The organism is Sporocytophaga myxococcoides DSM 11118 (genome assembly GCF_000426725.1).
Lineage (GTDB): Bacteria > Bacteroidota > Bacteroidia > Cytophagales > Cytophagaceae > Sporocytophaga > Sporocytophaga myxococcoides.
The window spans coordinates 400,106-457,776 of the sequence record NZ_KE384561.1 but is presented as its reverse complement, the minus strand read 5'-3'; the positions used below and the strand labels follow the sequence as shown (position 1 = coordinate 457,776).

52 protein-coding genes (2 of these 52 running past the window's edge) are annotated in these 57,671 nt (G+C 34.0%); 30 read left to right on the top strand and 22 right to left on the bottom strand.

All coding sequences use genetic code 11. From position 1 onward, the window contains the following. Both K350_RS0125955 and K350_RS0125950 read right to left on the bottom strand, forming a co-directional pair. Positions 1 to 1,591: the 5' portion of a choice-of-anchor Q domain-containing protein gene (locus K350_RS0125955; protein WP_028982414.1), read on the bottom strand. The gene continues 728 nt to the left of window position 1, outside the view; 1,591 of the gene's 2,319 nt are visible here — the first part of the coding sequence; the start codon lies at positions 1,589 to 1,591; its stop codon lies beyond the left edge, outside the window. 258 nt (positions 1,592 to 1,849) lie between these two features. Next, positions 1,850 to 2,236, bottom strand: coding sequence for a nuclear transport factor 2 family protein (locus K350_RS0125950; protein ID WP_028982413.1), 387 nt, complete (start codon positions 2,234 to 2,236; stop codon positions 1,850 to 1,852). Positions 2,237 to 2,301: 65 nt separating this feature from the next. On the opposite strand from K350_RS0125950, the gene K350_RS0125945 reads away from it, so the two are divergent. Together K350_RS0125945 and K350_RS0125940 are read left to right on the top strand one after the other, a co-directional pair. After that, positions 2,302 to 3,243, top strand: coding sequence for an NAD-dependent epimerase/dehydratase family protein (locus tag K350_RS0125945; protein ID WP_028982412.1), 942 nt, complete (start codon positions 2,302 to 2,304; stop codon positions 3,241 to 3,243). Between the two features lie 32 nt (positions 3,244 to 3,275). Further along, positions 3,276 to 3,809, top strand: coding sequence for a GNAT family N-acetyltransferase (locus K350_RS0125940; protein ID WP_028982411.1), 534 nt, complete (start codon positions 3,276 to 3,278; stop codon positions 3,807 to 3,809). Between the two features lie 24 nt (positions 3,810 to 3,833). Here the strand turns inward: K350_RS0125940 and K350_RS0125935 are convergent, their stop codons facing one another. The 3 genes from K350_RS0125935 to K350_RS0125925 all read right to left on the bottom strand — a co-directional run bounded on the left by K350_RS0125935 (position 3,834) and on the right by K350_RS0125925 (position 6,246). Next, positions 3,834 to 4,298: a VOC family protein gene (locus tag K350_RS0125935; RefSeq protein WP_028982410.1), complete on the bottom strand. Its 465-nt coding sequence runs from the start codon at positions 4,296 to 4,298 to the stop codon at positions 3,834 to 3,836. Between the two features lie 254 nt (positions 4,299 to 4,552). Further along, positions 4,553 to 5,458 carry a class I SAM-dependent methyltransferase gene (locus K350_RS0125930; protein WP_028982409.1) on the bottom strand — a complete coding sequence of 302 codons (906 nt, stop codon included), beginning with the start codon at positions 5,456 to 5,458 and terminating at the stop codon, positions 4,553 to 4,555. Positions 5,459 to 5,586: 128 nt separating this feature from the next. Then, positions 5,587 to 6,246 (bottom strand): sterol desaturase family protein, encoded by a 660-nt coding sequence (locus tag K350_RS0125925; protein ID WP_081671153.1) that lies wholly within the window; start codon positions 6,244 to 6,246, stop codon positions 5,587 to 5,589. 515 nt (positions 6,247 to 6,761) lie between these two features. On the opposite strand from K350_RS0125925, the gene K350_RS0125920 reads away from it, so the two are divergent. Continuing rightward, the gene (locus K350_RS0125920; RefSeq protein ID WP_245598700.1) at positions 6,762 to 7,577 is read left to right on the top strand and encodes an alpha/beta hydrolase; all 816 of its coding nucleotides are present in this window, start codon (positions 6,762 to 6,764) and stop codon (positions 7,575 to 7,577) included. Positions 7,578 to 7,736: 159 nt separating this feature from the next. Here K350_RS0125920 and K350_RS30455 read toward each other — a convergent pair whose 3' ends face one another. After that, positions 7,737 to 8,711 (bottom strand): bifunctional methionine sulfoxide reductase B/A protein, encoded by a 975-nt coding sequence (locus K350_RS30455; RefSeq protein WP_211236782.1) that lies wholly within the window; start codon positions 8,709 to 8,711, stop codon positions 7,737 to 7,739. A gap of 257 nt (positions 8,712 to 8,968) precedes the next feature. Between K350_RS30455 and K350_RS0125910 the strand changes: the two genes are divergently transcribed. The 16 genes from K350_RS0125910 (at position 8,969) to K350_RS0125835 (ending at position 26,865) form a co-directional block, all read left to right on the top strand. Then, entirely contained in the window at positions 8,969 to 9,778 is an 810-nt protein-coding gene (locus K350_RS0125910) for a helix-turn-helix domain-containing protein (RefSeq protein ID WP_051313717.1), read from the top strand. Positions 9,779 to 9,933: 155 nt separating this feature from the next. After that, entirely contained in the window at positions 9,934 to 10,374 is a 441-nt protein-coding gene (locus tag K350_RS0125905; protein WP_028982405.1) for a carboxymuconolactone decarboxylase family protein, read from the top strand. 4 nt (positions 10,375 to 10,378) lie between these two features. After that, on the top strand, positions 10,379 to 10,801 hold the full coding sequence (locus tag K350_RS0125900; protein ID WP_028982404.1) for a GNAT family N-acetyltransferase: 423 nt from the start codon (positions 10,379 to 10,381) through the stop codon (positions 10,799 to 10,801). A 661-nt stretch (positions 10,802 to 11,462) separates the two neighbouring features. Continuing rightward, positions 11,463 to 12,002, top strand: a complete 540-nt coding sequence (locus tag K350_RS0125895) for a transcription termination/antitermination NusG family protein (protein WP_028982403.1) — start codon at positions 11,463 to 11,465, stop codon at positions 12,000 to 12,002. 90 nt (positions 12,003 to 12,092) lie between these two features. Then, positions 12,093 to 12,734, top strand: a complete 642-nt coding sequence (locus tag K350_RS31745) for a class I SAM-dependent methyltransferase (protein ID WP_028982402.1) — start codon at positions 12,093 to 12,095, stop codon at positions 12,732 to 12,734. A 2-nt stretch (positions 12,735 to 12,736) separates the two neighbouring features. Beyond that, complete coding sequence (locus K350_RS0125885) at positions 12,737 to 13,540, top strand: ABC transporter permease (RefSeq protein WP_081671152.1); 804 nt, start codon at positions 12,737 to 12,739, stop codon at positions 13,538 to 13,540. 3 nt (positions 13,541 to 13,543) lie between these two features. Then, positions 13,544 to 14,326: an ABC transporter permease gene (locus tag K350_RS0125880; RefSeq protein ID WP_028982400.1), complete on the top strand. Its 783-nt coding sequence runs from the start codon at positions 13,544 to 13,546 to the stop codon at positions 14,324 to 14,326. 1 nt (position 14,327) lies between these two features. Beyond that, positions 14,328 to 15,302 (top strand): ABC transporter ATP-binding protein, encoded by a 975-nt coding sequence (locus K350_RS0125875; protein WP_028982399.1) that lies wholly within the window; start codon positions 14,328 to 14,330, stop codon positions 15,300 to 15,302. Positions 15,303 to 15,337: 35 nt separating this feature from the next. Then, the gene (locus K350_RS0125870; RefSeq protein ID WP_028982398.1) at positions 15,338 to 16,519 is read left to right on the top strand and encodes a glycosyltransferase family 4 protein; all 1,182 of its coding nucleotides are present in this window, start codon (positions 15,338 to 15,340) and stop codon (positions 16,517 to 16,519) included. After that, positions 16,516 to 18,429: a glycosyltransferase family 2 protein gene (locus K350_RS0125865; protein ID WP_028982397.1), complete on the top strand. Its 1,914-nt coding sequence runs from the start codon at positions 16,516 to 16,518 to the stop codon at positions 18,427 to 18,429. Before K350_RS0125870 ends, K350_RS0125865 begins: the two co-directional genes overlap by 4 nt. 15 nt (positions 18,430 to 18,444) lie before the next feature. Continuing rightward, positions 18,445 to 20,334 (top strand): glycosyltransferase family 2 protein, encoded by a 1,890-nt coding sequence (locus tag K350_RS0125860; RefSeq protein ID WP_028982396.1) that lies wholly within the window; start codon positions 18,445 to 18,447, stop codon positions 20,332 to 20,334. 49 nt (positions 20,335 to 20,383) lie between these two features. Beyond that, a complete protein-coding gene (locus K350_RS0125855) occupies positions 20,384 to 21,580 on the top strand; it encodes a glycosyltransferase family 4 protein (RefSeq protein ID WP_028982395.1) in 1,197 nt (398 codons plus the stop codon). A gap of 2 nt (positions 21,581 to 21,582) precedes the next feature. Beyond that, positions 21,583 to 23,460 carry a glycosyltransferase family 2 protein gene (locus K350_RS31740; RefSeq protein WP_051313715.1) on the top strand — a complete coding sequence of 626 codons (1,878 nt, stop codon included), beginning with the start codon at positions 21,583 to 21,585 and terminating at the stop codon, positions 23,458 to 23,460. A 266-nt stretch (positions 23,461 to 23,726) separates the two neighbouring features. Continuing rightward, the gene (locus tag K350_RS0125845) at positions 23,727 to 24,821 is read left to right on the top strand and encodes a glycosyltransferase family 2 protein (protein ID WP_162144217.1); all 1,095 of its coding nucleotides are present in this window, start codon (positions 23,727 to 23,729) and stop codon (positions 24,819 to 24,821) included. A gap of 75 nt (positions 24,822 to 24,896) precedes the next feature. Further along, a complete protein-coding gene (locus K350_RS0125840) occupies positions 24,897 to 26,045 on the top strand; it encodes an SDR family oxidoreductase (RefSeq protein ID WP_028982393.1) in 1,149 nt (382 codons plus the stop codon). A 37-nt stretch (positions 26,046 to 26,082) separates the two neighbouring features. Next, on the top strand, positions 26,083 to 26,865 hold the full coding sequence (locus tag K350_RS0125835) for a sterol desaturase family protein (RefSeq protein WP_037577291.1): 783 nt from the start codon (positions 26,083 to 26,085) through the stop codon (positions 26,863 to 26,865). A gap of 127 nt (positions 26,866 to 26,992) precedes the next feature. Here K350_RS0125835 and K350_RS0125830 read toward each other — a convergent pair whose 3' ends face one another. The 7 genes from K350_RS0125830 to K350_RS30440 all read right to left on the bottom strand — a co-directional run bounded on the left by K350_RS0125830 (position 26,993) and on the right by K350_RS30440 (position 35,511). After that, positions 26,993 to 27,556 carry a hypothetical protein gene (locus tag K350_RS0125830; protein ID WP_028982391.1) on the bottom strand — a complete coding sequence of 188 codons (564 nt, stop codon included), beginning with the start codon at positions 27,554 to 27,556 and terminating at the stop codon, positions 26,993 to 26,995. Positions 27,557 to 27,602: 46 nt separating this feature from the next. Beyond that, positions 27,603 to 28,148, bottom strand: coding sequence for an adenylate kinase family protein (locus K350_RS0125825; protein ID WP_028982390.1), 546 nt, complete (start codon positions 28,146 to 28,148; stop codon positions 27,603 to 27,605). A gap of 275 nt (positions 28,149 to 28,423) precedes the next feature. Continuing rightward, positions 28,424 to 29,845 carry an efflux transporter outer membrane subunit gene (locus K350_RS0125820; protein ID WP_028982389.1) on the bottom strand — a complete coding sequence of 474 codons (1,422 nt, stop codon included), beginning with the start codon at positions 29,843 to 29,845 and terminating at the stop codon, positions 28,424 to 28,426. Between the two features lie 3 nt (positions 29,846 to 29,848). Continuing rightward, positions 29,849 to 33,001, bottom strand: coding sequence for an efflux RND transporter permease subunit (locus K350_RS0125815; protein ID WP_028982388.1), 3,153 nt, complete (start codon positions 32,999 to 33,001; stop codon positions 29,849 to 29,851). Positions 33,002 to 33,028: 27 nt separating this feature from the next. Continuing rightward, positions 33,029 to 34,150: an efflux RND transporter periplasmic adaptor subunit gene (locus tag K350_RS0125810; protein WP_028982387.1), complete on the bottom strand. Its 1,122-nt coding sequence runs from the start codon at positions 34,148 to 34,150 to the stop codon at positions 33,029 to 33,031. A gap of 147 nt (positions 34,151 to 34,297) precedes the next feature. Next, on the bottom strand, positions 34,298 to 34,654 hold the full coding sequence (locus K350_RS0125805; RefSeq protein ID WP_028982386.1) for a hypothetical protein: 357 nt from the start codon (positions 34,652 to 34,654) through the stop codon (positions 34,298 to 34,300). Positions 34,655 to 34,836: 182 nt separating this feature from the next. Beyond that, the gene (locus K350_RS30440) at positions 34,837 to 35,511 is read right to left on the bottom strand and encodes a hypothetical protein (RefSeq protein WP_051313713.1); all 675 of its coding nucleotides are present in this window, start codon (positions 35,509 to 35,511) and stop codon (positions 34,837 to 34,839) included. Between the two features lie 147 nt (positions 35,512 to 35,658). Here K350_RS30440 and K350_RS0125795 point away from each other — a divergent pair, with 147 nt between their 5' ends. Continuing rightward, positions 35,659 to 36,267, top strand: coding sequence for a hypothetical protein (locus tag K350_RS0125795; RefSeq protein WP_156027205.1), 609 nt, complete (start codon positions 35,659 to 35,661; stop codon positions 36,265 to 36,267). A 111-nt stretch (positions 36,268 to 36,378) separates the two neighbouring features. Here the strand turns inward: K350_RS0125795 and K350_RS33155 are convergent, their stop codons facing one another. Next, complete coding sequence (locus K350_RS33155; RefSeq protein ID WP_425423923.1) at positions 36,379 to 36,654, bottom strand: GNAT family N-acetyltransferase; 276 nt, start codon at positions 36,652 to 36,654, stop codon at positions 36,379 to 36,381. 332 nt (positions 36,655 to 36,986) lie between these two features. Here K350_RS33155 and K350_RS0125785 point away from each other — a divergent pair, with 332 nt between their 5' ends. Genes K350_RS0125785 through K350_RS0125775 form a run of 3 tightly spaced genes read left to right on the top strand, consistent with a single transcriptional unit; the run spans position 36,987 to position 39,656 of the window. Further along, a complete protein-coding gene (locus tag K350_RS0125785) occupies positions 36,987 to 37,538 on the top strand; it encodes an RNA polymerase sigma factor (protein WP_028982384.1) in 552 nt (183 codons plus the stop codon). A 27-nt stretch (positions 37,539 to 37,565) separates the two neighbouring features. Beyond that, positions 37,566 to 38,411, top strand: a complete 846-nt coding sequence (locus K350_RS0125780; RefSeq protein WP_028982383.1) for a hypothetical protein — start codon at positions 37,566 to 37,568, stop codon at positions 38,409 to 38,411. A 54-nt stretch (positions 38,412 to 38,465) separates the two neighbouring features. Then, a complete protein-coding gene (locus K350_RS0125775) occupies positions 38,466 to 39,656 on the top strand; it encodes a hypothetical protein (protein WP_028982382.1) in 1,191 nt (396 codons plus the stop codon). Positions 39,657 to 39,756: 100 nt separating this feature from the next. On the opposite strand, the gene K350_RS0125770 is transcribed toward K350_RS0125775, so the two are convergent. Further along, complete coding sequence (locus tag K350_RS0125770) at positions 39,757 to 40,110, bottom strand: winged helix-turn-helix domain-containing protein (RefSeq protein WP_028982381.1); 354 nt, start codon at positions 40,108 to 40,110, stop codon at positions 39,757 to 39,759. 367 nt (positions 40,111 to 40,477) lie between these two features. On the opposite strand from K350_RS0125770, the gene K350_RS0125765 reads away from it, so the two are divergent. After that, complete coding sequence (locus K350_RS0125765) at positions 40,478 to 40,855, top strand: VOC family protein (RefSeq protein ID WP_028982380.1); 378 nt, start codon at positions 40,478 to 40,480, stop codon at positions 40,853 to 40,855. A 256-nt stretch (positions 40,856 to 41,111) separates the two neighbouring features. On the opposite strand, the gene K350_RS0125760 is transcribed toward K350_RS0125765, so the two are convergent. After that, complete coding sequence (locus K350_RS0125760; protein WP_028982379.1) at positions 41,112 to 42,440, bottom strand: alginate O-acetyltransferase AlgX-related protein; 1,329 nt, start codon at positions 42,438 to 42,440, stop codon at positions 41,112 to 41,114. A gap of 1 nt (position 42,441) precedes the next feature. After that, the gene (locus K350_RS0125755; protein WP_211236781.1) at positions 42,442 to 43,677 is read right to left on the bottom strand and encodes an MBOAT family O-acyltransferase; all 1,236 of its coding nucleotides are present in this window, start codon (positions 43,675 to 43,677) and stop codon (positions 42,442 to 42,444) included. A 453-nt stretch (positions 43,678 to 44,130) separates the two neighbouring features. Here K350_RS0125755 and K350_RS0125750 point away from each other — a divergent pair, with 453 nt between their 5' ends. From K350_RS0125750 to K350_RS0125740, 3 genes are all read left to right on the top strand, one after another. Continuing rightward, positions 44,131 to 44,691: a Crp/Fnr family transcriptional regulator gene (locus K350_RS0125750; protein WP_028982377.1), complete on the top strand. Its 561-nt coding sequence runs from the start codon at positions 44,131 to 44,133 to the stop codon at positions 44,689 to 44,691. A 66-nt stretch (positions 44,692 to 44,757) separates the two neighbouring features. Further along, positions 44,758 to 45,336, top strand: coding sequence for an NAD(P)H-dependent oxidoreductase (locus K350_RS0125745; protein ID WP_028982376.1), 579 nt, complete (start codon positions 44,758 to 44,760; stop codon positions 45,334 to 45,336). A 59-nt stretch (positions 45,337 to 45,395) separates the two neighbouring features. Then, a complete protein-coding gene (locus K350_RS0125740; protein WP_162144216.1) occupies positions 45,396 to 45,830 on the top strand; it encodes a hypothetical protein in 435 nt (144 codons plus the stop codon). A gap of 80 nt (positions 45,831 to 45,910) precedes the next feature. Here K350_RS0125740 and K350_RS0125735 read toward each other — a convergent pair whose 3' ends face one another. The 4 genes from K350_RS0125735 to K350_RS0125720 form a co-directional block, all read right to left on the bottom strand. Then, entirely contained in the window at positions 45,911 to 47,014 is a 1,104-nt protein-coding gene (locus K350_RS0125735; RefSeq protein ID WP_051313709.1) for an AOC03_06830 family ribosome hibernation factor, read from the bottom strand. Positions 47,015 to 47,116: 102 nt separating this feature from the next. After that, complete coding sequence (locus K350_RS30430; protein ID WP_162144215.1) at positions 47,117 to 49,204, bottom strand: OmpA family protein; 2,088 nt, start codon at positions 49,202 to 49,204, stop codon at positions 47,117 to 47,119. Positions 49,205 to 49,305: 101 nt separating this feature from the next. After that, positions 49,306 to 50,538: a hypothetical protein gene (locus tag K350_RS0125725; RefSeq protein WP_028982373.1), complete on the bottom strand. Its 1,233-nt coding sequence runs from the start codon at positions 50,536 to 50,538 to the stop codon at positions 49,306 to 49,308. 6 nt (positions 50,539 to 50,544) lie between these two features. Further along, a complete protein-coding gene (locus tag K350_RS0125720; RefSeq protein WP_028982372.1) occupies positions 50,545 to 52,923 on the bottom strand; it encodes a DUF2339 domain-containing protein in 2,379 nt (792 codons plus the stop codon). 243 nt (positions 52,924 to 53,166) lie between these two features. Between K350_RS0125720 and K350_RS32505 the strand changes: the two genes are divergently transcribed. Further along, the gene (locus K350_RS32505) at positions 53,167 to 53,334 is read left to right on the top strand and encodes a phosphatidate cytidylyltransferase (RefSeq protein ID WP_156027204.1); all 168 of its coding nucleotides are present in this window, start codon (positions 53,167 to 53,169) and stop codon (positions 53,332 to 53,334) included. A 113-nt stretch (positions 53,335 to 53,447) separates the two neighbouring features. Here K350_RS32505 and K350_RS0125710 read toward each other — a convergent pair whose 3' ends face one another. Then, a complete protein-coding gene (locus K350_RS0125710; protein WP_028982371.1) occupies positions 53,448 to 55,304 on the bottom strand; it encodes a 7TM diverse intracellular signaling domain-containing protein in 1,857 nt (618 codons plus the stop codon). A 422-nt stretch (positions 55,305 to 55,726) separates the two neighbouring features. Between K350_RS0125710 and K350_RS30425 the strand changes: the two genes are divergently transcribed. Both K350_RS30425 and K350_RS30420 read left to right on the top strand, forming a co-directional pair. Beyond that, the gene (locus K350_RS30425; protein ID WP_051313705.1) at positions 55,727 to 56,380 is read left to right on the top strand and encodes a Crp/Fnr family transcriptional regulator; all 654 of its coding nucleotides are present in this window, start codon (positions 55,727 to 55,729) and stop codon (positions 56,378 to 56,380) included. Between the two features lie 146 nt (positions 56,381 to 56,526). Further along, positions 56,527 to 57,671 carry the 5' portion of an imelysin family protein gene (locus tag K350_RS30420; protein WP_211236780.1) on the top strand. 70 nt of this gene lie beyond the right edge of the window, so 1,145 of the gene's 1,215 nt are visible here — the first part of the coding sequence; it begins with the start codon at positions 56,527 to 56,529; its stop codon lies off the right edge, out of view.

Sequence of the window (57,671 nt, the reverse complement as noted above, 5' to 3'; positions counted from 1 at the left end):
CATATGGAGCAAGGGCTACAGGGGCTGCTAAGCTGCCATTAGGTCTTACCTGAATTTTAGTCCAGTCAGCATTACCATCAAAATCTTTGAGAGTTATTTCGAGTTTGTTGTTGCCGCCAGCAATAACGTTTTTAGTAACATGGTATATATTTACTGAATCATATCCAAGTTTAAGTTTTCTATAACCTGGCACGCTTGTAATTAACAAGTAAGCTTTTTGGTCTGAAAGTTCAGCATCTACTCTTATATTTGCAGGAGCATCAAAGTTAGCACCTGACACAGGATTTATAATAGAAATAGCTGGTGTGGAAATAAACTCATAAGCTCCGATGTCAGGTCTTGTTCTTAAGTATCCCCTTTGATCGTAAGTAGTACTATTAGTGAATTTACCACCGTTGATGCATCTGCTTCCTTCAAGCAAAGCATGAGTAGAAGTAATACCTCCATTATTCTGTAGTGGGCCTAGAAGTGGTTTTATGGGTTTTGTTACATAACCAATCTTACTTGTTGGTGCAGTGAGATTGGTTCCTTCACTTACCCCGATGAAGTTGTAACCTAAATCATTTACAGTACCACGAATCTCTCCGTCAATATTAAGAAGTTCTCCGTAGGCCTGATAATCTTCTGCGATCTGATATAAATATTCAGGTCCATTCAGAGCGATGATTGTATTTTTTATCGTTAATGTTCCTCCGCTAAATATCCCACTTCTGGCAAAGCCTCCCATAGAATTGGTAATGTTAAATGCAATAGTGGAATGTTCTATGTTTAGAACATTTACATTGTAAATCCCTGCAGGAGAACCACCTCTGGAAGAAGTAGTATTACTGCTTATTGTGCTGTTGACAATATTTAAATTGCCTGAATTCTTTATTCCTCCTGCACCTGAACTATACTCTCCGCTCGAAATATTTCTGTTTATTGAGCTATTATAAATGCTCATTGTGCCCAGGTTGGAGATACCTCCGGTTCCTGCATCCAGGAATACTCCAAAGCCTCTGTTGTTGCTGATTTCACAGTCTTTTATCACTGCTATGCCTAAATTGTAGATAGCACCGGCATCTCCTTGATATAGGCCCGTGTATACCACATTGTCTGAAATGTTAACTTTGGTCAGGGTTAGAGAACCGCTATTGTATATAGCCCCTGCTGTATTTCCTTTGATAGAAACGAACTCCATTGTAAGGTTTCCCTGAGAGTAAATTGCTCCGGAGTGCAGATCGTTATTATCATATGGCTGAATATTACCTTCGGTGATGGTTATACCGGATATAAAGGCAGTTACTGCAGGTGCTATATTTAATACAGACCATCCATTACTTCCACTGATGGAAAGTTTTTCCTGTCCAGGGCCCAGTATTACAAGGTTCTGAGAAATTGTCAGTGGTCCTTCTGATAAAAGGATTTTAGAGTTGTATACTGCTGGTGAGAAAATAATTGTATCTCCGGCTGATGCGTTATTAACTGTGGACCGCAGGGTGCCGGGGCCTTCGTCGTCGATATTGGTAACAGTGAGTTTTGTTGCATGAGATTTTACAATCCCAAGAAAGCATAGCAATGCTAAAGTAAAAATTAGTCTTCTTTTTTTCATGATTGAAAATGATTGATTGGTTGTTAAAAAAAATCAAAGCAATATACTGATAAAGAGTTGATATGCAACTGAAAGTTTAAGAAATGCAACTTTGAGTTTATCAGCTTGCTAGTGTTATATAAAAAAAATGCTGAATTTGGGTCAATAAAAATTCAGTCTTATAATACATTTAATTAGTACAAGGAATGTTAAAATCAGGCGAGTGGTGGTATAATATCAGCCCACTTCTACAGATATGTACTCTTCTCCAATAAAATATTATTGGAGAAGAGTACAACTTCCTGCAATAATTTGCCATTTGTCCTGATGCAATTGCCACACTCGAAGATATCTGTATTTGCCGTCTATTGTTTGATCTTGAAATGAACCCTTTAGTTCAATGGTTACAGCAACCACGGCAGAATGATCATTAATCTTGATCTCTCGTTCACTAGAAGAAATTTCTGCGACTTTCATTTTTCCTGTTTTGTAAGCATCCAGATCCATCGCCTTGGTAGCAGTTTTTCCATCAGGAAGGTTAAAAAGTAAATCATCATGAATCAGTTCGTTTAAAGCTGATACATCACTTTTCATAACAGCTGATAAAAGTCTGTTTTCCTGTTCCTCAATTTCCGAGAGTATTTTAAATTGGTCTGTAGATTGCATATCGCCTCTTTTAAATTTATCAGATAATATCTGTAAGTTGTGAAAATTATTACAAAAAAGTATCAATGACAAAAGTATTATTAATTGGTGGAACTGGAAAACTTGGGTTGGCGATCATTAAAGAATTAGTTAAAAATAATTGGGATATAGCCCTTTTGGTCAGGAATACCAATCAGGGAGTACTAAAAAATGAGTATTGTCTTAAGATTTTTAAAGGAGATATTTTAAGTCCGGAAACATTGGATATCCCGGTTGAATGGTCTGATATTGTAATTAATGCAAGCGGATACGTGAGTTACAGAAAAGATCTGGATAAGCTTCGCAAAATTAATGTTAATGGCACTTTTAATATCGTGAAAGCCTGTGAAAGATTTAAGAAGAAGTTGATTCATACCAGTTCAGTAGTTGTATATGGAAGCACCGAATATCCTGAAATAATGAATGAGAATTCAATTCCTGAGAAGTCCTATAAATCTGCATATGCAAAGTCCAAAATAGAGGGAGAGAAGGTGGTGCTAGATGCCAACATTCCAAGGATAATACTTCGTCCTTGCAGTCTTATTTCAGAAGAAAAGTCTACTGTTAAAAACCTTTATAAATTCTATAATAAAGGTTTTATTGCAGGCTTAAAAGGAGGAGCTGGTTTCGCTCAGATGGAAGACGCAGCAAAGGCTTACATACATGCAATTGAAAGGCTTTTACAACTAACTTCTCTTGAGCCTTTGATTTATAATCTTGGAGGAAACAATCTTAAAATTAGTGAAGTCTTTGATTGCTTTAAGCTGCTTGATAAGCGAAGGACAATTTACTTACCCAATTATGTTATGTTTCTCATAAGCTTGTTTAATGATAAAATACTTTATCCTGTTTTCTGTAAATCCCTGATTACACATGAAAACTATCAGACGGGGAATCATTTTACATTTGTTGATTCTTCAAAAGCTATGAATGAACTTGATTATGAAATAACTCCCATTGAAGCCTCAGTTAAGAAAATTATCAAATGAGCTTAAAGGATGGTTTTTACTTAATATCTAATATGAAAATATTTGTGGAAACAGAAAGACTTATCCTGAGAGAAATAGTTAGGGAAGATGCTGAAGGAATGTTTAAGCTGGATTCAGATGGAGAAGTGCTTAAATATTTACATGTAAATCCTGTTAAAAGTATAGAAGAAGTTAACGCAACGATTGATTTTATCAGGCAGCAATATTTAGAAAATGGAATTGGGCGTTGGGCAATGATTGAAAAGGATACGAATGCCTTTATTGGATGGGTAGGATTAAAACTTGTGAGAGAATCAATTAATAATATGATTAATTATTATGATTTAGGATATAGGATTATTAAAGAACATTGGGGAAATGGCTATGCATCTGAAGCCGCTCAAGCTTCTATTGAGTATGGTTTCTCTGAACTACACCTTACAGAAATTTATGCAATGGCTGATGTTGACAATTTTGGTTCTGATAAAGTTCTAAAAAAGTGCGGGTTAAAGAAGAAAGAAACATTTAATTATAATGGAAAACTTCATAACTGGTATAAGATAAATAATGAATATCAGACAGAATAATGAACTCTGTCTGATATCCTTTATTTAAGCCTTTACAACTCCATTATAAGCATCTTTTAAATCCTGAATAATGATTTTGTCCATTTTTAACATCGCTTGCATTACCCTCTGAGATTTGGAAGGATCTTTATCTCCCATTAGTTCTCCAAGGACTGGAGGGATAATTTGCCATGACAATCCGAATTTATCTTTTAGCCAACCGCATCTGCTTTTTGAACCTCCTTCGGAAAGTTTCTCCCAGAAGCTGTCGATTTCAGACTGTGTTTCGCATTTAACGAACAAAGAAATTGCTTCTGTAAATTTGAACATGGGACCTCCATTGAGAGCCATAAATTCCTGACCGTTTAATAGAAATGTCGCTGACATTACCTTGCCATCAGGCATGCGGCTCATGTTAACAATCTTTGAGTCTTTAAACAGAGAAGTATAAAAGTTGACAGCTTCTTCTGCTTGTCCGTCGAACCAAAGAAAGGGAGTGATTTTTTGCATATGTGTAAATCTTTTAAAGTCAGTAATTTATTTTTTTAAGTGAACGGTACAAAGGTAATTAGGTATAAAGGATAATTTAGGAGTCTTATTTGACAAATAAAAGGGGCAGGTGCGACATAGGTCAAATTTGGTTGAAATGATTATATTATAAATGAAAGAAGCTGCAGACCTGTATATCTGCAGCTTTCATTTACCTGGGGAGCCCTTTAGCGGACTGGCTGATGTATGTATTTATATATGGTTTTTTCAGCTCATTATTTCTTTTCAAATACAATTCTGTAATGGTCCATCAACTCTCTTTCAAAACATACCATATTCGGACTTATTTTGAATACAGCTACTTTATGTCTGAATTCTTTGTCTCTAAGATAACTAGGTACAAGACTGAGATAGTTGATATATTTTTCCAGATTAAATTCTCTGAATTTTTTTCTCCATTGTTTTATGGTTTCAATATAGTCTAACCTTCCGCTACTCATATCTATAAGATTAAAATGCTTATCTGCATTTTTTAAAATCATTTGATGGCCATATGGCAACCAGGATCCAGGAAATTGTTTTTCCATTAAAGCCAGAATATAAGCATCAGAATTTTTATCAGCATTGATATCAAATTTTTCATAAGGTATCATGTTTTTGCCAAAAACCATTGTTTGAAGGTAGAACCTCCCACCTTTAGGAAGTAAGTCTGCAACAGATTTAAAGAAGCTTTGATAGACCTCTTCCTGTTTGCCTGCTTTATATTCCTCTACCGAACAGAAATGTTCAAACGCACCTAAAGAAACAACAGCATCAAAGGTGTTGAAGTCCGATGGTTTTACTTTCCGGCAATCTTTAATGTGTACTTCAAATCCTTTACTTTTGCAAGCCTGGGCCTGCCCGTCAGATAAGGTTAATCCAATGCATTTTGCTCCTCTCGTATTTGTAGCATAATTGATAAATGGTCCCCAACCGCAGCCAAGGTCTAATACTCTGGATCCTTTTTTAATTCGCAACTGATCTGCTATATAATCATGCTTAGCTCTTTGAGCCTCTTCAAGTGTGAGTGAAAAGTCTCCATTGTATCTAGCTCCGCTGAAGTCTCCGGTTTCACCGATGCTGAGACGAAAAATTTTATCAAGTGTTGTATAGGTAAAATCCAGATCTTGTTTGTTTGCCATATGTAATTTATTATTTCGGTTAATATTGATGTATAAGTTTTAATCAGACTGTGAGGTACTAACAGATTTTGGGAATAAGAAAAATTAACCTTTCCTGTAATCAATTAATTTTTGAAGGAAATGTTTAATTATCTTCTATTTATTTTTTTAGGCATTGTTCGGAATATGTAATCCCATAAAGGAGATGACACACCAAATGCTTTTCCTGAATCCTTATAGTGATGGATACTATGGTGTATCCAGAGTATTCTTAGTTTGTTCTTTGGCGGACGATATGCGTGGACGGAATAATGAATAAAGAGGTAGGTAGTATATCCCATAACAAAGCCTGGTAGATAGGCTAATGCAAATTCATTGAAGAGCATATAAGTGGAGAATAAGAGGAGTAATGCAATAAATACCGAAAGAACCGGAGGCATTGCCAACCTACTTTTGTCCTTAGGATAATCATGGTGAACGCCGTGAATAAGATATTGAAGTCTCCTGATTTTCTTATTATTTGTCGAATTGATATGGTATAAAAATCTATGCATTACATATTCCACTAGTGTAAATGATATCATTCCCGCAAAGAATAAAATTAGAATGAGAGATGGTCCAAGGTTCGTACATGCAAATGAAAAGCAAAGCAGAAAAGATGAGAATATAATGAATATACTTATTGGTACTGCTATGTGTGTATGGGTAAGTTTTTCAAGGCTGCGATTCTGAAATAGTCTTGGGTGATCTACATTTAGTGAAGTCTTTAGTCTGGTCACTGAGTATGATGTGTTTTTACTGTTATTCATTTTTAAGTAAGACAATCATTCGTGTAAAAACCCCTATAGCGTTTTATCTTTTTTTTAAGAATAAATGTTTTTAAATGTAAAGTTATTGATTTTCAGTGGTTTTATATTGTGTTTGTGATTTGAAATATTATTGGGGAAATGAGATGATATTGAAAAGGGGGAAATGTGGAGATTAAATTTGTAGTTTGTTATCTGTTCAATTCGCTAGGAAGAATTCAGAATCTCTTCTTAAATGCTTCTGTTAAGTGCTGATGGTTCTTATATCTTATAATTTAAGAGGATCTGAGTATTAGAATGTTTTTTAGAATCAATAAGCTCTTTTGCTTTCAGCATCTTCATTTCACGAAGGTGATCAGTAACTTTGCGACCTGAAGGATGATAGCTTAGGATGAGGCAGATATGCTTTGGGATCGAGTACTAAATGATAATCCCCCAAATTATTCTTAGTAATTGTAAAACATTTTAAAGCTCCTGCGATTTCAATCAAATGCAAGGGAAGATGCAGTAAAATTGCAATGCTCACAGAATTATTAAAAATATTCCCTGATACCTCCAATAATATGGCAAAATCTAAAAGTATAGTTCTTATTCACGGAAATTTTGTGAATGATTTAACCTGGTCTGAATGGAAAACATACTACGAACAGAAAGGCTACCAAGTATACACCCCCGCAAACCCCGGACATGAAGGCAGTCCTGCGGATTTAAGAAAAACTGTTCATCCGAAATTAACTGCAACAGGATTTATTGACGTGATAAACAACCTTTCCCGGTTAATAGACTCACTACCTGAGAAGCCTTTAATTATAGGACATTCTATGGCAGGTATGGCTGTATTAAAATTAATTGAATTGGGTAAAGCAGCAGCAGGTGTGAGCATTGACGGTGCACCTCCAAAGAATGTATTTCCCCCGTTTCAAACACTTAAAACCGTCTTACCAGCTTTCGGCTTCTTCTCACTTAACAGTTACTTTATGGGTAGCCCTAAATGGTATGATTATGCTTTCTTCAATACATTATCAGAACCGGAAAAGATAAGGTCATACGAAAAATTTGCAGTTCCTGAAAGCTATAAAGTCAGCAGAGAATTGGTATTAAATTCTTTTTCCAATATTGATTTTAAAAAATCACATCAACCGATTTTATTTATAGGTGGAGGTAAAGATCATATATTTCCGCAAGCTCTCACTAAGACCATTGCAAGTCGGTATACAGACAAAAACAGTAAAGTTGATTTAAAAATCTTTGAAGACAAAAGTCATTTTATCTGCGGAGAAAGCGGATGGGAAAAGGTTGCAGATTATATCATCGACTGGTATGAGAAGTTGTAAGTCATAACGATTTATTTAAGAGGAAAAGCTCAACAGGAATAACACTATTGAGCTCTTCTTAGCTTTTCCAAATCTCATAATCAAATTTTTCCGGAATCATTTCAGAAAAAGTTCATCTATTGCCTGATTTGTGAAAGAAGTGGTAATTATTATGACACATCACTTATTTAACTTTTCCCTGAAAACCTCTCTGAATTTTTTGAGTTTTGGATCAATTATATTAAGGCAATATCCACCTTCAGGATTCTTGTTATAGTAATTCTGATGATACTCTTCCGCCTTGTAGAATTGATTATAAGGAGCTATTTCAGTGATAATTTTATTGTCAAAATATTTCTGAGCTTCTTCAATCACTTTAGTTGTCGCTGTTTTTTCTTCTTCATTTTTATAGAAAATAATGCTTCTGTATTGAGTGCCCTGGTCAGCTCCTTGCTTGTTTAGTGTTGTGGGATTGTGAGTAGATAAATGAATTCTTAATAAATCTTCATAATTGATTTCTGAAGGTATATAAGTAACTTCAATTACTTCAGCATGTCCTGTTTTTCCACTGGATACTTCCCTATATGTAGGATTAACAGTAAGTCCGCCACTATAACCGCTTTCAACCTTTACAACACCTTTTAGCTGTTGAAATAAAGCTTCAGTACACCAAAAACACCCACCTCCAAATACAGCTTTACGTTCCTCTGACTTTATTTTCTCCAAAGAGACAGCATTGATGCAATAACGTAATCCGGAAGGAGGAGGACCATCCTGAAAAACATGCCCAAGGTGCGCACCACAAGTATTGCAGGTAACCTCTACTCTGTACATTCCGAATGCAATATCCTTATGATATGCAATTGCATTTGCTTTGATAGGTTGTGTGAATGAAGGCCATCCGGTATTGCTTTGAAATTTTTCCCCGCTGTCGAATAGAAGCGTATGACAACATACACAGGCATATTTACCCGGCTCAAAAAGATTACACATATCAGAACTATGTGCCCGCTCAGTGCCTTTCTTTCTGGTAATATAAAATTGTTCTTCAGAGAGGACTTGCTTCCATTCCTGTTCTGATTTATTTACCCGTTGATCTGGTTCCGGATTACCATGATTAACAAATTTTATTACGTCGATCCACTTAAGTATCATCTTAAAATGAAATTATTTGTTTAATATAAATATAACAATTAGACCTTCTAATTTATCTTTTTCTTATAGAATAAAATCAAATGTCCTTGAAGAAATATTTAATTCCAATAATGAATTTATAATCAAATAATATTTTAATAATTTGCTCAAGATATTAAATGGTTATCCTCTTACAAAAAGGATTCTTTTTCATAAGAAATTTTCGGAGACTGAAGAATGCCCCTCTTTATTAAAGCAGGGAGTTGGTAAATAAAACTATGGCTGTAGATTTAAAAATTATAAATCCAAGTATATTGATGGCAGTGCCTGAAAGGCAATATAAATTTGTATTGATTTACTGTAAATCAGGCAAAATTACCATTGATATAGACGATGAAAAGTATGTAATTGAGGAAAGACAATTTCTGACAATCACTCCTAAACAATTTTATCAGTTTATAGAAGTGAGCAATTCCGATGGTTTTATTCTTGAATTTACGTATGACTTTTTCTGCAAAAGTGATAAGGCTATAGAGTTAATTTATCATAATGGTTTGTATTGCCATTTCGGGTTAAATGAGCTTATTAATATCGCATCAGAAGAAAGTTATCTAAATGTAGAACACTGCTTCAGTTTAATTAATAAGGAGTTATTAAATAAAGATTTTGAATATGAAGCAAGCCTTCATTCGATCGTAACCTTACTTCACATTGAAGTAAGTAGAAATAAAATTATCCAGCAACAACGTCCGTTATACAAGCCGGATGCGCTCTTCCTGAATTTTTTAAATCTTGTAAGGGATAATTTTGAAAAACGACTTGCGGCTAAGGAATATGCAGCTCTTTTAAATATAACAGAACAAAAGTTAAACGAACTGACGAAAAAAAATACCGGAGAAACTACACAGCAGGTTATCAATGACCTTATTATATTGGAAGCCAAAAGATTGTTAAATTATGAAGACTTGAATGTAAAACAAATAGCCTTTAAGCTCGGATTTGACGATTCGCATTATTTTTCAAGGTTTTTTAAAAAGCAAACTTCAACAAGAGCTAAAGATCATTTGAGAAAGCTATTAAGTAACTAAATTGCATCTTTATAAATTGTTTTTTCCTTTGATTCTTTAAGTGATATAGCTTAAGAGCTTAGAATATTTCCTTGTCCACCATTTTTGAAGTTTTGTCCATTTTTTGCCCACAAGACCAGACCTACCTTTGTGTCAATACTTTAAATAATTAATTTATGCAAACGAAAAGAATTGACATTAACAAAGTAACCCCAGGTGCTTATCAGTCTCTTATTCAATTAGATAAATATATCTATGATACGGGATTCCCTAAGGTCTGGTATCATCTTATTAAAGTAAGAGCATCGTTGATCAATGGTTGTGCACTTTGTGTGCAGTCTCATAGTAAAGATGCATTGGCAGATGGAGAAACAGTGAAAAGACTTCTTGCTTTGAATGCATGGAAAGATTCACCTTACTTTTCGGATGAAGAGAAAGCTATATTGGCTTTAACTGATGAGGCAACATTAATTTCAGAGAATGGAGTCTCTGATGAAATCTTTAATAACGCAATCAATATTCTTGGGCAAGAGAAAGTTTCTCATTCCATTATGGCAATTGCCTGTATTAACGCCTGGAACCGCATTGGAAGAGCTACATTACTAATTCCGGAATAATTTCATGGCAGAAATTAAAGTTGCTGTCACAAGCGAAGACATAGCTTCTTGTTGGGAAGCTATGTTTCTATTAAGACCTATGCTTCAACAAACTTTATTTGTTCAACAGATTAAAGATTTGAGGAAGGAAGGGTATACTTTGCTTTTTCTTTCAGAAGAAAATAAAGTTGTGTCCATTGCAGGCTATCGTTTTATTACAATGCTCTATAGTGGTAAAATGGTTTATATCGACGACCTTTCAACCTTGGAATCTTGCAGAGGAAAGGGGTATGCAACGACATTGCTAAAACATATCTCTGATATAGCAAAGAAACACAATTGTAGTTCTGTTCAATTGGACAGTGGAAGTATGAGAACCGATGCCCATAAGCTATATTTAAAGGAGGATTTCAAAATTAACGCTTTTCATTTTTATAAATCTGTTTAGGGGAACGTTGATGAAAAGAATATAGAAATTTAAACTGATATAAATAATAACATACAGCTTAAAGTCCCTCTCTTCATGATATGGCCTAACTTAAGAGGATTTGAAAAATAAGTTTATGATTAACGACCGATGATTCTTACACTCAAAGGGACGCTTGAATGGTTTGTCAAAGCGTCCACTTGAGCAACATCTTACTAGCTTAATAAAGTTATGATGTAGTATTCCTATAATTTTCCGATTTGAATTAAAAATGACTAATGGTTAAAATCCAACATTTAGTCAAAAGAATGATGTTATTATTTAATAAAAGGAGGTATAAATAATTCGTGAAGCTAAAGAATGAGTGATTTTTTTTGTATAATTTCCAGAATAAGTTATTGTATTCATATGATTTTTAATAGTATTCATATAACGGTTAGACCGTTTAAACAGAATTAACTACCGTTAATATTCGGATTTCTGCCGTTCAATAGTTCATATTTTTATAGATAAAAAAACTAATGATCTTTGATTTGTTATTCCACCAAGAGTGGTATTACTTAGTCACAGCATTACCTACCGCCCACATCTGCTGAACAAAATAGTCAGAACTTTAACTTGTTCTTTAGCAGAGCTCTGAATTGTATAATTCACTTCATTCACGTTCTATGATTATTCTTTTATGGAAGATTTAGATCTATTGTATTCTAGTGAGGCAATATATAAAAACTGGTATGTATTGCATGTTGACCATCATAAAACAGATTATTTTCTCCGTTTTGTTAAAAGGAAATTAGGCAATGATTATCCTATCATCTCATTCTCGCGTGAGTTGCTGCATTATAAAGATAAAAAGTATTTAGTGATTGAAAAACCCTTGTTCCCGGGGTATTTGTTTGTTCACAAACAGCCGGAGAAAGTATTGCATTTGATAAAGGATAACTTCAAAGAGATTTATGCCAGTATCATTCGGTTTGAAGGAGAGGCCGCTGAAGTGAATGGCCATGAAATGCGCCTTTTATTAACCTTGGCAGATCGTACAGGTAAAGTGGGTATATCTAAGGCATATAAAGAGGGGGAGGCAATAGTAATAGCATCCGGTCCACTTTCAAATTTAAAAGGAGAGATTAGGTTTATTGATAAAAAGAAGAGGAAGGTTAATGTTTCCTTTCCTTTATTAAACACCATGATGAATGTTTCTTTAAGTTATGACCTTCTATGAAGGCGTGTAAATAATGACCCTGGAAGAGCTTAAATCTTTAGTCTGACCATTACTGAAATTAAAATAATATTTCCCAAGTTGTTTTGAATTATGATTAAAATCAAAGATATCATTGAAATACCTAAAGAGAATGAAATCACTTCAGTTGAAGATCATCATGGGGAGTTCATGCATAACCTTATTAAGGATAATAATTTAAAAAGCACTCTTGAAATAGGTTTTGCATATGGAAAGTCTGGAGCCTACATCATGTCTGCAACTCAAGGGCATCATGTGGCAATAGATCCTTTTCAGGATGATTTTAAAAATATAGGAGTTGAAAATATCGGAAGAATTGGCTTAAGTCAACATCTGGAATTACACAGAGACTTTTCTCATATGGTGCTTCCTCAATTACTGAAAGAAGACAGACGTTTTGATTTTGTTTTTATTGATGGTGATCATAGGTTTGATGGAATTTTTATTGATTTCTATTATTCTGATCTTCTGCTGAATCCGGGAGGATTTATATTGTTCCATGACACCTGGATGAGAAGCACTTGTATGGTTGAGAGTTTTATCAGAAACAACAGGAAGGATTATAAATACATTAAGATAAAAGAAAATAACCTTTGCCTGATTCAAAAGGTGGGTAAGGATAACAGAGAGTGGATGCATTTTAAAGAGTTCTATACTTTGAAATCATTCTGGGCGTATAAAATGACAATTAAGAAGCTAAAATTGAAAAATTAACAATGAGCGCTTTTTATCATGTATTCACACATCATTTGCGACAGGTATTACAATACAGGGGTGCATTACTGTTATCTCTTTTTTTACATCCTTTGATAATGGTATTCCATACGCTTATGTTTAAAGGAATATATGAATACAATCACAAGCAAACGCTCTTAGGATATACATTGCCTCAAATGATATGGTATTTCGGATCCATACATTTCTTTTATTATCTGGTCTGGAATAATATTGACAAAAGTATCAATGAAAAGGTATTGTATGGTGGATTTGAAGTCCAGCTGCTTAAGCCATTTTCACTCATGGCATGGGAGTTTTCTCAATTAGCTTCTCAAAAGATACTTTCTGCTATTATTGAATTTTTTCCCGTTTACCTTATCTATTATTTTATATGCTTCCCGGATTTTATGTCAATTTCAGGTTTATTTCAATATCTGATATTATCTGTTCTCGCACTATTTCAGTTCTTCCTGATGAGCTTTACTATGGGGATTTTATCTTTTAGATTGAATAATATAACATTCCTTAATAGTATTAAATTTATCATTGTAAACATATTTGCAGGGGCTGCATTTCCCATAGAATTCTTTCCGGAAATACTGAAAAAAATAATATTGGTCCTTCCGTTTCATTATCTGTATTATACTCCCGTTCAATTTTTGTTAGGGAGAGTTAATTCAGGATTGTGGAAAGTATTTGCTGAAGGTGCTATGCTACAGATGATATGGATATTTGCTTTCTATATTATAGCAAGAACCGTTCTGAACAGAACAATGAAATCATATATGTCTGTAGGAGGATAGGCAATGGTAGTTCTTAAACTTTTCGGGCTGGATATAAAAAATAAATTTCAGAGAGCCATGGAATTCAGATTGAATTTTATGATCACTCTGATAACATCATTATGCTATAATATGGCATTACCATTGTTCCAGTTTTTTATCTTTAAGGGAATAAATGGCTTTCCAGGCTGGACTGTCGATGAGGTTATTTTATTTCAGGCTGTTCTTTTATTCTGGACAGGTATTATTGAATTTTTATTTGGAGGCGTAAGGAATAATATTGGCAAGGACGTGTTGCATGGTGGATTTGACAGAATCTTTCTCTGGCCTCATCATCCCCTGGTTTCAATATTTACAAGAGGGATTGATATATTCGCTTTCTCAACAGTATTGACAGGTCTTGCATGTATCATGATTGTTTCTTTCCGCCTTGGATTACCGATGTCCTGTTATTCATTACTCCTATTTATTGTATTCTTTTTTTGCGGAATAATATTTTATGTTTCCCTGCTTATTATTTATTGTGCTTTAACTGTTCTATTGATAAAAATGGATAGGCTTCAGGAGGTGCTGGATAAAGTTTTCTTCTTTGGTTCTTTTCCGGTTGATTTATACCACGGTTTTGGAAAGATATTTTTCCTGGTAATTTTTCCATCAGCCCTATGGATACATATTCCGTCAAGGGTTTTGCTGGGTAATGTAGATGAACTTAGTTTTTATTCAGTTATAACAAGCTTGTTATTTTTTATATGTTCAGTTTTATTCTGGGAGTATCAGGTTAAAAGATATACGAGTTCGGGAGGATAGTATGATCGCTGTAAGAAATTTATCTAAAATATATAAGGTTAGTAATGCTGATAACTCCAGTTTATTTAGTTCTATTAAATCCTTTATAAGCCGGGAGTATAGAAATATAAAAGCGCTGGATCAGATAGATTGGGAGGTTGCACAAGGTGATATTCATGCATTGATTGGAAGGAACGGCTCAGGGAAATCTACTTTGGTGAAGATACTTTCAGGAGTGATATATCCGACTGAAGGAGAGGCTCTGATCAATCATTGCATTCCCTGGAAAGACAGGATAAAATATGTGAAGAATATCGGAGTTGTGCTTGGGCATAAAACTCAGTTAACCTGGGAACTTCCTGCAATCGATACCTTTATTCTTTATAAAAATCTGTATTCTGTTAAGACTGATTTTTTCAATGAAAATTTGAAGTACTTAATAAAAGAATTTGATGCTGAAACTATAATCAGAAAACCTGTAAGGAATCTCTCACTAGGGGAACGTATGAAGTGTGAAGTCATTTGTTCTCTGCTTCATGCTCCTAAAGTACTTTTTCTCGATGAACCTACAATAGGCCTTGACCTGATATCAAAAGATCAGGTGAGGTCAGCTATAAAAAACATTAATAAAGAATTAGGCACTACTATAGTTCTTACTTCTCACGATATTTCAGATATCTTAAGCTTATGTAATAAAATTAGTCTGATTGATAAAGGCAGATTTCTCTTTAAAGGTTCTGTGAATGAATTGCTGGAGGTTCATGCTTCTTATAAATTAATTTCTGTAGATCTATTAAAGAGAGTTGACGAGTGCTGTCTGGATAGTTTTACATATATAAAGACTGGTGATTATAGTATTCAGATTGAGCTTAATGGTACTAACAACTCTATTCATAAAAGGCTTCATCAGGTAATTGATGAATTGCCGATAAGTGACATCACAGTGGAGTCTGTGAAACTAGAGCAGGTTGTGAAGTCCTATTATGAGAAAACCTGATGTTTTTTTGTTAAAGTTAAAAACTGATAGTATAAGTGAAAGTACTTTTTGTTGTATATGAGTTTAAGGATTTTGTTTCGGGTGGCTTAAGTCGTGTGATTAATGGCATAGCTCCTGAATTATGCAAACTGACTGAGCTTGACGTTCTTCATATTTATCCTTCCTATTTTGGAATTAACTTATATGATGTATATAGGTGCAACAAGACCAACTATGCAGTACCTTTTAAAAGGATGAGATTGGTGACGAAGAATAACATCATAAAGCATATCGAAAAAGAAAACTATGATATTATTCATTTTTTCTATGTGCTGGATCTGATGGCTGATGTTATGAATGAGTTGAAAAGTAAATCTCACAAAAGCAAATTGATTTATAGCGTTCATAATCTTGTTAAAAAGGAGGCATCAATAAGGAGAAACCCTGATGGTTTGACAGATTGTGAGAAAAGAATATTTGAACTTTCGGATATGATCCATCTCCTGAATAAATCTTCCCATTCATATTTTAAAATGTGTTATCCACAGTTTTCAAAGAGTGATAATATTTCAATTATCCCCAATGGATTGGACAAGAAATCATTTCATAATAAAGATGATTCATTTCTACAATCATTAAAAAATAAAATTGGTCCTGATAAGAAGATCATATTTTCATCATCCAGATGGGCCCATGGAAAGGGACTTGAGTTTCTTTTAGATTCAATGGAAGTACTTCTTAAAAAGAGAGATGATGTCGTTTTGATATTAGCAGGAAGGAAAACTAAAAGCTGGGAAACAGAGGGGGATAAATATGTCAGAATGATCGATGATAAAGTTGCGAGAATTAAAGATGCTGTAATAGTATTAGGTTGGATTGATGAGGCCCAGAGAAATTCACTCTTTGAACTTACTGATTTATTTGTAATGCCAAGTGAACTGGAATACTTTTCTTATGGGTCATTGGAGCCATTGTTTTGTGGAGTACCTCTTTTACAATCAAAAATAGATTGTCTGGAAGAGTTTCTGGTTGATGGAGAAGATTGTTTATTTTTTAATCCAAGAGATAGTTATGATTTGTTTCTAAAAATTGAAACCATGCTAGATAATAGCAAACAATCATTGTTAACAGCCAGAAATGGAAGCTTGAAAGTAAAAACGAATTTTATATGGTCTGACATAGCAATTAAGTATAAGGAAATGTATCAAAGCGCATTAAACCCTGTACAAGATCAATGAGGTATGCAATTGTTCAGGAAAATCCAGATGATCCTTATATTGGTTTTAGTCAGTGGAAAAGTATTACAAATGGAGTTTCAGCAAGTACAGAAGATATTACGGAGCTGCATACCAAAAATAACTTTGATGTAATTCACTTTTTATTTGATGAAGAATCAATTAGCCGAAGTATAGATTTGGCTGATAAGCTAAAAAGACTTAATACAGAAGTTATAATCATTTTGTCTTTTGAAAATAGATTAAGTAAAAAGTTCAATCATAAATCTGTATCATTTGATTTATTTGATTTGATAATTTTCTCCAATGATTCGTATTTAAAAATTTTCGAAGAGAAGCTTGCTGGTAAAATCTGCCGTGTATTGACTCCTCCTGTTGATATATTCTCCATTGAAGCTTTGGTTGAATCGGGCTCTCTGGAAAAAAAGTACTTCACTGTTATAAATGAAAGTTTTTCCATAGTAAGATTATTTCTGACATTCGGAATTTTTGCTTATAAAATTTTGTCAGAGTACACATTAAGAGTGCTAGATGCCAATGCTTCTGATAAGTTATTACATGAATGCTTTATGTCAAGCAAATATGTGTATATCCCCAAGCCTTTATTTGATAAAGGAAAGATAGCAGTATTTTCAGCTTTATATGGAAATATACTTATCGCTCATCCATCTGTTGATGGTGCCAAAAATATGTATCCATATACTGTATTCGATCCAGAGAATGCTTCAGGTCCCAAATACATGCTAAAGTGGCTTTTTCAATCAAAGGAGTATGAAGAATTTATTAAGGAAAGCGCATGGGTTAATATTATAAAAGAATCAGGAAGAAACAAATTAAATCAATTACTCAATCTGATTAATTATTCTCGAAAAAGTCGCTCTCTTTTTAAAATAGATGCAGTAAGAAGTTTTGATAATGAGCTTTTAATTGAAAATGAAATAAAATTAATAGGTGGAGTTGCTCCTTTTCGGATTGGTGATGAAGATTTTAGGATTGTGTGTATGTTGAAAGATGGAGAGGATCATCTACCTGTTTTTTTATCGCATTACAGGAATATGGGTTGTAAACATTTTATTTTCGTTGATAATTATTCTGATGACAACACTGTGGACCTTTTACTTCAACAGGATGATGTGACAGTGTATCAGACCCGTTTACCTCATAAGCTGTATGAAAATGATATCAGAAGAATTATGGTTGAAAGATATTGTAAGTATAACTGGTGTCTTTTGGTAGATATAGATGAATTATTTGATTTTCCGTTGTCGGATCAGCTGGAGATGCCAGGTTTACTTCGATATCTCAAAACTTCAGGATACAATGCAATGGTTGCCAATATGCTGGAAATGTATGCTAGTGATGATTTAGCATTGGAAAGGTTTAAGCCTGAAGATATTAAAGAGATTTATACTTCTTATGATATTTCCCATATAAAAAGAAAACCATATTTTGATCAGACCAATATTTCTTATAACCGGAGTAATATACTTGGAAATAAAAAAATATCATGCTATTGGGGAGGTATTAGAAGCCATATATTCCCGACATTAAAACAGGATACAATACTTACCAAGCATCCACTGATTTTCTCAGACGGGTCTTTATTTCCTGTGTCTAATGCTCATTTCTCAGACAATGCAAAGGTTGCTGATATAACAGGTGTATTATTTCATTATAAGTTTATACCGTCTTTTAAGTTTAAAGTCGCAAAATCTCATAGTCAGGGTAACTATACAAAGTTTACCCAGGATGAGTATGATTCATATCATCAAGTCATGGAGGAGAATGAATTATTTAAGATCAATAGCCCGAACACTCAATGCTTGAAGCATGTAGACGAGTTAATAGATTCAGGATTTTTAATCACAAGCAAACCTTTTAAGAGATTTGTGAAGAAATACTCGGAGGTTTAATATTTAATTTTTTTTGTGAAATATTGCATTGTATCTTCTAAAAAGTCAGGAGATGAGAAGTCTGGATTTTATCAGTGGGCAAGGGCATTTAATACTTGTGTTTTGACTCCTGATGAGTTTTGCTCGAAGATTCATTCCTCTGAAGAATTTGATATCATACATATACAGTGCGGTGAAGAGGATTTTGAGATCATATCGAAAATAGGAGAGAATCCCTTTCTCAAAGGAAAGGCCCTGTTGGTATTGTCATTGAATAGATATTTGCCAGAGGAAAATGAACTACTCGATCAATACAGATGCTTACTCTCTCATGCTGATCAGGTAATTGCCTCTGATTTCGCTATCAAAAATAACGTTTATGAAAAGACGGGTATACTGGCTAAAGATTTTGCCCATCCATTTGATTTTGAGTTCTATAAAAATGAAATATCTAGTAAAGTAAAGAAGAATACTTTTTTGCTTCTCTCAGAAAATATAGAAAAAATTAAAAGGGAACTTGGATATACTTATTGGTTATTGTCTCTTTTATTCAATGTTAAAATTGCTAATCCTTATGATGATGAAAAGATTATATGGGATGTTATAAAGAACAGTAGATATGTTATTACCCTTGATAATATTAATGATGGTGGAAGAATTGCTTGTTTGTGCGCTGTAGCTGGTTCTATTTTAATTTCAACGGCCAGATATGAAACTGCAAGAGTGATCTTTCCTCTAAATGTTTTCCCTCATGGAGATATGTCTAGAATGAGAGAGATATTGAAGTGGATCATATCATCCAGAACCTTCAGAAACTATTTTAAAGAAACAGCTTTGAAAAATGTACTGAACTTTAACTGGGGAAATAGTAAAGATAATTTTTTGAGGTTGCTTGGAATGCAGTCTTGTTCCAATACCTTGGTATCAAAAAAAATTATATACAATAATAATTTTAGTATTAATGACGAAATCAGACCTTTATCTGGTCCTGTTGAAATAAAGTATGAAGAGAATCAATGTGCAATTGTTTGTCTGCTTAAAGATGGTGAGGAACATTTACCCGCATTTCTTAAACATTATAGAGAGCTTGGTATAGTTCACTTTATTTTTATTGACAATGGCTCAAAGGATAATACTCTTTCCATACTTTCCAATCAAGCTGATGTAACAATTTATCAATCTGTTTTGCCTCATAAATATTTTGAAATAGAAATAAGGAGACATATAGCAGAAAAGCATTGTGATGGCAAGTGGTGCATGATAGTGGATATTGATGAGTTATTCGATTTTCCTTTATCAGATAAATATTCATTTAGTGAGTTTCTTCAATACAACAGAATACATGGTTTTAATTCCATAGCTGCATTCATGTTAGATATGTTCACCACTGAAGAGCATATGATTTATAGCTCGGATGGACTTGATTTAAAAACTACTTTCAGGCATTATGATATATCCAATGTTCGGAGATCCCCTTATTTTGATTCATGGAATGTTGCCTATAATCAATGGAATTCTAACAAAAGTGAGGCAATTTGTAGTTATTGGGGAGGAGTGAGGAAGTCTGTTTTTAAGGGAATTAAGCATGATACGATTTTGCTAAAACACCCTTTGATATTTCTCGATGGTCATATAAAACCGATTACCAATGCTCACTTCTCTGATAGGGCTGTTTTGTCAGATGTTACAGCTGTTCTATATCATTATAAATTTGTTCCTTCATTTGCCAATAAAGTAAATGAAATCAATAATAACCATAATTATGTTCAGTTTTCACAAGATGAGTATAAGGCTTATTATAAATATTTATTGAAGAATAAAAATATAAGTATTCAGACTGCAAATGCTACAATTTTAGGGAATGTGAATGAATTGATAGAGAATGGTTTTTTAGTAGCTTCCGACAGATATAAAGAATACAGGTAAAGTAGTGTTTATAGATCGCTGATTTGATTCTCTCTTTTTTATTAAAATAATGAAAGTACTTTTTGTAACATTTGAATTTGGAGAACATGTTCTTGGTGGTCTTGGAAGAGTCATTAATGGCTTAACCCAAGAGCTTCGCCATCATTTGGTAGTTGATGTTTATCATATTTATTTTGACCCCAAAATCATGTCTATATCAGCGAAAGTATATAGATGCGATAAAAATAACTATGGAAAGTTGGTTGCAAAATTTCCAATCAGATATTCAACAAGTCTTATAAGGCAGGTGAAGCACGAAAGATATGATCTCATTCAATTTTTTAGTATTCACTGGATAATTGGGAATATTATTAATAATGTGAATAAAGAATTACCAGACGTGAAGATAGTATATAGCATTCACAGTCTTATAAAATATGAAAAAGGAATACGACTTAATCCTGATTCTTTTTTTAAATGTGAGCAAAAATTGATTGAATCAGCTAGTTCTATTCATGTTTTAAATAAAACGTCTTTTGATTATCTGAAATCTTCATATGGTAAGATTTGTGTGCAGAAACCAGTTACGATTATTCCTAATGGAGTGAACTCTGATGATTTTTATGATGACAATGCTCAATTTAGAAAGAAGATAAAGGGGAAATTGAAAGATCAGGTATTTGTAGTCTCCTGCATGTCTCGTTGGGCACATGGAAAAGGTCTTGAATACTTTATAGAAGCTGCTGAAATTTTACTGAAAAAAGGAAGACGAGTGCAGTTTATTCTTGGAGGTAGGAAGTGGATTAGCTGGGAAATGAAGTGGTATAGTTACATGTGGAAGATTGATAAAGCTGCTAAACGGATTAATGATGACATTATAATTTTAGATTGGCTCAATTCAGCTCAAAGAAATACTTTATTCAGCCTGAGCGATGTTTTTATAATGCCAAGCGAACTTGAGTATTTCCCTTATTCAATTTTGGAACCAGCAGCGGCAGGAGTTCCGATTATATCTTCTGATATTCCTTGTGTCAGAGAAATGCTTGCTGATAAAGAATGTCTTTATTTTCAACCTGGGAATAGTAGCGAACTTGCCGAGAAAATTGAATTGTTAATGGATAATACAGATTTAGGTTGGAAGTTTGCAGAAAGAGCTAAAAAACGCGTCGTCAGAGAATGTGATTGGAAGAATATAGCCAATCAGTATGTCGATATGTATCAATTGGTTACTGATAGCACTGATAAACAAGTAGTGAAGCTGGTTTAAATATGAAGATTGCTTATTTAGCATCAGATATAAAGCCGAATGCGAGCTGGATAAAGGGACTAAAGGCTGATTATATTAAATGGGAAGAGTTAGTTGAAATCTATTCTCATAATCGATGCTATGATTTAATAATAGCAGATATCTATCCGGATTGTTGTTTTTATATTGAAGAGTTATGCAGGATTAAAAATCTTTATCCTGATTTAATATTGGTTTTAATTATCAAGAAATCCTTTACTATTACAGATTTATGGATACGTGTCCTTTCAAAGGCTGATTTTATTTTCGGGAATTCATATAGATTGAGTAAAAGGATTGAATTACAATCAGGATTTAAAGTTACAGAATTTTTTATTCCTGAGGATATAAGCTCCGAGGATAGGTTTATAAAATCCAGCAGATCTGATAAATTACTTATAGTTACTCGGAAGTCCTATTCACTTTTGGACTTTATTAAAGAAATAGGAATCGTAGCCGGTTTAGTTGCTTTAGCAATTTATAAACTAAGAATAATTGATTTTCAAAATTCTGCCAAGGCTTACAAAGAAATAGAATCAAGTAAAATTGTTTATTTGCCGGAATCTTTAGATGATGAGGGTACATTAGTGAAATGCTGCAGTAATGCAGGTGCTATAGTGATTTCTACAATTGACTATAATCCTGCTAAGATCTGTTATCCATATACTGTATTTCATAAAAAGCATAAAAGACAGGGACTATTGTTTTTATGGATTTTTACATCAAAGACTTTTTCGGACTTCTTTAGAGAGAATGCTAAGTGTAGTAATATTAATCTGAGCATTGAAAACAGGGCATATAACTTTTGGGAAAAATTAAGATATAAAATTTCAATTCCTGAATTTGAATACAGGAACTCATTGATGAGTCAAATTCATTATTATTCCGGAGATGGAAATATGCAATGGCGTGATGATGAATGTGGATTAGTTTGTCTTTTAAGAAATGGTTCTGAGTATATAGAAACCTTTTTAATGCATTATCGACAAATGGGCATAGCTCATTTTATTTTCATTGATAATGGATCTGATGATGATACATTGGATCTTTTGAGAGGTGAAAAAGATGTTACGATTTATCAAACTTCATTGCCTCATAAATTTTATGAAAATGATATCAGAAGATTAGTTATTGAAAAGCATAGCAAAAACAGATGGTGCCTGAATGTGGATATTGATGAATTATTTGATTATCCTGATTCTGATAAAATTTCCTTAAAAGAATTACTGAGGTATTTATCTGTAAACCAGTACACTTCTATGGCTGGTTATATGCTTGATATGTTTAATAAAGAAGTTATTTTTAATAATATAGAAAAAATAAATCTGAAAGAATCATACAGGTTTTATGATATTTCAAATATAGAAAAGAAAGATTACTATGCTCCTGATGTGATTGCATACTGCAATTATAATAGGTTGTCTTCGAATGATATTAAATGCTATTTTGGAGGCATACGAAAGACTCTTTTCGCCAGCAATATTGCCGGGCATTACTTGCTCACCAAACACCCACTTATATACCTTGATGGCGAGCTTGAACCTGTTACAAATCCTCACTATTGTAATAAATCTAAAGTGGCTGATGTGTCTTGTGTATTGTACCATTATAAATTTACTCCTTCTTTTAAGGATAAAGTACTTGAAAGCCGGAAAACAAATAGATACATCAAGTTTGCTCAACGACAGTACGATCAGTATTTTAAGAAAATTGCAAATGGTAACTCTTTAATTATAGATACAGCAGGTACTAAAGAATTATTTAGTGTTAATGATCTTGTAATGAATGGATTTTTGCAAGTGTCTCCCACATTTATAAATTATGTAAAAGCTGTCTGTCATAAACAGCAATTGATTCCTTAGCTATGGATTTTATGTATTATATTTTATTGATCATAAACTACTTTTATGGATTCATGGGATTTTTGTGTCTCCTTATGTTCTTGTTTCCTGTTCTCTATTATTTAAAAAAGGGATTATTAGCAAAACAATACCTTTCATTGTGTCTTTTTTTACTAATAGGTATTTTCATCTTTTCTGAAATTGGCGTTTCAATCATCTCAATTGTTCTTTCAGCAGTTATTATCATTAATGTTCTGTTCTATACTTTTTTTTCTATCAGAGGTTTAATGAGAAAAAAGATCTTAAATGATGCATTTAAAACTGAGCCCTCTGTCTCCATCTTAATAGCTGCAAAGGATGAAGGCAACGTGATAGGAGATACGTTGAGATCATTATGTCTTATAGATTATCCTAATGACAGATTTAATATTGTTGTCATAGATGATGCATCTTCAGATAATACCTGTCTTGAGGTTGAAGATTTAGGAAAAGTATTTTCAAATATAGTGTTGGAAAGGAATATTAGTTCCAGAGGTAAAGCCTGGTCTATCAATTCTGTTCTTCCAAGATTAAATAGCGAGTTTATAATAATATTAGATGCAGATCATTTGGTTGATGGGGATATTATTCGAAATATGCTTAAATGTTTTGAGAATGAAGAAATATCCTGCGTGCAGGCTGCCAGTCTGGTAAGAAATGGTAGTGTCAATCTTTTAACTAAAATGTTGGAGTTGGAATATATTTTCAGATGTAAAAGCATATATCCCGGAAAATCAATAGGCATCTTTGTAGGTTCGGGAGGAATGTTCAGAAGAAAAGATCTTATTGATTTGGGTGGGTTTAATACAGAAATGCTTACAGAAGATGTAGAATTATCTTATCGCATTTATAAAAGCGGAAAGCATATAGTATACAATTATGATATTACTACATACGAGTTGGCAACTCCTGATTTTAAAAACTTCTACAATCAACGGTATAGATGGATGAGGGGATTATGGAATGCAATGATTAGACACCTTTTTTATAAAGACAGCCATTTGTTGGACTTCAGGAAAAAGATACAGTTCATTCAGTTTACGCTTGATGGCTTTGTTGTATTTTGTTATTGTTTATTACAGATATATTTCTTTCTTGGATTGATTGGGTTAATATCATTTAAGATGCTATGGCCGATACTTAGTCTGTCATTGAATTGCATTTTTACATTTGGCGTGGGGTTTTGGAGAGTCAGGAAATGGTCCAACTTTAACTATCTTATTCTTTTCTCCTTTTATATGATTGCTCATACCTATCCGTTTATGATGGCTTTAATTGATAGCTACCTTCTTAAAAAGCCAGAAGTGTGGATCAAAACTGATAGGTCTGTAATTGTAAAGTAAATTTTACTCCCGATTTTATTACACCTAGGCTTTTCGCCATTTGTCTCTTTAGTTTTAATTTCTGATAAATAAGTTATGTTATACCAGGATCGCGATTACATTTTGACTGGTGCTACCGGTATTTTAGGTAGTCATGTCCTTTATGAATTGCTAAGAATGCGTAAAGAAAAATTACTCAGTGGGAAAATTATTTTACTGTCAAGATCGGTTAAATCTCTGAATGTATCAGAAAGAATTGAAAAGCTCTTTGATGATGATCTCATTCCGGATTATATAAAGGCATATGATAAGAAGGAGTTGCTAAGCATGATACATATCATCGATGCTGATCTCAAAACTCCTGGATTATTCTCAGAAAGCCTCAAATGTCTAACCCAGAAAGCAGTATTCATACATCTCGCAAGTATTGTGGATTTGGGAACAAAAAAATCAACCAGAGAAAAGATATATGAGAATAACTATCTTCCTACAATTAACCTTCTCACAGAACTTCAAGATATAATAGATAGGTTTATTTTTGTAAGTACAGCTTTTGCTTCAGGAGAAAGAGAGGGGGTCATTAATGATGAATTTTTAGGGCTAGATTTCAATAAAAGAAAATTCAGAAATCATTATGAGAGAATAAAACTGGAGACAGAACATGAAGTGAGTAAAATTTGTATTGAGAAAAAAATCAGTTATCAGATTCTTAGACCCAGCATAATATGTGGCAGATTAATGGATGCTCCTTATTTCGTAATGCCTAAGTTTTTAACCTTTTATTTAGTTGGTGGATTTTTTTATTCTATGAAAAATAGAAGTAATGGAAATATGGAAATGATAAGAATTTCAGCCAACAATTCCTCTGTATTAAATATAGTTCCTGTTGATTATGCAGCGAAGGCAATTGTGAGGGCTATGGAAAGAGAAGATATAATTGAATTGAATATCGTTAGCAATTGTGGAGTTACTATTGCCGAAATCGGATCGATCATATTTAACTGTCTCGACTTTGAAGATTATATGATTGTAAAGAAAGAACCGGAGGAGAAGAATCAGTTAGAGCAACTGTATTATAAAATAGTTGGGGAGCAGTTTAACAGATATATTCATAGCGGAAAGACTGAGTTTGCAACAAATCTGTTGGAATCTGTTATGAGTGATTATAAATCACCGGATGTAAGGGAAAACTTAGGAAGTTTGTTTGAATATGCTTTTCAAAGAAAATTCATTGATTCCTTATAAGATCATATTACATTAAAAAAAAATCAGGATTAAGGTTATGGACAGGTTTTTCTATGGATGGTACATTTCTGTACTTGAAACTATTAAAGATTATCTCTTATTTGGTGGCACTTCGTTTTTAGTATTTTATATTTTGTTTAAAGGATTTTTTTATTCAAGAAAGATTCAAAAAAAATATCCAAAATTTGATGATTATAAAAGAGATATATTTTATTCCTTTCTTTCAATGACCATATTGGGACTTAGTGGTTCGCTAGTATTTTTCGTTTTCAATGAGTATACTTTAGTCTATTATAATATTTCAGATTACGGTATTATATACTACATAATTTCAATTCCTCTGATTATTTTTTTACACGATACATATTTTTACTGGACACATAGATTTATGCATTTACCTTCTGTATTTAAGGTCTTTCATAGTATTCATCACAGGGCATACAACCCAAGTCCCTGGTCTGCTTATGCCTTTAATCCTTTAGAGTCGATTGTTGAAGCTGCAATTGTACCTATTGTAGCTTTCTTAATTCCGGTTCATATTCACGTATTCTTGTTTTTTTTCTTATTTCAGATTTTTTTTAATGTTTATGGGCATTTGGGATTTGAATTATACCCTAAGGGTTTTAATAGGACTCTAATTGGGAAATGGCTTAACACTTCTGTTGGGCATAACATGCATCACAAGTATTTTAAAAATAATTACGGCCTGTATTTTTTATTTTGGGATAGATGGATGAATACTTTGGATTATCGGTATGATGATCATTTTGATGCTATTTCTAATCCGATAAAAGAGGAAACGAAAGCATTGATTGATTGATTGATTGGTTGATTGAAAAAAGGTATTCCAAAAAGTGTCTATTTATAAATTGTAAACTTTTTATTTAAGAATTCAATATTCGTCAGACTTATGAATTTGTAATCGAGCTTAAACCAAATTGAATTGATTATCTAATAATTAATTTACCTTTATTATTCAAGCTATAGATTATTTTTTTTTGTATTCCACTTTTGTTTCTGATTTTCCTGATTATAGACTTCTTCCCAATTTCAACAACTTCACTCGAATTGTCATTTTGTGCATTATCTGGTGGAGAAGGTATCTCCTGGGAAATCCATTTGTTACTTTCTCTGGTATAACAAAAGATACGACATTTAAGATATTCAGTTGAATCTGATCCTTTTTTGAAATAACCCGTCACAAATACAAGTTCCCCAATCGAATCATTATTTAAATCTGCTGCTTTTACCAGGTAGCTTAATCCTTTTATTGAATCAGTTATTTTCTGTTCTGATTTATTTTTTTCAAAAAAGCTAATTTCCCAAAACAACCAGTCATTTTTTACGCAGCTCACTGCTTTAAATGATTGATTGTAGATTGAATCATTATCATGAAAGGTAATAGACGATCGTATCGGAGTTAATGAGTCGTTTATTTGATATGTAGCATCCTTTTTACTGATACAAGAGGATAAAATGAATGTTATGGATATAATCAGACTTTTTTTCATTACTCCAGTTATGTAGAAAGGGTTAAGTATAAATTACCTTTTTGAGCTATTCCGTTATTTCTTCTATGCTTGCTGATCCATCAATAGAAATGACATTCAATTTTGGTTTCATATATTCTATAGCGGGTCGTGTTGTGGATTCAAATATATTGATGCGTTTAAAATGAGTTTGAGGATTTTTATCGTCAATTCTATCAGATGTCTCGGCACGCTTTTTTGCACGAATTAATAATTCGTCCTTGGGAACTTCTATGTTAATCACTTGGTCAATTAACATTCCTTTTTCCTTAAGTAGATCGATCAACGTGTCGACCTGACTTACAGTTCTAGGATATCCATCTAGTATAATACCTTTCTCCTTAATATTCTCATCAACAATCCTTCCAAGTAAAGCTTTCATAATTGAATCGGGTACTAAATCACCTTTTACATCATATTCACTCGCAATGATGCCGAATTCGGTTTTCTGTTCTTTTTCCAATCTGATTCTATCTCCTGTTGAGATATGTCGAAAGCCCAATTCATTTTTCAATACTTCACACTGTGTTCCTTTACCTGAATAAGGAGGGCCGGTTATTACCAATATTTTCATCTGAATTAAGTGGAATTTAAATCAATATAAATAAAATTTTAATAGTAATTTCAGAAATTGGTATTTAGTGGAGACGCCATGCTGGCGTCTCCTTTTCCATAACAGAGATGTTTTCAAGTTAGCACAATTTAGAATATTTCAAATTCCAGAATGTTTGTCAATGATTCTTTAAAGTAATCGAAGAATAATAGGAATTTTTTCATTGGCCTGTTACCGAAAAAGAGACGCCAAGCATGGTGTCTCTAATACTAGTTTAGATTAAGTGTTATAAACTCTTATCGCCAGCCACCTCCAAGAGCTTTATAAATATTGGTCTTTGCCATGTTCTGTCTTTTTCTTGCTTCCACAAGTTGAAGCTGAGCATCCAGTGATTTCTGCTGTGAAGTAATCACTTCAAGGTAAGAAGCTCGCCCTGATCTGAAAAGCTCAGTTGAAATATCTACAGATTGACTCAAGGCAAGAGATTCGTTGGTCCTCAGGTCGTGAATTTCCTGAAGGCTTTTTAATCTTGTCAATTCATTATACACTTCAATATATCCATTTATAATGCTTTGCTGGTAATTGTACAAAGCTTCTGTTTGTGCTGCGTTAGCATTCCGGAATTCAGCTTTGATCTGGCTTCTGTTTAATAAAGGAGCTGTAAGTCCTCCGAATATTGAGTAAGCTATGGATTCCGGACTGGTAAACAGTAAACTTGTTCTGAAGGCCTGATAACCATATGCACCTGTAATGTTCAACGATGGATAAAGGGCTGCCTGTGCAGCTTTGACATCTGCTCTGGCTGCCTTTAGTTCAAACTCTGATTGCCTTATATCTGGACGATTTCCAAGCAGGTCAGCAGGAGTGCCTATATTGACAAGAAAATCAAGCGAGTCCTTATATAGATCTTTATTGCGTCTTACAGACTGTGGATACCTTCCAAGCAAATAGTTTATTCTGTTTTCAGTCTCAATGATTTCCTGAAGGGTTTCTTTTTCCATGGTTTTCGAATTTAAAACCTGACCTTCAAATTGCTTTACAGCAAGTTCATTGGCAATACCAGCTTGTTTTTGGGTTTGTACTATCAATAGTGCATCTTCCTGAAGCTTCATATTCTCCCGCAAAATATTCAGTCTGTTATCAAGTGCCTGAAGCTCATAGTAACTATTGGAAACTTCAGCAATGATATTAGTTACTACAAAATTTTTAGCTTCAATGGAACCGAAAAATCTTGCAGTTGCCGCTTTCCTTCTGTTACGTAGTTTTCCCCAGATATCTGCCTCCCAGCTTGTTTGAAGCCCGAGGTAATAATCGCGGAGATTTATTGGTACAATTTCATCTTGTCTGATATATGTTGAAATATTACCTGCTCCATCCATTGTATAAAGTCCATATCTTCTTTGTGCTGCTGTACCGTAACCACTCACAGTTGGGAGCAAGGCTCCGGTAGAAGATCTGACACCAGCTCTGGAAGCTTCAATGCGTTGAAACGCTTTAAGTATATCAAAATTTTGGTTTAATGCTGTATCTATCAGATCAATCAGGATGGGGTTATTAAAGTATTCTCTCCAGTTTATTTTTGCAGCGTTCAATGAATCCTTTTCTTCATGATAGGATGATGGAACTCCCTTGGTAAATCCAGAGTTGGGATCGGTACTTTTGCATCCTGAAATGAGGATGCAAAGGGATAGGTTTATTAATATGAGTAAATGCTTCATTGTTTAAATGGACTCTGATAATGAAAATTGTTCTTTCATGACTTTCTTCTCTCTGTTTTCTACTATTGTTGCAAAGAAGACATACAAACCAGGTATAATAATCAAACCAAATACTGTTCCGAAAAACATTCCTCCGGCAGCAGCAGAGCCTATGGTTCTGTTACCTACTTCTCCAGCTCCGCTGGCAAACATAAGCGGAATAAGCCCGGCCACGAATGCAAATGAAGTCATTAATATTGGCCTCAATCTTATTTGAGAACCTTCTATCGCGGCTTGCAAAGGCGTTTTTCCTTCTTTCTGTTTTTGCATTGCAAATTCAACTATCAGAATCGCATTCTTACCCAATAAGCCTATAAGCATTACCATAGAGATCTGAGCATAAATGTTGTTTTCAAGTCCCAATATAGCCAGCATGAAAAACGCTCCGAATACTCCTAGAGGAAGTGATAAGATAACTGATAAGGGCAATATGAAGCTTTCGTACTGAGCAGAAAGCAACAAATAAACAAAGAGCAGACAGATCATAAATATATATATGGTCTGATTACCTGACATTACTTCATCTCTTGAGATTCCAGCCCAGTCAATGCCATACCCTTTGGGTAGTTTTGTTCCTGCGACTTCCTGTATAGCTTTAATTGCACTCCCGCTGCTATAGCCTTCTGCTGCTTCACCATTCAGCTCTGCCGAAGGGAACATATTGTATCTGGTGAGCTGTTCCACTCCGAAGACTTTCTCAAGGGTTACAAAGGCAGACAAAGGTACCATTTCATCTTGGTCATTTTTCACAGTAAGCTTTAAGATATCGTCTGGGTCTGCTCTGTATTCAGGCAATGCCTGTACCATAACTTTATACATTTGTCCGAATTTGATAAAGTTGGTTGCATATTCGCTACCAAGCAGTGTTTGTAATGTTCCCATTGCATCACCAACAGTAACTCCTTTCTGTGCAGCTTTGTCATGATCGACATGCAGCAGATATTGAGGATAGCTTGCGTCAAAGATGGTGAAAGCCGTGGCAATTTCAGGTCTGGCCTTCAGATCTTCCATGAATTGATTTACAACCCCTTCCATCTTTTTGATATCACCTGTACCCGTCTTATCCAAAAGCCTGAGCTCATATCCACTCGCATTACCGTATCCAGGAACAGCAGGAGGAGGGAAGAACTCAATCTTTGCATCTTTGATATGCGCTGTTTTTTCTGAAACCAGTTCAATGATTTCATCTACCGATTCTTTTCTTTTATCCCAAGGTTTCAAATTGATCAGACAAGTGCCGAAGGTAGCACCTGTACCATCTGAGAGTACATTTGTTCCTGCCAGTGATGATACAGATTCAATAGAGGAGATGTCTTTGCACGATCTCTGTATTTCATTAACAATGGCCTTGGTCCTTTCTAACGTAGAACCGGAAGGTGTTGTGATGCTTGCATAGAACATTCCCTGATCTTCTTCAGGAATAAAACCGGACGGAAGTGTGGTGCTTAAAAGTCCTGTGCCAGTTGAAAATGCGAGCAATACGGCAAAGGTTATAACTTTTCTGTTGGCTATGATGCTTAATAGTTTTTGATACCTTGCAGAAATGTTGTCATACCAGAAATTAAATATTCTGAAAAATCTACCTAAGAGATTATTTTTTTGATCATGATGCACCGGTTTCAGAAATAGTACACAAAGAGCAGGGGTAAGTGTAAGTGCCCCAATACCTGAAAGAATAATAGCTATAGCCATCGTTAAAGAAAACTGCTTATAAAAGATTCCGACAGGGCCAGTCATGAAAGAGGTAGGAATGAATACAGCTGACATAACGAGTGTAATTGCAAGTACAGCACCGCTGATTTCTTTCATCGCTCTTTCCGTTGCTTTCTGAATGGTGAATTTTCCAGTCTCCAGCTTGGCATGTACTGCTTCTACAACAACGATTGCGTCATCAATAACAACTCCGATGGCCAACACTAATGCAAATAGTGTAATTAGGTTAAGTGAGAAGTCGAATAGCTTCATGAAAAAGAATGTACCGATCAATGATACCGGAACGGTTATGGCTGGAATTATAGTTGACCTGAAATCCTGAAGAAATAAGAAGACAACAAGAGACACAAGTATGAATGCTTCAATTAAAGTTTTAATTACTTCATGAACAGAGGCATCCAAAAATCTTGAGACATCATAACTAATCTCATAATCCATTCCTTTAAGGAATGTAGACTGCTTGAGCTCTTCCATTCTTATCTTCACATTTTTGATCACCTCACTGGCATTGGATCCTGGCAATTGTTTAAGCATCAATGACGCGGATGGTTTGCCATTGAGTTTTGATTCCACATCAAAATAAGTTGTCCCAAACTCAACATCTGCAACATCTTTAATGCGAAGTATTTGTCCGTCTGAGTTTGCTCTGATGGGGATATTGGCATACTGTTCTTCAGTGTTGTATCTTCCAGTATATTTAACTATATATTGCAGAGCCTGAGCTGACTTGTCTGAGCTTTCGCCTATTTTTCCAGGAGCGGCTTCAATGTTTTGTTTCTGTAAAATCTGAATGATATCATCTGTATCAATGTTATAGGCAAGCATCTTGTCAGGCTTAAGCCATATTCTCATTGAATATTCTTTTGCGCCAAGAATATCGGCATACCCAACTCCTTGAATACGCTTTAATTCAGCCAGGATATTGATGTCTGTAAAGTTGTAAATGAATTTTTCCTGAAAGCTTGTATCTGCGCTGTAGATATTGAGGTACATAAGCATACTGTTTTCCTCCTTGGCTATTTTTACACCGTTTTTTATAACCTCAGAAGGCAGTTCTCCCATTACCGCGGAAACTCTGTTCTGCACATTTACAGCAGCAATATCCGGATCTGTACCGACTTCAAATATGATCTGAACAACGCCCACACCGTCGTTTCCTGCATCTGAAGACATATATTTCATTCCAGGAACACCATTAATAGCTCTTTCGAGAGGTACAATAGCTGCTTTGGTAACTGTTTCTGCATTGGCACCTGTATATTCAATAGTTACGTTTACTTCAGGTGGCGCAATACTTGGAAATTGCGTCATAGGCAACTGAGTCAGTGATAGTAATCCCATTAAAGTGATGATAAGAGATATCACTATTGATAACACAGGCCTGTGTATAAATCTTGAAATCATAATTTTTTATTAAATAAAAAGCCTGTATTAATTTATTACTGCAGTTCCTTTATTGAGATCTATAGAAGCAGGTTCCGGAATGATTTTATCTCCTTCACGGACTCTTTGTAATCCTTCATAAACTATCCTGTCTTTCGTGGTAAGACCGGATTCTATCACATAAAGATGGGGTAGTCTGAGTTTGGGTATGATGTTTTGCATCTTAACCTCATTGTTCTGATCTACAAGGAAAACAAAGGTTCTGTCCTGTACATCAAAAGCAGACTTCTGAGGAATGATCATAACCTTGTTCAGGTTAGTCTTCAGAAGCACTTTACCGCTAGCTCCATGCTTCAGTATTTTATCAGGGTTAGGGAAACGTGCTCTGAATGAAATATTTCCGGTTGCTTTGTCAAACTCTCCCTCAATAGTTTCAATCTTACCTTTGTAAGGATGTGCTTCTGAGTTGGCAAGTAGTAAGCTTACTTCTTTATTCTCTGCCTGTTGCTTTGAATGCGTTACAAAGTTCAGGTATTCATTTTCTGAGACATTAAAATATGCGAATACTTCTTTGTTATCAGATATAGTAGTAAGTAAAGTGCCTTCATTGACAAGGCTTCCCATCTTAAGTGGTATTCTGTCAATAATGCCATCAAACGGAGCTTTGATTTGAGTAAATGATAATTTCAGACTTGCATTTGCTGTCTGAGACCTGGCTTCTTCAATTTTGGCATTAAGAGCCTCCAGTTTAGCTTCAGCTCTGGCAACTTCAGTTTGGGAAACTATATTTTTTTCAAGGAGCGCTTTTGTGTTTATTAAATCAAGTTCAGCGGATTTAGCTTCGGCAACGGCATTTTTTAACTGTGAGTTAGCCTTGGATAATTCTTCTCTGTATGAATAATCTTCTATGCTAAACAGTAATTGCCCCTGTTTTACACCTTGTCCTTCATCAATATGGATCTTTTTAATTTCACCATAAACTCTTGCTCTTATTTCTACATTTTTTACAGCATGCAGATCGGCAACATATTCCTTGGTGTATGAGGTGTCAAGAATAACAGGACTTGTGACTGGAAATGTCTCTGTTCTCGTAGGGTTTTCTTTATGTGAAGAGCAAGCCATAAATAGTATGCACAAAAGCATACATGCATTGCTTGTATATTTTTTCATATATATAGTTTTTAAAAAGTATGGGATATTCCAGACAGAAATTTTCTTCAATTGAATTCTGACTTAATGAAATATCATTTAGTAAATAACAAACACGAAAGTACCAAAGCTGCAAGCAGCAATGAACTTGTTGAAATGTAGAATGGATTATGCCTGTTTAGGCGGAGGTGATGAATGTTCTAAAAATGATGAATAAGGCCTTATAATTAAGGGTGATTTGGGATCCTCTATCAAAAGAAATTGTTCTATTGAAATATCTATAATCTGACAATAGTAAAAATCATTTGTCTTCTTGAGCCAGTCCGGATTGTCGTCGTCTTCGTCTTCAGGGGTGTCATCAGGAATTTCCATGTACACCTCTTTAACCAGCTCAACAACACTGTTATATTCTTCTTCAACTTCCTCAATTTCATTTAACGGAGTATCATCTTCATTTTCGCCAGGCAAAAATGCAGTATTAAGGAAGCATAATAAAAGTATATATGTCAGCGCTGTTTTCCACATACCTTAGCCAATATAACGAAAAGATTTTCTTCGTTTGTACTATTCGGATGCAAAAATATTTAAATAGTTTAAAATGTAATAGGTTGTTGGATTATTAGTAGAAATAATTGGTTAAATAACTTTATAGGTATAGAGGATTGGTTTCAGATGATGAAGGAGAGTCAGCTCCTGCATCATCTAATTTAAATTTTCTTAAGTTCTTGATAAAGGGAAAAGAAAAAGGTAATTGGAAAAATGATAAGTCCTATAATAAATATGGCCTTTCCATGTTTTCGGTCATTTTCTGAGTAAGCATAAGTTTTCTGGCCGTTTGGAAGAGACTTTTTATAATTCATTATATGCCAGCCGATAAAAACTCCTGTAAGCCCGCCGAGTATTGTCATGATATATGCAAATAGTATCCATGCCTTCTGACTTGCTTCCGGTTTGGCAAGGTCGTCAATCCTTTGTTTTCTTAATACATTTAAAAGTTCAGAGTCAAATTGTTTTCCTCTTTGTATCAATAGTTTGTGAGCTATTTTGTAATCAATATTACTCCACTCATCAGGCTTCATCAATATCTCATAAAGTTCTTCATCTGAAAAGCTGTGCAAGTAGTGTGAATCTTCAATTTCCGTAGTCAGATTATCAGCCTCTTTGTCCAGAAAGGCATTGGCTTTAGCAAAATCCTTCTGATGAATTTTTAGTTGTACTGAATTAGATATGAGAACATCTCCACTATAGAGTGTTCCTTCAAGAGGTTGATTGTTGTGTATTAGTTCGGCTTCAATACCAATTTCTTTAAGAACATCAGCAAAGTCTCTGGCCTGCTCTATATTAGTGAAATTGCGGAATACTGAGTAGTTGTCGGGATTCACTGTGGATGTTGTGGATATTTACTTTTTTGAAAGTTACGATTTTTTATGGTGATATTAGTAAAATTTTATTTTATATGGATGTAACTTGAAAAGAGTGTGTTAAATTAGATTTGAAGTTTAATTAAATTTTTATCGATGAGTTTAAATATGAAACCACAACACATTTTTATCGGCGCTATGATAGTTAGTCTCGCACTTTTTTTATTCTGGCGGTCAATAGAAATTTTTGATCTGGAAATACCGGATGTTAATTATTTAAAGCCAATACTGTCTATAATAGAAATTACATCCTATTCTTTTTCTATCTATTTTCTTATTTGGATAGAAAGTAGAGTCAATGAAAAAATAACCCTTCGGTTGCCAGTTTATGGATTAATTTTATCAGGGATTATACTAACGGTAATTAATTCTTATCTCTCTCCAACTCTTTCTGTTTACCGCATGTTGATTTATTTTCCAAACATTATATTGATGACTATTCTAATAATTTTTCTTTTGAAGAAAAAAGGAGAATATGCTTCAGAGTTTAAATTTATTGGAACTACCTTCCTTATCTCGACAGTTGTAATGTTCGCTTATCCTGTATTGCTAAGTATGATAACATTACAGTATCTAGTAGAGAGTATTCCTTTTTCCGTGTTATCCTCAATTATTCAAATTATTTTGATACTTCCGAAAATAGCGATTCTGATACTGATGATTAAGAGTCTTAAAGATTCTACGGATGAAGAAACAGAGGTATTAGACAATTATTAATTCAACTTTAAGATTAAATATTTAGTATTCATATCAAGCAATCAAATTCAGTCTTAAACTTTCTTCCTGAAGGATATCAGTCGCAAACTATCCACTTTATACTTTATACTTTCAGCTTTTAATTTTTAACTTTTCAAATATGCATTCAAATTTGAATCCCGCTTTTTCAAGTACTTTTTGAGAAGCTTTATTAAAATCAAAAATACCTCTGTATAGGCGAATCAGGTTTAACTGATTAAATCCGTAATCTGTAATGAGATTTACAGCTTCCGTTGCAATACCTTTTTCCCAGTACGGTTCACCTATCCAATAACCAAGTTCTGCTGATATCCTGTGAACATCATTTTGTGGGACTAATCCTATGCATCCAGCTAATTCCCTCTGTATTCTATGGCAAATGTCAGATAGGGCTCTTGAGAGATACAGAAATTAATGAACTCTATCGCGTTTTGCACAGTATATGGATGAGGAAAATAATCTTGGACATTGTCCCATATATTTTTATTGTTGGCGAGTTCGAATAATTTATTTTTATCAGAAATCTGAAATTTTCTTAATAAAATATTATTACTCATGTTAGATTGAAGGTGTTGATAGTCAGTGTTGTATGTGGTGAAATTTAATTTCCGGTAATTTAGAATTATCATATCAGAAAAAAAATAATTTTTAAGAGGTGACCTTTTATCTGATCTTCCATTAATAAAAAAAAAACAATAATTATGAGTGACGAGCTTATTATTGAGTTGATTAAAACTAACAAAGAAGATAAAGCTTTTCGAGTCTTGTATAAGCATTTCCCAATGATTAGGAAAATGATCATTTCTAAAGGCGGCAAAATGGAGGATGCAGAGGATGTGTTCCAAGAGGCTCTTATTATTTTATATAAGAAAGTCAGATACACTGAATTCAACCTTACTTCTAAGCTGAGTACATACTTATATAGCATTTGCCGATTTCTATGGAAGGATATTTTGATAAAAAATGGAAGACAAGATTTTTCTGATATGATTGATACAAATGAGGATAATCAAGAGACTGGGTGGGCTGAGATGAAAGAGCAGGAGAGTGCTCTGAGTATTTCAGAGAAAATTATAAATGAACTAGGAAACCGCTGTAAAGAATTATTAATCCTGTTCTATATGGAAGCAATGAAGCTAAAGGATATTGCATCTAGGATGGGCTATAGTTCTGAAAATACTGCAAAGAATCAGAAGTATAAATGCCTTGAGTCTGCAAAGAAAAGACTGAAAGAACTAAAATACTTAGGTTAAATATTATTGAATTTCAAATATAAAATTATGAGCAAGGCATTTGAAATAACAGAAATGATAGATCGATATCTGACGAATAGACTTAGCGAAGGAGAAAAAGTGGACTTTGAAAAGCGCATGTCAGAAAACAATGAATTGAAAGAAAGTGTAGAGCTTCAGAATGAAGTCATGAAAGGTGTGGAAAGCCTGGCATTAAAACAGAAAGTTACCAAAGCATACAGAAGTTATAAGCTAACCAAATTGCTTATTAAAACAGGTCTTGTTAGTCTTGTAGTCATCATAGCTGTCCTGGTTGTAGTTATTTTTAGATCAGTTAAGCAGCATTCCCATTCATCGCATCCGAATAAAGAAGAAGTGTTAGAGCAGAGGGCTACTAAAGAAGGTTTATCAGAAGCTGGTCAATCTCTTCCATTGCAATTATTCACATTAAATTCGGAAAGAGATACTGTAATACAGACAAGAGCAGGTACTGTACTTGCTATTCCCGCGTCTTGCTTCATTAATGGAAACGGCAAGCCGGTGAAAGGGAAAATTCAATTGACGTTTAAAGAAGCTATGGATGCTGCATCTATCATGAAAAGCGGATTAACTAGTACTACTGACGGTACTTTACTTGAAAGTGCAGGTATGTTTTTTATCAGTGCAAAACAGAATGGCAAAGAGTTAACTATTGATTCTCTAAAGAGCATTTATGCTGAAGTGCCCACAAATAACAAAAGAGGTGATATGCAATTGTTCGATGGAGTACATACGAATGATGGTACAATCAATTGGGTTAAACCTAAACCTCTGAGTAATTATTTAACTCCTGTTGATATTCATTCTCTCAATTTTTATCCTCCTGCATATCTTGATTCTCTTGCAAAGTGGTGATATAATGTTAGGGATAAGAAATTTACAGACAGTCTTTATTATTCTTTTGCGGGAATGTTTGTCAGATCTAATGCAATTGAACCTGAATCCATCGAAGGGGATGATACGGAACAATATACACATACTAAAAATAATTATAAGTTTGAGAAAAATGATATTCAAGCGATAAACCCAGCCAAGATAAAGGCCATTTGGAATGATCGTTTTCAGAAGACTTTAATTGCTACACGTGAATTTCAGGAGCGAATTCCATTCATCCATAAAACATGCGACAGTGAAATACTAGATTTGTATGTGAAGAATCTGAATAAGCCAATTTCCGCAATTGATTTAATGACCTCAAAACAGTTAAATGGAGAGTTGAAAAAAGTTTTTCTTGATTTTGCTTCCAGAAAAGAAGGAAAGGTAAATGTAGGCAACAGTCAGATGGAGAAGCTTCGTGAGTTTTATTCAATGCAAGCAAAAGCGGTCTCGGAAGCTGCATTTAAAACAGAACTGGCAATCAGGCAAGAGCAGAATAGGCTTGAACGCATTGCTCAAAAGAAAAAAGCAACCCATGAGAGTGAAGATAAAGTAAGGGAAATCATAAATCTTCAGGATGAATATGATCTTAATCTTACAGAAGCTTGCAGACAACTGGGAATTATCAAACCTGTTTTCGCATCCGCACAGGTTTATGGATTTTCAATACGATCTGGTGGTTGGAAAAATATAGATAGATTGGTCTGGGAGGCTACAGTGAATAGGACTACATTCAAATACTCTGCAGGTGGAAAGAAAGCAGAAATTAAATATCTTCCATTCTCTGTTAAGTTCAAAGAGTATAAAGAGTTTGACAAAGTCTATGTCTATCTATTGGCAGATAAGCTTAATAGCTTTATGAGACTGAAACAGGACAAGGACCTCTTTGAAGAGCAACTTAATGAGCTAATGAAATACAAAATGGTTTGCCTCGGCTTTAAAGTTGATAAGCTTTATTTCTCTGAAGTTGAAAATGTAGAATCAAAAGTATATGAAGATATCATTTTGGAGGAGATTGATGAAAAGGTCTTAGATCAAAAGCTTAATTCATTAAAGAATTTAAACCAACTGGAAGGCATTGTGAAGGAAGTGGATTATTGGAAAAGCGAACTTCATGAGGAGAAAAGAAAGAAGAAGGAAACAGATAGACGAAATTTCAGAGTGGAAGTTTTGCGGGTGATATTTCCTTGTGTATTGAATCTTTCGGAAGGGGATTTAAATTAGTTCCAAGTTCTTATTAATTCAGGATAACGGAAGTAGGGATGTATGAATAAATTAAAAAAGGTGCTCCAGGGGGCTAAGTCCCTGGAGCATCTTTTATTAATTAAATCTTGAGTTTTGCAGATTTTTTGTCAAGAAACTCTTGAATATCCTTTTCAAGGTCTTCAAAAAGCTTAATCATTTTTTCACCTTCTTTGGTAAGCATAGCGCCTCCGCCACCTTTTCCTCCGATAACTTTTTCTACAAGTGGAGAAGATGCTTTTTCATTCATTGACTGGATCAACTGCCAGGCTTGTTTATAGGCCATTTCCATGGATGAAGCAGCTTTTGAGATGGAACCATGTTCTTTTACCTTTTTAAGGAGTTCTACACGTCCCCGGCCTAAAAATGGTCCTTTTTCAGAGTTGATCCAAAATCTCCCATCTATGCTATATTCAGAATTAGTAGCCTTACTCATTTTCTTTTATTTTTATCTTATAAAGTTATATAAATGGATTTAATTAATGAATTAGCATTTTTAATGCTTCTATATAAAGAGGAATTTTTATTTTATTGTGTCAAATGATGATGGTCATACATTGTCCTTAATCTGTAAACATAAAGTTACTTCTAGGGGGCACTTTCAAAAGGATTTCTTGCTGGTTTAGGCTATCAGTCAAAGAAGGTAAGAATTTTTATTCTCAGAATATTACTAATGTTCGTTATGTTTATAAAGGTGAATTATCTTGCAGAATAAGTTTCAAAACAAACAGACATCCTTTTATCAGTTTTAATATTCAAAGTGCCATACAAACTTTAACTTGAAATTTTATATTGCATCTATTATGAATTTAAATCAAATAACAGTTCCATCATTAGACCTCACAGTGTCAATAGCATTTTATAAAAATATTGGTTTAAGGTTAATCGTAAATGCTTTACCTGATTATGCAAGGTTCGTATGCCCTGATGGAAGTTCAACCTTCTCTCTACATAGAGTGGATGAACTGCCTTCCGGTGATGGAGTATGGATATATTTTGAATGCGAAAACCTTGATGAAGTGACAAACACTTTATGTGAAAAGGGAATTCAATTCACTGAGATGCCCAATGATAAGTCGTGGTTGTGGAGGGAAGCAAGATTAAAAGATCCTGATAATAATCAATTGATACTTTTTTATGCAGGTGAAAACAGAATTAATCCTCCATGGAAAGTCCAGTGATTATGAATAAAGGCTGATGATAAACGATAAGATGGTGATGTTGAAAACTATGAATTATTATCATCTCAGAATTCGAAATGAATATGCGGCCATTCTATTTGGAATGTTAAAAGGAAAATCAGGGCGCAATACCTTTATTGGGAGCTGGTTGAAGACTTAATACGGATTCTCAACTTTAGTCAATTTGGCTATATAAATATACCTGGCCCCAATTATTATATGATCATCAAAAAAAAGGAGGCTTAAGCCTCCTTTTTTAATGGCCTTTACCATTGGTATCATTTATGATCCATATTGCATCATATCTAATCATTGTATCAAGAGGAAGATTTCTTTCAAGTGCCTTTTGAGTGACGGCAGCGAATAGTTCTGGAGAATTTCGGATTTCATTCTCTACTTTTAATATTTGGTATTCCATCGGTCCTAATTTCATTAATTCTGGATTGTTCAATAAATCAAAGGCCCTATCCCCAAAATCAAATGAGAAGTTTGATAGGTTTTGCTCCGTGGAAACAATAACTACAATGTCTCTATTTTTTATTTCATTGTAGAGATGAAATGTCCCTACATCTGCGCCTATTCCAAGACCTTCAGGCCAATATATGTATTTATTATAGCTCCAATATCTAGAGTCCGGAAGTAGCAATTCCTGAAAATAAGGATAAAATCCGTAAAAGCTTTGGGTAAAGCTGTCGCCTATAAAAAGACCATTTATCTTTTGTGTGCTGTCATTTTTTTCAAATTTAACACTTGGATAATAAAGTGAATCTGATTCTATAGGTATAAGAAGGTTCATTGCATCTCCAATATCACTATCAGTGTACTTTAAGTTTGTATTGGTTTTTTCTCCAGGCAGACTGTGAAAATTTATAAGATCTTTATGACACAACTTCTCAATGGTCTTAAACATGGTGTCTGCCGCCAGAGTGGTTCCATAGCCGCTCCAGTGAATTCCGCATTTAGGAAAAAGGGGATAGAGAGAAGTGCTTTTCTTCGCAAGGAAAAGCTGTTTAAGATCTATATAATTTATTCCAAAATTATTAAATTCTCTTACGACAATATCATAATTTGATAGACCTTTTTTGCTCAAATCAATTTGATCAGGTAAATATTCCGGAAAAAAAGAGGCTTTCCCGGGAGCAATAACAAATAGGAACTGGACATTATTTTTGGATAATTCATCCTGCACAAATTTTAGTTTTGAAACTTTTGATTTAATCGTTTCTTCACCGAGGAAATCGTTTCCTAATAATGCTGATATGTAAAAATCCTGAAAAAGAACTTCATTCTTGCCTACAATAACATTTGAAGCATTTACTTTATCAAAAACAGAATATTCAATTTGATTTTTGATTTTTACAAACCAGGGTTTGAAACCTATTCTATCATTGACATATCCTTCAAAATTGGATTGATATGTAGACGTAAACCAGTCTTGCTTTTTGAACTCTGGTAAATATCTTTCATTAAATGCTCCTTTAAGTGATTGTAAAGGAAAAATTTTAAAAGCATGTTGCAGTATAGGAAGAGTAAGAAATATAATAAATAGACTTACTAAGATTTCTCTTATTTTTTCTGTTTTCATTTTAAAATCTGAAGTAAATGAAAGGATTAAAGCCTGTGGAAATTAATATACTTGCGCTGATTACTAAAAGGACTGCTGTTGTTATATATTTTAAATAAGAGAACTCTTTAAGGTCTTCAGAAGGAGAGAAGAAATTTTCGATCATCTTTTCTGCTTTTGGTATTAAAGCGATAAATGAAAAGAATATTGCAATATAGAAAGTAATCCAAAAGCCTTTGTGAAGCTCGATAGGTGCCAACCCATTATTGCTAAATAAAATCATTCTTTTTATGAATATTATAGCTTGTTTCAAATCACTTGCTCTGAATAATACCCAGCCAAATACTGTTAGGACAAATGTAATGGGAAGACCAAACCCAACTCCTATCTTTTTATAAAATTTTAATAAAAACAGTTTGTCTAAAATAAGGAAAAACCCATGGTATGCTCCCCATAAAATAAAAGTCCAGGCTGCACCATGCCATAAACCTGAAATTAAAAATACAATAAGCAAGTTTATTAAGATTCTGTTTGGAGTCACTCTGTTGCCTCCAAGCGGTATATAAAGATAATCCCTCATCCATTGACCCAGAGTGATGTGCCACCTTCTCCAGAATTCTGTTATGCTCTTTGAAATATATGGCAAATTAAAATTTTCAGGAAATGTAAAGCCCATCATTTTGGCTAATCCTATTGCCATATCTGAATATCCGGAGAAGTCGAAATAAATTTGAAATGTATAGGCTAAAGCTCCTATCCATGCTGTAGATGAACTTATTGTATTAACATCCATAGCAAAGATCTTATCCGCCTGTTCAGCAAGTATATTAGCAATTAAAACCTTTTTAGCAAGACCTATTGTAAATCTGAAAAAACCATATAACCTGTTGTTTGCATTATCTTCACTGTCTCTGTTGCGAATCTGGTCTGCTATCTCATGATATCTTACAATTGGCCCGGCAATAAGGTGAGGAAATAAGAGTATATATAAAATGTAGTCTGAAATTTTTTCAAGTGGATTATTAAGCTTTCTATATATATCTATGGAATAAGTGATTTTTTGAAAGGTGAAAAATGAAATTCCTATGGGTAAAATCACAGCAGTCCAATCCATTGGAGTAAATCCAAGTTTAAATAAAGCCCAATTGAAGTTTTCAACAAAGAAATTGGAGTATTTGAAATATGCCAAAAGCCCCACATTTAAAATGAGAGAATTACCAAGCAGGTATTTCCTGAAGTCTCCTTCTACAGTTGCCATCTTTCTAACTATAAAAAAGTCAGCTAGGATGGAAGCTAAAATCATGAATATAAACTTTGGTGCCCCCCAGGCATAGAAGAATAAACTTGCTAATACAATAATATAGTTCCTGTAAATTCGAGGAGATAATGTATAAACTAATAAAAAACAGGGAAGGAAATAAAAGAGAAATAGAGTACTGCTAAATACCATTTTGTTTTATAATTTTCATGAAATTAATGAAAAAATCAGATATTAAGAATTGTAATTTTAATTATGCTGTTTTGTTTTTTTTTTACACTGTCAAATTTATTTTGTCAGATAGTTAATGATGCTATGGATTTATAGCGAAATTATTGCTTATGGCCGAGAATGAGGAAGTTGAAATACTTATTTTCTCTTTTGAAAATAAAAAACTTTAAATTTGATATTTAAATATCCTTAATTACTTTTCAGGCAGAATAGATCTGTTCAATGAAAGATTTTTTACAATCATTTAATCTTCTTACTGAAGATGAAATAGAGACGTTTATCACCATGGTTGAAACCTGTGATCTCGAAAGAGGGGAGTATTTCATCCGGGATGGTAATATTTGCAATGTTGTTGCATATATCGAATCAGGCATATTGCGCTCTTTTTATACAACACCAAAAGGTGAAGAAATGACGTATTGCATTTCATTTCAAAATTCATTCATGACTGCCTATTCATCTTTCATTACAGGACTTCCTACTATGGAGAATGTTCAGGCAATTACACCTGTCAGACTACTCTTGTTGCAAAAAAAAGATATAGACAAAATTTCAGAAACCAGCACAAACTGGCTTAAGTTTACGAAGCTAATGGCTGAAAAGGAGTACCTTGAACTGGAAAAAAGAGTGTTTTCTTATCAGCGTGAAAGTGCAAAGGAGCGGTATGAAAACCTTTTGCTTACGCGTCCTCAATATATAGAACAGATTCCTCTCAAATATCTCGCTTCTTATCTTGGTATCACTCCAAGACATTTAAGTCGTTTAAGAGCTGAAATGATTTAATAGACATTTGTCTTTTCTGTCCTCTCTTTCTTATTCTACTTTTACCGGAAACTCATTTCGGTATATATGAAAAATGTTGTAATTATTAATGGGCACCCTTTTAGGGAAAGTTTTAACGCTTCTCTCGCATATGCTTATAAGTCAGGCGTGAAAGAAGCAGGGGCTAATGTGGTTGAAATCTTTATTGGCGATCTTACTTTTAATCCAAACCTTCAATATGGATATAGTAAAAGAATGGAGCTTGAGCCTGATCTTCAGGATGCATGGAAAACTATTAAACAGGCTGATCATCTTGTCTGGATACACCCCGTCTGGTGGGGAGGTATGCCATCTCTTATGAAAGGATTCATAGACAGATTGTTTCTTCCCGGGATGGCCTTCAGCCCTAAGGAAAATTCAATATGGTGGAATAAATTACTTACCGGTAAAACTGCAAGAATCATTACTACTATGGATCAGCCTGGATGGTATTACAGACTTGTTTACGGAAGACCTAGTATCAATCAACTTAAAAGATGTACTTTGGAATTTTGTGGAATAACCCCCGTCGAAGTTACTACCATAGGAATAATAAAAACTTCAGATAACGCGAAAAGGGAAAAATGGCTCAAGAAGGCTTATGACCTGGGGTTGGCCTTAAGTTAGTTGTTCTTGATCGGCAGATCTATTTGTTTGGTCAAAAATGAATAGTTAGTAAAAACTTTTTGAGACTTGAAGGCGTTTATTTTAACTTCATTACTTCTATGGTTTCAAACAGACTTTTTGAAGCTCCTTACTGTGAAATAAAGGAGCGAAATGACGGTATTATATATGCCAAATGGAAAGGCTTTCTAAAACCGGGGCAGGTTAAAACAGGTTGTCGGTTTATGACTGATTATGTCAGGAATAATAAAATTACTGTTCATCTGAGCGATCATAGAGATCTGAGAGTACTTACAAAAGATGTTCAGGATTATTTAATAACTGAATGGTTTCCTGAAATTGAAAATCAGGGGATGAAGAAAATTGCAGCATTGGAGGCTCCTGATCCTTTTGCTAAAGTGACTGTAGATAAAGTGAATAAAGAAGCGCAGGTTGGTAATCTTATTATTCGTTCATTTGAAACAGAAGAGGATTGTATAAACTGGTTGCTTGAATAAAAGCTAATGAAACTATGGTTAAGTTAAGGGAGAATATAAGTTCAATTCAGAAATTATATTCTCCTTTCATTTAATAAAGTCTAATACCTGGTAACAAGAGCTAGTCCTTGAAATTTATCCAGATCATCCTCTTCAACAAATACGGTTTCGCCTCCCTTACTGATATTTTTCTCAATCATTTCATCAATAAGGTCATCAATAACATCGGGTTCATGGAGAGCACTATGATCTTTTAACTTAATGCCGTCATTATCAACAATGCCTGGCTGAAAAAGGCCTTTTTGAACGTATAATGTTTTTCCTCTTCCCTGATCTATGGCATTCCAGATTTCTGTAATGTCACTGAAGAATTTACCAGTTCCTACAGCAGATTTAAGTTCATTGATTCTTTCCCTTGATGTATTTTTATGGAACTCATTTACAGTAGGCCATGCTTTTGCTATAATCTGATTTGGTTTTACTTCATTCCTGTCTATAGTAACATATCCTAAGATTGCAGATTTATTGTCAGCAACATTCATATAATGCACATAGTTTCTTTCTTCAGTTGCCAAAATCAGAGGTTTAGGATTGTTTATTAAAACCTTCTGAACCTCTTTGTCAACTTTATTGAAAAACTCTTCTGTAATATTTTCTTGTCCTTTTGACATCGATGCAGCATGCTTGCTTTCAGGGAACGGAGAGTCATTTATTACCGGAAACGGTGAAACGTTCTCATTAATTTCCTGATCATTGAAAGCTTCTATTAATCGTGCTTCCTGATGGCTCAAAACTAGGATATAATATGAAACTTGTTCATGAAGAGCCCTTATAAGATCTCTTGTGGCAAATGTATTATCTATAATTACTCTATCTTCTACATGTATTGGTAAACGAGTGTATTCCAAAATATCATTGTTTGCGAAAATTACCAGACTTTCTTTGTTATGGTAGCTATGATTTAAGGTTACCGAAAGTTGATTTAATTTATCAATGATATTTTGGGTTAGCTTTTTATCATTATAAGCAGAGAGTCTTTCCTCTGCTTCATTAATAAGGTTTTTAAGCTGGATGGGATCTTTTTTATTATCAGGGTGTGTTCGATGCGTATTTAAAATAATCGTAACACAGACGTCAGATCTGATATCCTTTAACTTCTCAAATAGTTCATTTATCATATCTCTTTCCTTTTGGTCCTTCTTCATAAAAAGTAACAATGAATTTGAAGCTAAAAGTTTACAGATAGGCTTAAAGCTGAAAGCTTAAAGTTTAAAGTTAGAATGTTCCACTTTTCGCTTTGTCCTTATTTAAAACTTAACAATTTTAAACTCAACTCTTCTGTTCAATTTTCGGGTTTCCTCCTTTGTATTGTCTGCTATAGGCTTGGCACCTCCGTAACCTTTCCCTGATATTCGGTCTCCTGAAATACCTTTTGAAATAAGATAATTTTTCACAGTTTCAACCCTTTGTTCTGAAAGCGTTACATTTTTATCCGGATCACCCATATTGTCTGTATGTCCGGAAAGTTCAATCTCTATCGTTGGATTTTCAATAAGCAGATTTGCAAGTCTATTTAACTCAGGGTAAGATATTGGCAGTAACTTTGGTTCGCTTCTTACGAAGAAGACGTTTTTCAATGGAATGTCTTCACCAACTTCAAGTGGAGTAAGATAGATATTACGCTCTATCTCCATATACTCACTGATGTTAGGGACGCTGATGGTGTCACGCACTGAATAAAAACCGGGATGTTCGGCAAAAAAGGAATAAACCTGATTATATGGCAATGCTATTTTATAATCTCCATTATGTGGATCTGAGCTTGCTATACCAGCTTCCTTATCGTCGTCAAGATCTCTGTATGTAATACCGGTTTCAATAGGTTCCTTGGTCTTGCTGTTAAGCACCTTTCCATAAATAAGTATCAGTGGGTTAGGCTTTACAGGGCCTGGAAGCTTTATTCTGAAGATGTCACTTTTACCTGTTGCTTTTTCTTCAGAAATAAAATAAGCATACTCGCCGGATGCAGGAATGCTGTAATAAGCATCCATGCCTTTTGAATTTACAGGCAAACCTATATTTTGTGGAACAGACCAGTTAGTCCAGGTATTGTCAAGTCTTCTTGATACGAATATATCATTCTTCCCATATCCCGGGTGTCCTGTGCTGCTGAAGTACAAAGTAACACCGTCTGCTGCCAGGAAGGGCGATAGTTCCGTACCTGGTGTGTTTACAACTGAACCAATGTTTTTAGGTACAGACCAGGTATTGTCGTTTTCCAGAAATGAAACATAAATATCTCTTGATCCATAAGTTTCATCTCTTTGCAGAGCCATTAGCAATACTTTCTTATCACTACTTAAAAAATATTCGTTGAAGGTACTTTTGTTGTAATAATTTCTTACGTTGACTCTGGTAGGCATACTCCATCCATTTTTGGTTTTATTTGACATGGATAATCCCATTCCCTGGGCTGCACCTTTGGAGTCGTAAGTATTCATCAACAGAACAGTATTGCCGTCTGGGCTTACGGAAGATACAGCATTTGGACCGTCGTTATTAATAGGAACTCCCACATTTACAGCTTTGCCCCATTTACCATTTTGAAAGCTTGAATAATACACGTCCTGGTAATCACCTGCACCACCTTTGTTCTCAGGCGAATAGTTTCTTGTGAAATATAATCCGTTACCATCAGGTGTCACAACTGGTGTTAACTCACCATACGCAGTGTTTACACCAGCTCCAAGATTTTCAGCAGGAGAGCTATAGCTTAGATTAGGGGCAGTATTGATTTTAAGTTTTGTTCCTTTGATGAAAAAATCATCCACATCAAAAGAGGATGTTCCCCATGCTGCAAAGCCTACAGCTTTCCCTGTAAGAGCTGGATAATTGATCTCAGTCAGCACATGGTCATTTGCAAGAAAACGGACGGTAGAGCCACTCTTCTCTATTTTTAAGATGTTATTATCAACCTTTATTTTTAATGAGGTAGTAAATTCCTTGATAAGGGTGGGCTTTCCTTTTTTGACTTCAAGTATTCGGTATTGAAGGTTTTTGACATTGAAGTATAAAGCGTTCTCCTGATCTGTACCAATCATGAGACCATATTCGCTTCCGGGCTTTCGTATACCAAATTTGGCTTCTGCTGAAAAGTTTGCTGAGGTATTGAGCAGATTAAAGTAGTTATTGATGCTACCGCCAGCAGGGTCGTTGTGTTGCCATACCAATTTGCCACCTCTAATATCTGATTGATCTGTTGGTCCATTAGGAAGCCGCCATCCTGTTTCGTTATTGTCAAAATGATCTTCTTCTACTATCCCTGCTGTCTGTGCCAAAGAAGTTCTTGTTATAATTAAAAATAGCAAAATAAGGATGTTGATTGGTCTTGTCATTAGGTGCATATTTTAGGGAGTAACGATTAGATTGAAGATAATATTTTTGGGAAAAATATAAAATCAACTTCATATATATTGTATTTTCAGAATAGATGACATTAGGTGTCAGTCGTTTGCTTGGTTTTCATTTCTTTTATCATTTTATAAGACATATACCCAAGACCTGACATTATAAGAAATATGGAAATCCAGACCCAAAGCATTGAAGAGAAAAATGTTTTCTCAGGTTTTTCGATTTGTTGGGGAATATCAAGGATGGCTCCGGCTTTTATAATACTCAGATTTTCCGGAATGCTGTCTTTAAAATAACCTAGATCATATTGAGGATAAGATAAATTTTTATCTCCGAATTGAATTGTATACGATTTTCCTCTCTCAAGCATAGCAGTCATGTAATATACAAGTTGATAGCTTTCTATGCTTTTTATTTTTAATGGCTGGTTGTCTTGGTTATCAATAATCAGTTGGAAATCTTTAACTTTCAGATGGTCCAATTCAATGGTGTTATCGCTGTTTGAGCGGAGAGTAGTAGTAGTGATAGTGTTATAATGTTTCTTTCCTTTTTCGTAATAGGTGGTGCATATTGCCGCGTTTCTGAAGTAATAATGAGGCTCTAATGCAGCAATTTTTACTTTATCTATCAACTGAGCTGAAGGAAAAGAGATAGAAATATAACTTTTCTTATCAGAGCTGTCTTTCCTATGTACATGGGCCTTGGGAAGTTCTGTAAACTTTCCTTTTTCTATATAGGTGTCATAATATCCAGCTTTTAATATGTTAAGAGGAGCGCTACCTGAATCTCCGATTTCAAGCATGTAGTACTCATAATCTAACAAAGGAAAGTTAAGAAGTTTAACTTCTGAAGTATTATTCAGTGATGGATAGGATTCAAGATAATAGTCGTTCTTGATGATATACCAGTGTTTATTGTCACTGCTACCGCTAAGCTTTGCATTCTTCCTTACATCAGAATTTTTAATGATCAGGCTAATGTTATCAATTTTGTTTTTTGCAGCATTCTGAAGTATCAGTCTGGAACAACATTTTGATTGTGATCTGAATTCTTTGATGTTGTATTCTTTGAATATCTGATGTACCTGAAGAGGTACTTCTCTGCTTAAAATATAAGGAATCTCCTTTTGGGTATTATCATAAATTCTTATATCCGAAAGATCATCATTAAGATGAGTCACGATATCAGGAGTTATCGGAATTTTATAGAACCTGCTTTCGTTTACTTTACTTAATAAAGCCTTCTTCTTAAATGCTTGTCCATAAGAGCATGTAGCAATAAAGAAGAATAGTATGTTATACAAAAATAATTTTTTCATATTTAATTATGAAGCAATAGTTGTTTCATCATCTATGATTAGCTTTTTAAGCTTTTGATACATAAATGAAATTACTAATAATAGAACTCCCAGACAGATAAATGAGGCAATTTTCCCTCCTTCTGAAATACCTCTTAAGTCGAATATAAATAACTTAAGCAGAGTGATAAAGAATGTTGTCAGAGAAATAATACGGAGTTCCTTTCTTTTTTTCTTCATCCCAAGAACCATAAATACAAGGGAGCTCAAGCCCCACAGGATAGGATATCCTATTTTGTGGTTCTGACTGATTATATAGCTCGCTCCTTGCATTTCTTTATAGAAAATGAAAAGTACAACATGGTCCAGTTCACTGCTTAGAATGAAAAGTGCAACAAATGAAAGATACCATAGGAAGAGCTTTCCAGTAATCACTTTAAAGCCAAACACAGATTTGACTTTTCGGTACATTAAAACTAATATGCCTGTGAACAGCAATGTGTCAATGTATTGGTAAGTAAAGCTGAGGAAAGTTGTACTTTGAGCTATCAGATACGCTTCTCTCAGTTTGATGATTTCTTGATGATAATAAGTCATGTAGAAGATGCTTGACAATAATCCCAGAACGAGTGTCCTGATCATCGATACCCTTGATGTGTCTTTTTGGTCTAATAGCAAGAGGGAAAGTACAAACATGAAATTATAGCTCCCGGTAATGATAGCCCTCAAGCTGCCAATTGATATGTGGTTTAATAATTGATAATGAAGTTCAAGGAAACCTGCAAAATATAATAAAGTCAGAAATATAGTGCCCAGTGCTTTGTCATAATATTTAACCGGAAGGAAAATTATACTTGTCGCAGTTTCTTTCTTTAGTAATAATCTTGTAAGGATTAGAGAAGTAAGAGCTATAATACTTGTGATAAATCCTTTGTTTAAAATGATTGTTTCAGAAAAATTTCGGTCATAGATGCTTATCCAGTCCATTATCAGACTTACAAGCATAAGAACAGTTACAGCTAAAGATCCTACTTTAATAAGTGTTATCCCCGATTTTTGAGATAGCCATAACAGAAGCACTGCTTCAGCAGACCAGAATAGTGTAATATAGTTCCCTTCCAACTGAACAGGAGCAGCAAGACTTAGGAATGTAAGGACAAGACCTATAAGTAAATAAATAAGGTTAGTGTCGGCTTTTTTGGTTTTATACAATGTGAATGCAAAAATAAAATTGAAAATTGCGATCACTGCTGTGAATAATCCCTGGAACATTCCTCCTTTAATATTGGCAAGTATGATCATACCAGCTGTGTAATAAAGGAATGTATTGCTCAATAAGATACTGATATCTATTGCTGCGAATTTTTTATTTTCTTTTATATTATTAATGATATTCATAAGGAAGAATATCAGATAAAAGAGTGTGGCAAATACCATGGCGCCGGTATACGGCGCGTCAGGAATACCTTTTACTTTGGTTATCAGCCAGCCTCCATAAAGCACTATAGTGAAGAGGTAAGAGATAATATTCAGAATCTTCCAGCCTTTAAAATAAGCCAAAACCAGCATGCCGGTATTTAACGTGATGATATAGGTGAAAAGGATGATGTAATTACCTTCTCCTGTGCTTACCATGAAGGGAGAAGCAAAGCCTCCTATAATAGCAAGTACTGCTAGTTCTTTTCTGTTATAGGTTATTGAAAATAGTACTGAAAATCCCGTTATCACAACCATTATCAGGAATGCTGCTGTCTGGCTGAATAAATTGTACTCATGGAATGCTATTGATATGGTGAAGTAAAATATAGACATTCCTCCGCCTATCAGTACGGAGCTGAAGGCTGCAAATGTCTTACGCATTTTATGTGCAAGTCCTAGCAATATTCCTCCACAAAGTATTCCTATAAATACTCTACCGATTTCATGTATCCAGTTTTGGTCTATTGCATATTTTACAAAAAATCCAATTCCTAAAACTAGTATGGCAATACCAATTTTATTGATGAGATTTTCACCGATAAATTTTTCAATGTCCGGATTTCTTTCAAAGAAGGTAGGTTTTTTCTCTTTTGGTTTTGCAGAAGAAACGGCTTTTGCAGGAGATAGGACAGGAACTTGTTTTTTTACAGGTTCTTGTTCCTTAGCTTGGGATTCAATTTTGGGTTCGGTAATCTTAACGGGCTCCTGTTTAGGGTTGTCAAGATTAAGTATTTGTGATAATATCGATTCGTCTTTCTTCTCAGCAGACTTAGAAGGCCTAGGTTCAGTGACTGAAAGTTTTTTAATTTCATTTTTCAGACCATCAATTTTTTTTGACAATTCATTGAGTTTACTATCGACTAAACTGTTCTGCCTGATTAGCAATATGATGATTATCAGTAGTCCAATAAAAATTAAAAGTTCCATAAGTATCTTATATCCGGATTGTTTAATTCAATTACGAGTGGAAAATCTTTCCGTTAAAAAAAGGATAAAATTTAGGTAATTGAATTTTAAATTTATATTAAAATATTGTAAAACAGTTTATTGTGAAGTGTTTATTTTTTGAAAGAGTTAGTAGTAAATTTTAGCCGGAACGCCAAATGTTCACGTTGCACCAATATGCTGATTGTTATGTTTTAATAGTAAGAATTTAAAAAAGGAGGGGTTATGAAAAGTGCAGTAATTGGTAGAATCTATACTCTGATATTCTTTGTATTATTTCTTTCAGGGTGTGAGGCGATAGAAGGGATTTTCAAGGCAGGTGTATGGACAGGGTTCGTTATTGTAGCTTTGGTGATAGTTCTCATTATATTCGTATTGCGAAAAATATTTTGAGGTAGATTAAGATAAATATGATTCTATCTGTAATTACCTGAATATTATTCTTAATTGACTATTCAGAGAAATTCATTGGGAAGGAATACAATGATGGAAGTGATAAGAAACACTTAATCAGTAGTGTGAGTGATGCTTTCTATTGTGCTGTCCACTACAAGGGAATTCCATCCGCTAAATTCTTTTTTATCAAGTACTTTAATTCTGTCCTTAATTTTTTTCTTGAAATTTGAGCAAGTAGATTTTCTTAAAGATAGCATTTCGGATAATTCGTCTGAAGTGATATCTTGTTTGTTGGAAACAAGATACATGATGTAAAATGCTTTTACTATCGGAAATTTAAGTTTGTGAAAGATCGTATTTGCAGTGACTGATTCATTGTAACCACATTTGCTGCAACGTCTGTCAAATTGCTCTTTGCCCTTGCCGCAACTATTAGAATTACATTTTTTGCATTGAAATTTGGATTGACCTTTAAGTTCTTCCAGATATCTGAAACAGGTAAGCTCATCAGGATATACTTTAACAAATTCTTCAAAATTCACCTGGTTTTTCATGATCCTGGTCATGGCAATGTCAGACATGTCTTTCTTCAGGGCCCTGTTGGCAAGGTCAAGCTGAAGGTTCATCGTCGTGATTTCTTCAGTCTGGTTGATAAGCCTTTCATATGCCTGTTTAAGCTGTTCTGTTCGTTGTGCTACTTTTTCTTCCAGTTCTTTGTTAATCTTGTCCTTTAATAATTCTTTCTCTTTCATTTCTTCGATAGACTTGTTCTGTGCAGCCTGCCTCATTTTGATTTCAGCGCCCATTCTGTCTGTCAGGGACATGGAGAGTAATATTATATCGAGAATGATTCCAATATTCAGGCTATATACAGTGAAAATGGTTGATTTGATAAAGCCATAGTTTTCTAATGCTGTTATTGTAAATGCTGCAAACAGGCTAGTATATGCAACCCACAAGAAAAAGGCAGTTTTGTTTCCTCTTAAATAACTTCTAAGAGATATTTTATATGCCAGGAAAAAAGGAATAGTATCAATGTAAATAGCATATAAGATATTTCTGTTGAAGAATAAACCATATAATAATATCAAACCTCTGATGACTATTACAAAGTTTATTACTTTGTTAAAAAAAGGTTGGGTTTCTTTTAGATTTAAAAATCCTTTTATGAATAGCAGGGCGAAGGTAATGATGCCATATAAAGCAAGACTAAAGGCATACAGATTCCATTCAGGATTTTCGGGCCAGAGATACTGGAATGCGAAGCCACTCTGACACATAGAATAGAGGCTGAATGAAAGTACATAAAAGACATAATAAAGATAAATGCCCATTTTGATGGATATGTACATCAGAAGATTATACAAGGCCATCATAATTAAAATACCATAAAAAATTCCTAAAACATAGTATTCTGCCAGAGCATAGGATATGAATTTCTTATAAGATCTGATTTGGGGACTTAAATTGTTTTCGTTTTCCGATTTTATCCGAATGTAAAAAGTCAAGGTTTGATTCTGGGGAATCCGTAATTCAAATTCAGGATTTTTATGAAAAAACATTCGTTTGTTAAATGAAATCAAATTACCTGACTGAGTCAATTGATAATGTCCATTTTCATCAGGAGCATAAAATGAGATATAATTTATGTTATGGTCATATAATTCAATCAGCCAGTTCTTTTCATTTTTCGTCAGGTTTTTCACAGAAAATCTGAGCCAATAGGAAGAAGCTTTGTTACTGTTTACCGCATCGGAAGTCTGATATCTAAAACTATCGGCATATACAGGACTTGTAATTGCTGTTATATCAAGTTTGCTTGTCTTATCTTCAAATACTCCCAGATATTCATTTCTGATTCCTTTTTCTTCAATTTTATTAGTCAATAAAAATACCTTCTCTGCCTTTAAAGGGGGATTTGAAAATTGTATTAAAAAAATGCAAAAAAACCAATAATATGTTTTCATATTATTTTGTGTTTGACAATAAGTTGTAATGGCTAAATTAATAAGATTTTTTTAAAAGATAATTGATGGCCTGGAAAAAAAAATGGATCAATATCCGCCAATGTTAGATAAATAAAAAGTTTGTCTTTTAAATGTTTTTAAAATTAATAATCGTTGAAATTTGAATTTTTAGCCATGTTTTTATTGTCTTTTAAGCGAAAAATATAAAGAATTTACCTGCTGCTAAAAGGTTGTAAAACCAATTTTTCCTCTCCTAAAATTTGACTTCTTCTCATCTTCTCGATAGTATGGTTTATAATCAAGCCCGGAAATGAATAATTGGATTATTAAGTTCACTATTCTGGGAATATTCAAATTTGTTAAATAAAGAGTCATTAAATTTTATCTGAAGATTTTTGCCTAAACATTAAGTAATAAGACTTATGGAAAGAATTTTAAGTACACCTGTAATCGAATTAGAGGATCAGTTTAATTTCTTTGAACGAGACTTAAGAGTTGAACTGGCTGCTGCTAAAATAGAAAAATTTGAAAAGGGAAATCGTATCCACAGACAGAACGCCTTCCTGGTTTCTGTACCTATTCTTTTAGAAGGAAGTTTAAGGATTTTTCGTCAAACTGAAGACAGAGAAATTTTACTTTATTATGTAAATAAAGGTGAAACTTGTATGATGTCTCTATTGTCATGTTATGGCCAAACACCAATGAACGCCGCAATGGAGGCTTCTGAAAAATCGGAATTAATTCTTGTCCCAAGAATTAAAGTATATGAATGGCAAAGAAAATATTCTTCCTGGAATGATTTTGTAATTAAAACTTTTGCGCAAAGACAGGAACAATTATTGGATTCATTCGATTCTCTGGCATTTTCAAGTATTGATAAAAGAATAAAGGATTATCTGATTAGACTTTCTTCTAAAACCAAACAACAAATCGTTTCAATTACACATCAGGAACTGGCCAATGAATTGGGCACAACCAGGGTGGTAATTTCCAGAATTTTAAAATGCCTTGAAATAGAAGGTGCGATCGAATTGCTCCGTGGAGCAATAAAAGTCAAGGACTTAAAACTTAACTAAAGCTTTGAGTTAAATTTCTGCTTGTTTCGTAGCTATTGATAAACTTGTTTTGTCAATAGCTTTTTTGTTTTTGAAAATAAGGAAGTTATACCTTTTAAGTTAGTTTATTTTAATTTGGATTAATTTTAAATAAAAATTAGCTTTGTGTGCATAAATTAACTTTAGCGCACCCTATGTTTTCCTTCTTTACGAAAAGTATCTTCCCAATTGTATTTAGTGCAATCCTTTTGTCTTTGACAACATCCTGTAAAAAAGATAAAGATCCAAATCCTTCTTCGTCTTCAGAGTCTAAAAAACAAGAAATAGTAAACAACTATGCTGAGATTGTTTATGCGTCTTATATAGATTCATATAATAAGGCTGAGGATTTACAAACCAAAATCAACGCTTTTATATCTGAGCCTTCAGCGCAGAAATTAAATGAAGCAAAACAAGCATGGTTGGCTGCACGAGTACCATATCTTCAGACGGAAGCATATCGTTTTTATGACGGACCAATTGATGATCCGGAAACAGGTGTGGAAGGGTTGTTGAACGCATGGCCAATGGACGAGTCTTATATTGACTATGTAGAGGGAAATGAAAATGCTGGAATCATCAATGACTTAAGCGTGGACCTTACCAAAGAAAATCTTACTGCTTTAAATGAAGGAGGAGGGGCAGCTGAAACTTCTATCAGTGTGGGATATCATGCAATTGAATTTTTATTATGGGGACAGGATTTCAACAATGATGGTCCCGGTAACAGACCATATACTGATTTTGTAGTCGGTGGCACTGCTAAGAATCAGGCAAGAAGAGCTCAGTATCTTCGCACTATTGCAGATATACTTGTGGAGGATCTTGATTACTTAGTTAAATCATGGGCACCTGGTACTAACAATTATCGTAAATCTTTTGAAGCTAATATTGATGAATCTCTAAGAGACATACTGTTTGGTTTTGCAAGCCTAAGTGGTGGTGAACTGGCTGGTGAAAGAATGCAGGTTTCCCTGGAGTCTGGACAGCAAGAAGATGAGCACTCATGCTTTAGCGATAATACACATAATGATATCATCTATGATGCTCTTGGTCTTGAGAACGTTTATTATGGAAGATATACTAAACTAGATGGAACTATCATTGACAAAGCTGGCATTGACGAACTTATAGTAGCGAAAGATGTTGATCTGAGCAGTAAAATGAATACTCAGCTTGCAACTACCAAAACAAGTGTAAATGCAATTCATCATCCTTTTGATCAGGAAATAACTGATCCGGAGGGGAAAAAACGTATTCAGACTGCTATAGA

What these genes read in the sequence shown, in the direction of transcription:
- K350_RS0125760 (WP_028982379.1), bottom strand. Translation starts at nt 42,440, where the DNA reads ATGAAAACAGAAAAAATAAGAGAAATCTTAGTAAGTCTATTTATTATA.
- K350_RS0125855 (WP_028982395.1), top strand. Translation starts at nt 20,384, where the DNA reads ATGAAAGTACTTTTTGTAACATTTGAATTTGGAGAACATGTTCTTGGT.
- K350_RS0125785 (WP_028982384.1), top strand. Translation starts at nt 36,987, where the DNA reads ATGAGTGACGAGCTTATTATTGAGTTGATTAAAACTAACAAAGAAGAT.
- K350_RS0125875 (WP_028982399.1), top strand. Translation starts at nt 14,328, where the DNA reads ATGATCGCTGTAAGAAATTTATCTAAAATATATAAGGTTAGTAATGCT.
- K350_RS0125815 (WP_028982388.1), bottom strand. Translation starts at nt 33,001, where the DNA reads ATGATTTCAAGATTTATACACAGGCCTGTGTTATCAATAGTGATATCT.
- K350_RS0125910 (WP_051313717.1), top strand. Translation starts at nt 8,969, where the DNA reads ATGGCTGTAGATTTAAAAATTATAAATCCAAGTATATTGATGGCAGTG.
- K350_RS30430 (WP_162144215.1), bottom strand. Translation starts at nt 49,204, where the DNA reads ATGACAAGACCAATCAACATCCTTATTTTGCTATTTTTAATTATAACA.
- K350_RS0125905 (WP_028982405.1), top strand. Translation starts at nt 9,934, where the DNA reads ATGCAAACGAAAAGAATTGACATTAACAAAGTAACCCCAGGTGCTTAT.
- K350_RS0125935 (WP_028982410.1), bottom strand. Translation starts at nt 4,298, where the DNA reads ATGCAAAAAATCACTCCCTTTCTTTGGTTCGACGGACAAGCAGAAGAA.
- K350_RS0125895 (WP_028982403.1), top strand. Translation starts at nt 11,463, where the DNA reads ATGGAAGATTTAGATCTATTGTATTCTAGTGAGGCAATATATAAAAAC.
- K350_RS0125735 (WP_051313709.1), bottom strand. Translation starts at nt 47,014, where the DNA reads ATGAAGAAGGACCAAAAGGAAAGAGATATGATAAATGAACTATTTGAG.
- K350_RS0125820 (WP_028982389.1), bottom strand. Translation starts at nt 29,845, where the DNA reads ATGAAGCATTTACTCATATTAATAAACCTATCCCTTTGCATCCTCATT.
- K350_RS0125900 (WP_028982404.1), top strand. Translation starts at nt 10,379, where the DNA reads ATGGCAGAAATTAAAGTTGCTGTCACAAGCGAAGACATAGCTTCTTGT.
- K350_RS31745 (WP_028982402.1), top strand. Translation starts at nt 12,093, where the DNA reads ATGATTAAAATCAAAGATATCATTGAAATACCTAAAGAGAATGAAATC.
- K350_RS0125720 (WP_028982372.1), bottom strand. Translation starts at nt 52,923, where the DNA reads ATGGAACTTTTAATTTTTATTGGACTACTGATAATCATCATATTGCTA.
- K350_RS0125830 (WP_028982391.1), bottom strand. Translation starts at nt 27,556, where the DNA reads ATGAAAAAAAGTCTGATTATATCCATAACATTCATTTTATCCTCTTGT.
- K350_RS0125865 (WP_028982397.1), top strand. Translation starts at nt 16,516, where the DNA reads ATGAGGTATGCAATTGTTCAGGAAAATCCAGATGATCCTTATATTGGT.
- K350_RS31740 (WP_051313715.1), top strand. Translation starts at nt 21,583, where the DNA reads ATGAAGATTGCTTATTTAGCATCAGATATAAAGCCGAATGCGAGCTGG.
- K350_RS0125795 (WP_156027205.1), top strand. Translation starts at nt 35,659, where the DNA reads ATGAAACCACAACACATTTTTATCGGCGCTATGATAGTTAGTCTCGCA.
- K350_RS0125950 (WP_028982413.1), bottom strand. Translation starts at nt 2,236, where the DNA reads ATGCAATCTACAGACCAATTTAAAATACTCTCGGAAATTGAGGAACAG.
- K350_RS0125780 (WP_028982383.1), top strand. Translation starts at nt 37,566, where the DNA reads ATGAGCAAGGCATTTGAAATAACAGAAATGATAGATCGATATCTGACG.
- K350_RS0125835 (WP_037577291.1), top strand. Translation starts at nt 26,083, where the DNA reads ATGGACAGGTTTTTCTATGGATGGTACATTTCTGTACTTGAAACTATT.
- K350_RS0125755 (WP_211236781.1), bottom strand. Translation starts at nt 43,677, where the DNA reads ATGGCAACTGTAGAAGGAGACTTCAGGAAATACCTGCTTGGTAATTCT.
- K350_RS0125750 (WP_028982377.1), top strand. Translation starts at nt 44,131, where the DNA reads ATGAAAGATTTTTTACAATCATTTAATCTTCTTACTGAAGATGAAATA.
- K350_RS0125885 (WP_081671152.1), top strand. Translation starts at nt 12,737, where the DNA reads ATGAGCGCTTTTTATCATGTATTCACACATCATTTGCGACAGGTATTA.
- K350_RS0125810 (WP_028982387.1), bottom strand. Translation starts at nt 34,150, where the DNA reads ATGAAAAAATATACAAGCAATGCATGTATGCTTTTGTGCATACTATTT.
- K350_RS0125840 (WP_028982393.1), top strand. Translation starts at nt 24,897, where the DNA reads ATGTTATACCAGGATCGCGATTACATTTTGACTGGTGCTACCGGTATT.
- K350_RS0125710 (WP_028982371.1), bottom strand. Translation starts at nt 55,304, where the DNA reads ATGAAAACATATTATTGGTTTTTTTGCATTTTTTTAATACAATTTTCA.
- K350_RS0125845 (WP_162144217.1), top strand. Translation starts at nt 23,727, where the DNA reads ATGAGAAAAAAGATCTTAAATGATGCATTTAAAACTGAGCCCTCTGTC.
- K350_RS0125775 (WP_028982382.1), top strand. Translation starts at nt 38,466, where the DNA reads ATGTTTGTCAGATCTAATGCAATTGAACCTGAATCCATCGAAGGGGAT.
- K350_RS0125925 (WP_081671153.1), bottom strand. Translation starts at nt 6,246, where the DNA reads ATGAATAACAGTAAAAACACATCATACTCAGTGACCAGACTAAAGACT.
- K350_RS0125765 (WP_028982380.1), top strand. Translation starts at nt 40,478, where the DNA reads ATGAATTTAAATCAAATAACAGTTCCATCATTAGACCTCACAGTGTCA.
- K350_RS32505 (WP_156027204.1), top strand. Translation starts at nt 53,167, where the DNA reads ATGAAAAGTGCAGTAATTGGTAGAATCTATACTCTGATATTCTTTGTA.
- K350_RS0125945 (WP_028982412.1), top strand. Translation starts at nt 2,302, where the DNA reads ATGACAAAAGTATTATTAATTGGTGGAACTGGAAAACTTGGGTTGGCG.
- K350_RS0125940 (WP_028982411.1), top strand. Translation starts at nt 3,276, where the DNA reads ATGAAAATATTTGTGGAAACAGAAAGACTTATCCTGAGAGAAATAGTT.
- K350_RS0125770 (WP_028982381.1), bottom strand. Translation starts at nt 40,110, where the DNA reads ATGAGTAAGGCTACTAATTCTGAATATAGCATAGATGGGAGATTTTGG.
- K350_RS0125880 (WP_028982400.1), top strand. Translation starts at nt 13,544, where the DNA reads ATGGTAGTTCTTAAACTTTTCGGGCTGGATATAAAAAATAAATTTCAG.
- K350_RS30425 (WP_051313705.1), top strand. Translation starts at nt 55,727, where the DNA reads ATGGAAAGAATTTTAAGTACACCTGTAATCGAATTAGAGGATCAGTTT.
- K350_RS0125920 (WP_245598700.1), top strand. Translation starts at nt 6,762, where the DNA reads ATGCTCACAGAATTATTAAAAATATTCCCTGATACCTCCAATAATATG.
- K350_RS0125930 (WP_028982409.1), bottom strand. Translation starts at nt 5,458, where the DNA reads ATGGCAAACAAACAAGATCTGGATTTTACCTATACAACACTTGATAAA.
- K350_RS0125805 (WP_028982386.1), bottom strand. Translation starts at nt 34,654, where the DNA reads ATGTGGAAAACAGCGCTGACATATATACTTTTATTATGCTTCCTTAAT.
- K350_RS0125725 (WP_028982373.1), bottom strand. Translation starts at nt 50,538, where the DNA reads ATGAAAAAATTATTTTTGTATAACATACTATTCTTCTTTATTGCTACA.
- K350_RS30455 (WP_211236782.1), bottom strand. Translation starts at nt 8,711, where the DNA reads ATGATACTTAAGTGGATCGACGTAATAAAATTTGTTAATCATGGTAAT.
- K350_RS0125825 (WP_028982390.1), bottom strand. Translation starts at nt 28,148, where the DNA reads ATGAAAATATTGGTAATAACCGGCCCTCCTTATTCAGGTAAAGGAACA.
- K350_RS0125745 (WP_028982376.1), top strand. Translation starts at nt 44,758, where the DNA reads ATGAAAAATGTTGTAATTATTAATGGGCACCCTTTTAGGGAAAGTTTT.